49 protein-coding genes (2 of these 49 cut by a window edge) are annotated in these 57,671 nt (G+C 48.5%); 19 read left to right on the forward strand and 30 right to left on the reverse strand.

Annotation, left to right across the window (positions count from 1 at the left end):
• The 4 genes from PCH02S_RS13810 to PCH02S_RS13825 all read right to left on the reverse strand — a co-directional run.
• A protein-coding gene (locus PCH02S_RS13810) for an extracellular solute-binding protein (RefSeq protein WP_127453908.1) crosses the window boundary here: on the reverse strand, positions 1 to 878 show its 5' portion. The gene continues 706 nt to the left of window position 1, outside the view; only the first 878 of its 1,584 coding nucleotides appear in the window; its start codon is at positions 876 to 878; its stop codon lies beyond the left edge, outside the window.
• Between the two features lie 159 nt (positions 879 to 1,037).
• Positions 1,038 to 1,919, reverse strand: coding sequence for a carbohydrate ABC transporter permease (locus PCH02S_RS13815; RefSeq protein ID WP_127453910.1), 882 nt, complete (start codon positions 1,917 to 1,919; stop codon positions 1,038 to 1,040).
• Between the two features lie 18 nt (positions 1,920 to 1,937).
• Positions 1,938 to 2,870: an ABC transporter permease gene (locus PCH02S_RS13820; RefSeq protein WP_246069078.1), complete on the reverse strand. Its 933-nt coding sequence runs from the start codon at positions 2,868 to 2,870 to the stop codon at positions 1,938 to 1,940.
• Between the two features lie 917 nt (positions 2,871 to 3,787).
• Positions 3,788 to 4,819, reverse strand: a complete 1,032-nt coding sequence (locus PCH02S_RS13825) for a fatty acid desaturase (RefSeq protein WP_127453912.1) — start codon at positions 4,817 to 4,819, stop codon at positions 3,788 to 3,790.
• Between the two features lie 270 nt (positions 4,820 to 5,089).
• Between PCH02S_RS13825 and PCH02S_RS13830 the strand changes: the two genes are divergently transcribed.
• The 7 genes from PCH02S_RS13830 (at position 5,090) to PCH02S_RS13860 (ending at position 13,046) form a co-directional block, all read left to right on the forward strand.
• Positions 5,090 to 5,764, forward strand: a complete 675-nt coding sequence (locus tag PCH02S_RS13830; RefSeq protein WP_127453914.1) for a response regulator transcription factor — start codon at positions 5,090 to 5,092, stop codon at positions 5,762 to 5,764.
• A 3-nt stretch (positions 5,765 to 5,767) separates the two neighbouring features.
• The gene (locus tag PCH02S_RS13835) at positions 5,768 to 7,204 is read left to right on the forward strand and encodes a HAMP domain-containing sensor histidine kinase (RefSeq protein WP_127453916.1); all 1,437 of its coding nucleotides are present in this window, start codon (positions 5,768 to 5,770) and stop codon (positions 7,202 to 7,204) included.
• A gap of 43 nt (positions 7,205 to 7,247) precedes the next feature.
• Positions 7,248 to 8,033 carry a DUF3919 family protein gene (locus PCH02S_RS13840; protein WP_127453918.1) on the forward strand — a complete coding sequence of 262 codons (786 nt, stop codon included), beginning with the start codon at positions 7,248 to 7,250 and terminating at the stop codon, positions 8,031 to 8,033.
• 24 nt (positions 8,034 to 8,057) lie between these two features.
• Complete coding sequence (locus tag PCH02S_RS13845) at positions 8,058 to 9,092, forward strand: ABC transporter substrate-binding protein (RefSeq protein ID WP_164819562.1); 1,035 nt, start codon at positions 8,058 to 8,060, stop codon at positions 9,090 to 9,092.
• 107 nt (positions 9,093 to 9,199) lie between these two features.
• A complete protein-coding gene (locus PCH02S_RS13850) occupies positions 9,200 to 10,858 on the forward strand; it encodes an ABC transporter permease (protein WP_127453922.1) in 1,659 nt (552 codons plus the stop codon).
• Between the two features lie 17 nt (positions 10,859 to 10,875).
• Positions 10,876 to 11,955 (forward strand): ABC transporter ATP-binding protein, encoded by a 1,080-nt coding sequence (locus PCH02S_RS13855; RefSeq protein WP_218033154.1) that lies wholly within the window; start codon positions 10,876 to 10,878, stop codon positions 11,953 to 11,955.
• 80 nt (positions 11,956 to 12,035) lie between these two features.
• The gene (locus PCH02S_RS13860) at positions 12,036 to 13,046 is read left to right on the forward strand and encodes an extracellular solute-binding protein (RefSeq protein WP_127453926.1); all 1,011 of its coding nucleotides are present in this window, start codon (positions 12,036 to 12,038) and stop codon (positions 13,044 to 13,046) included.
• Positions 13,047 to 14,063: 1,017 nt separating this feature from the next.
• Here PCH02S_RS13860 and PCH02S_RS13865 read toward each other — a convergent pair.
• The 4 genes from PCH02S_RS13865 to PCH02S_RS13880 all read right to left on the reverse strand — a co-directional run bounded on the left by PCH02S_RS13865 (position 14,064) and on the right by PCH02S_RS13880 (position 19,321).
• Complete coding sequence (locus PCH02S_RS13865) at positions 14,064 to 15,590, reverse strand: DHA2 family efflux MFS transporter permease subunit (protein WP_127453928.1); 1,527 nt, start codon at positions 15,588 to 15,590, stop codon at positions 14,064 to 14,066.
• Between the two features lies 1 nt (position 15,591).
• Positions 15,592 to 16,128, reverse strand: coding sequence for a PadR family transcriptional regulator (locus tag PCH02S_RS13870; protein ID WP_164819563.1), 537 nt, complete (start codon positions 16,126 to 16,128; stop codon positions 15,592 to 15,594).
• A 146-nt stretch (positions 16,129 to 16,274) separates the two neighbouring features.
• Positions 16,275 to 17,402 carry a glycoside hydrolase family 88 protein gene (locus tag PCH02S_RS13875; RefSeq protein ID WP_127453933.1) on the reverse strand — a complete coding sequence of 376 codons (1,128 nt, stop codon included), beginning with the start codon at positions 17,400 to 17,402 and terminating at the stop codon, positions 16,275 to 16,277.
• A 23-nt stretch (positions 17,403 to 17,425) separates the two neighbouring features.
• Positions 17,426 to 19,321, reverse strand: a complete 1,896-nt coding sequence (locus tag PCH02S_RS13880) for a heparinase II/III domain-containing protein (protein ID WP_127453935.1) — start codon at positions 19,319 to 19,321, stop codon at positions 17,426 to 17,428.
• Between the two features lie 238 nt (positions 19,322 to 19,559).
• On the opposite strand from PCH02S_RS13880, the gene PCH02S_RS13885 reads away from it, so the two are divergent.
• Entirely contained in the window at positions 19,560 to 20,789 is a 1,230-nt protein-coding gene (locus tag PCH02S_RS13885; protein WP_127453937.1) for an MFS transporter, read from the forward strand.
• 333 nt (positions 20,790 to 21,122) lie between these two features.
• Here PCH02S_RS13885 and PCH02S_RS13890 read toward each other — a convergent pair whose 3' ends face one another.
• From PCH02S_RS13890 to PCH02S_RS13925, 8 genes are all read right to left on the reverse strand, one after another.
• Entirely contained in the window at positions 21,123 to 24,365 is a 3,243-nt protein-coding gene (locus PCH02S_RS13890) for an Ig-like domain-containing protein (RefSeq protein WP_164819564.1), read from the reverse strand.
• A gap of 133 nt (positions 24,366 to 24,498) precedes the next feature.
• Positions 24,499 to 25,110 carry a flavin reductase family protein gene (locus tag PCH02S_RS13895; RefSeq protein WP_127453941.1) on the reverse strand — a complete coding sequence of 204 codons (612 nt, stop codon included), beginning with the start codon at positions 25,108 to 25,110 and terminating at the stop codon, positions 24,499 to 24,501.
• A 25-nt stretch (positions 25,111 to 25,135) separates the two neighbouring features.
• On the reverse strand, positions 25,136 to 25,744 hold the full coding sequence (locus tag PCH02S_RS13900) for an alpha/beta hydrolase (protein WP_127453943.1): 609 nt from the start codon (positions 25,742 to 25,744) through the stop codon (positions 25,136 to 25,138).
• Complete coding sequence (locus PCH02S_RS13905) at positions 25,741 to 26,694, reverse strand: ring-cleaving dioxygenase (RefSeq protein WP_127453945.1); 954 nt, start codon at positions 26,692 to 26,694, stop codon at positions 25,741 to 25,743. The genes PCH02S_RS13900 and PCH02S_RS13905 overlap by 4 nt, the downstream gene beginning before the upstream one ends.
• Before the next feature lie 70 nt (positions 26,695 to 26,764).
• Entirely contained in the window at positions 26,765 to 27,166 is a 402-nt protein-coding gene (locus tag PCH02S_RS13910; RefSeq protein ID WP_127453947.1) for a DoxX family protein, read from the reverse strand.
• Positions 27,167 to 27,263: 97 nt separating this feature from the next.
• A complete protein-coding gene (locus tag PCH02S_RS13915) occupies positions 27,264 to 27,707 on the reverse strand; it encodes a MarR family winged helix-turn-helix transcriptional regulator (protein ID WP_127453949.1) in 444 nt (147 codons plus the stop codon).
• A 229-nt stretch (positions 27,708 to 27,936) separates the two neighbouring features.
• Entirely contained in the window at positions 27,937 to 29,685 is a 1,749-nt protein-coding gene (locus PCH02S_RS13920) for an ABC transporter ATP-binding protein (protein WP_127453951.1), read from the reverse strand.
• A 22-nt stretch (positions 29,686 to 29,707) separates the two neighbouring features.
• On the reverse strand, positions 29,708 to 31,450 hold the full coding sequence (locus tag PCH02S_RS13925) for an ABC transporter ATP-binding protein (RefSeq protein WP_127453953.1): 1,743 nt from the start codon (positions 31,448 to 31,450) through the stop codon (positions 29,708 to 29,710).
• Between the two features lie 177 nt (positions 31,451 to 31,627).
• Between PCH02S_RS13925 and PCH02S_RS13930 the strand changes: the two genes are divergently transcribed.
• On the forward strand, positions 31,628 to 32,332 hold the full coding sequence (locus PCH02S_RS13930; RefSeq protein ID WP_127453955.1) for a hypothetical protein: 705 nt from the start codon (positions 31,628 to 31,630) through the stop codon (positions 32,330 to 32,332).
• A 130-nt stretch (positions 32,333 to 32,462) separates the two neighbouring features.
• Positions 32,463 to 33,851, forward strand: a complete 1,389-nt coding sequence (gene thrC / locus PCH02S_RS13935) for a threonine synthase (RefSeq protein ID WP_127453957.1) — start codon at positions 32,463 to 32,465, stop codon at positions 33,849 to 33,851.
• A 60-nt stretch (positions 33,852 to 33,911) separates the two neighbouring features.
• Here thrC and PCH02S_RS36700 read toward each other — a convergent pair whose 3' ends face one another.
• Entirely contained in the window at positions 33,912 to 34,034 is a 123-nt protein-coding gene (locus PCH02S_RS36700) for a hypothetical protein (protein ID WP_268597368.1), read from the reverse strand.
• A 464-nt stretch (positions 34,035 to 34,498) separates the two neighbouring features.
• Between PCH02S_RS36700 and PCH02S_RS13940 the strand changes: the two genes are divergently transcribed.
• Positions 34,499 to 35,011, forward strand: coding sequence for a hypothetical protein (locus PCH02S_RS13940; protein WP_127454112.1), 513 nt, complete (start codon positions 34,499 to 34,501; stop codon positions 35,009 to 35,011).
• 45 nt (positions 35,012 to 35,056) lie between these two features.
• Here PCH02S_RS13940 and rlmN read toward each other — a convergent pair whose 3' ends face one another.
• A complete protein-coding gene (gene rlmN / locus PCH02S_RS13945; RefSeq protein WP_127453959.1) occupies positions 35,057 to 36,139 on the reverse strand; it encodes a 23S rRNA (adenine(2503)-C(2))-methyltransferase RlmN in 1,083 nt (360 codons plus the stop codon).
• Positions 36,140 to 36,391: 252 nt separating this feature from the next.
• Here rlmN and PCH02S_RS13950 point away from each other — a divergent pair, with 252 nt between their 5' ends.
• Entirely contained in the window at positions 36,392 to 36,823 is a 432-nt protein-coding gene (locus PCH02S_RS13950) for a VOC family protein (RefSeq protein WP_127453961.1), read from the forward strand.
• A gap of 82 nt (positions 36,824 to 36,905) precedes the next feature.
• Here the strand turns inward: PCH02S_RS13950 and PCH02S_RS13955 are convergent, their stop codons facing one another.
• Complete coding sequence (locus PCH02S_RS13955; protein WP_127453963.1) at positions 36,906 to 37,247, reverse strand: hypothetical protein; 342 nt, start codon at positions 37,245 to 37,247, stop codon at positions 36,906 to 36,908.
• A 219-nt stretch (positions 37,248 to 37,466) separates the two neighbouring features.
• Positions 37,467 to 38,516, reverse strand: a complete 1,050-nt coding sequence (locus tag PCH02S_RS13960; protein WP_127453965.1) for an NAD(P)/FAD-dependent oxidoreductase — start codon at positions 38,514 to 38,516, stop codon at positions 37,467 to 37,469.
• 179 nt (positions 38,517 to 38,695) lie between these two features.
• On the opposite strand from PCH02S_RS13960, the gene PCH02S_RS13965 reads away from it, so the two are divergent.
• From PCH02S_RS13965 to PCH02S_RS13980, 4 genes are read left to right on the forward strand one after another with little or no spacing between them, the layout of a single operon-like run.
• Positions 38,696 to 39,544: an ABC transporter ATP-binding protein gene (locus tag PCH02S_RS13965; RefSeq protein ID WP_127453967.1), complete on the forward strand. Its 849-nt coding sequence runs from the start codon at positions 38,696 to 38,698 to the stop codon at positions 39,542 to 39,544.
• The gene (locus tag PCH02S_RS13970; protein ID WP_127453969.1) at positions 39,492 to 40,427 is read left to right on the forward strand and encodes an iron-hydroxamate ABC transporter substrate-binding protein; all 936 of its coding nucleotides are present in this window, start codon (positions 39,492 to 39,494) and stop codon (positions 40,425 to 40,427) included. Before PCH02S_RS13965 ends, PCH02S_RS13970 begins: the two co-directional genes overlap by 53 nt.
• A gap of 22 nt (positions 40,428 to 40,449) precedes the next feature.
• Complete coding sequence (locus PCH02S_RS13975) at positions 40,450 to 41,448, forward strand: FecCD family ABC transporter permease (RefSeq protein WP_127453971.1); 999 nt, start codon at positions 40,450 to 40,452, stop codon at positions 41,446 to 41,448.
• Entirely contained in the window at positions 41,445 to 42,455 is a 1,011-nt protein-coding gene (locus PCH02S_RS13980; protein ID WP_127453972.1) for a FecCD family ABC transporter permease, read from the forward strand. The genes PCH02S_RS13975 and PCH02S_RS13980 overlap by 4 nt, the downstream gene beginning before the upstream one ends.
• 71 nt (positions 42,456 to 42,526) lie before the next feature.
• Here the strand turns inward: PCH02S_RS13980 and PCH02S_RS13985 are convergent, their stop codons facing one another.
• The 6 genes from PCH02S_RS13985 to adh form a co-directional block, all read right to left on the reverse strand.
• Positions 42,527 to 42,985, reverse strand: coding sequence for a hypothetical protein (locus PCH02S_RS13985; RefSeq protein WP_127453974.1), 459 nt, complete (start codon positions 42,983 to 42,985; stop codon positions 42,527 to 42,529).
• A gap of 35 nt (positions 42,986 to 43,020) precedes the next feature.
• A complete protein-coding gene (locus tag PCH02S_RS13990; RefSeq protein WP_127453976.1) occupies positions 43,021 to 43,461 on the reverse strand; it encodes a hypothetical protein in 441 nt (146 codons plus the stop codon).
• Positions 43,458 to 44,651 (reverse strand): ParM/StbA family protein, encoded by a 1,194-nt coding sequence (locus PCH02S_RS13995; protein ID WP_127453978.1) that lies wholly within the window; start codon positions 44,649 to 44,651, stop codon positions 43,458 to 43,460. The genes PCH02S_RS13990 and PCH02S_RS13995 overlap by 4 nt, the downstream gene beginning before the upstream one ends.
• A 206-nt stretch (positions 44,652 to 44,857) precedes the next feature.
• Positions 44,858 to 46,147, reverse strand: a complete 1,290-nt coding sequence (gene rpoN, locus PCH02S_RS14000; RefSeq protein WP_127453980.1) for an RNA polymerase factor sigma-54 — start codon at positions 46,145 to 46,147, stop codon at positions 44,858 to 44,860.
• Positions 46,148 to 46,277: 130 nt separating this feature from the next.
• Positions 46,278 to 46,640, reverse strand: coding sequence for a DUF779 domain-containing protein (locus tag PCH02S_RS14005; protein ID WP_127453982.1), 363 nt, complete (start codon positions 46,638 to 46,640; stop codon positions 46,278 to 46,280).
• Between the two features lie 13 nt (positions 46,641 to 46,653).
• Entirely contained in the window at positions 46,654 to 48,174 is a 1,521-nt protein-coding gene (gene adh, locus PCH02S_RS14010; RefSeq protein ID WP_127453984.1) for an aldehyde dehydrogenase, read from the reverse strand.
• A 235-nt stretch (positions 48,175 to 48,409) separates the two neighbouring features.
• Here adh and PCH02S_RS14015 point away from each other — a divergent pair, with 235 nt between their 5' ends.
• Together PCH02S_RS14015 and PCH02S_RS14020 are read left to right on the forward strand one after the other, a co-directional pair.
• On the forward strand, positions 48,410 to 50,161 hold the full coding sequence (locus PCH02S_RS14015) for a sigma-54-dependent Fis family transcriptional regulator (RefSeq protein WP_246069080.1): 1,752 nt from the start codon (positions 48,410 to 48,412) through the stop codon (positions 50,159 to 50,161).
• 178 nt (positions 50,162 to 50,339) lie between these two features.
• Complete coding sequence (locus PCH02S_RS14020; RefSeq protein ID WP_127453985.1) at positions 50,340 to 51,185, forward strand: aldo/keto reductase; 846 nt, start codon at positions 50,340 to 50,342, stop codon at positions 51,183 to 51,185.
• Positions 51,186 to 51,275: 90 nt separating this feature from the next.
• On the opposite strand, the gene PCH02S_RS14025 is transcribed toward PCH02S_RS14020, so the two are convergent.
• Together PCH02S_RS14025 and PCH02S_RS14030 are read right to left on the reverse strand one after the other, a co-directional pair.
• The gene (locus PCH02S_RS14025; RefSeq protein WP_127453987.1) at positions 51,276 to 51,644 is read right to left on the reverse strand and encodes a DUF4180 domain-containing protein; all 369 of its coding nucleotides are present in this window, start codon (positions 51,642 to 51,644) and stop codon (positions 51,276 to 51,278) included.
• Positions 51,645 to 51,662: 18 nt separating this feature from the next.
• Positions 51,663 to 52,679: an SDR family oxidoreductase gene (locus tag PCH02S_RS14030; RefSeq protein ID WP_127453989.1), complete on the reverse strand. Its 1,017-nt coding sequence runs from the start codon at positions 52,677 to 52,679 to the stop codon at positions 51,663 to 51,665.
• 337 nt (positions 52,680 to 53,016) lie between these two features.
• Between PCH02S_RS14030 and PCH02S_RS14035 the strand changes: the two genes are divergently transcribed.
• Complete coding sequence (locus tag PCH02S_RS14035; protein WP_127453991.1) at positions 53,017 to 56,088, forward strand: chondroitinase family polysaccharide lyase; 3,072 nt, start codon at positions 53,017 to 53,019, stop codon at positions 56,086 to 56,088.
• Positions 56,089 to 56,166: 78 nt separating this feature from the next.
• On the opposite strand, the gene PCH02S_RS14040 is transcribed toward PCH02S_RS14035, so the two are convergent.
• Both PCH02S_RS14040 and PCH02S_RS14045 read right to left on the reverse strand, forming a co-directional pair.
• The gene (locus PCH02S_RS14040; RefSeq protein ID WP_127453993.1) at positions 56,167 to 57,336 is read right to left on the reverse strand and encodes a Ger(x)C family spore germination protein; all 1,170 of its coding nucleotides are present in this window, start codon (positions 57,334 to 57,336) and stop codon (positions 56,167 to 56,169) included.
• A protein-coding gene (locus PCH02S_RS14045) for a GerAB/ArcD/ProY family transporter (RefSeq protein ID WP_127453995.1) crosses the window boundary here: on the reverse strand, positions 57,333 to 57,671 show its end. The gene runs 759 nt beyond the window's last position; the window shows 339 of its 1,098 coding nt (coding positions 760-1,098); its start codon lies off the right edge, out of view; the stop codon is at positions 57,333 to 57,335. Before PCH02S_RS14045 ends, PCH02S_RS14040 begins: the two co-directional genes overlap by 4 nt.

Here is a 57,671-nt window from a genome sequence, read left to right on the forward strand (position 1 = left end):
GCTTTACCCGCAAGGATTGTGTTTTTGAATACCGTTGCGTTGATCGTTGCGAATTCTTTGTTAATCAAACCTTCGTCAAACATCGTTTTGTAGGTTTGAAGCGCTTTGGTCATATTCTCTGTATCGAAAAACTTCGGCAAAATTTGATCGCCGGACTTCTCAAACATGGAGAGGTATGGATAGACGTCATAGGCACCAAAGAAGGAATCCGCATATTTAAAGTTTTCGCGACCCATGTAGGGGTTCTCAACGCCCATTTCTTTGAACTTGCGAAGTACAGCCATGTACTCATCAACTGTTTTCGGCACGCCTAGACCGGCTTTATCCAGCAAGTCCTTACGAACGAAGATCGCGCGACGGGATGGGTTGGACAAATACTCCGGAATCGCATAGATTTTACCGTTGTATGTTACGTTATCCCAAGCGTCTTTCGGCACTTTTTTCAGCAAGTTAGGGCCGTACTGCTTCAGCAAGTCGTCCAGCGGCATGAATACGCCTGCTTTGACGGAACCCGCCATTTCTTTCCCGTTCACACCCCCACTGCCTTGAACAACATCAGGAATGTCGTTGGTTGCAAACATTTGGATCATTTTTTGTTCATATTCTTTGTGCGGAACAAGCACGATATTCAAATCGGAGTTTGTTAGTTCTTCGAGTTTCTTTACCCATTTGTCTTGGTTGATATCAGGAGACTTCTCCACGTGCCCGAATGCCAGTGTACGCAAGGAGATGGAGAACTTCGTTTTTTCCGCCGGCTTTGCGCTAGCTCCGTTAGCTGCCGCACTGGTTGCCGGTTGTTCTGCTGGCTTGGAAGAGCAAGCTGCCATCGTAGTGGCCAAGAGAACTGCGGCCATCGTCGTGGGAATCCATTTTTTCATTTCTACCCCTCTTTTCATTTCGCTAAAATATGACCTCATACACATTCATTGTAAAAGCGTTTACAATTTGTCGATATGGGCTGTCTTTAGTTCGAATTGTCTTTTTTTTAGAATGTTGTTAAAACTCGCCATCTCATACATCATTTCACAAATGGTTTCTTATGATTTGACGGAGCCTACCATCATCCCTTTGACGAAATGACGCTGCAAGAACGGGTAAATCAGGATAATCGGGATCGTCGCGATAATAATCGTCGCCATTTTGATCCCCTCCGGATCCATATGAGCCAGTCCGCTAAATTGCGAAGAGTTAGGATCGATGCTGATATCTTCAGATACAATGAGCTGGCGCAGCTTCACTTGAAGAGGCCATAGCGCTGGTTTGTTGATATAGTAAAGCGCGCTTTGATACGTATTCCAGTGGCCTACGGCATAGAAAATCCCAAGGGACGCCATAACCGGCTTGGATAGAGGAAGTACGATATTCCAGATCATTCTGAGCTCTGAACAGCCGTCGATCCGGCCGGAGTCAATCAATTCGCTCGGGATTTGCAGGAAAAACGACCTCATTACGAAAAAGTTAAAGGCGCTGATCGCACCTGGAATCATAAGAGCCCAAAGCGAGTTCGTCAGATGCAAGTTTTTCATCAAAATAAAGTTAGGAATTAATGGTGCTGTAAAGACCATCGTAATTAGAACCATAATCACGACCGCATTGCGTCCGGCATACTCGGGGCGGGACACCGGATAAGCCAGTGAAGCTGTTGCAATCAAGTTGATGAGCGTGCCCACTACCGTAATATACACGGTTACTCCGAAAGAACGCCAGATGGCCGCATCGCTAAATACATATTGATAGTTGATCGCTGTAAATTGAACCGGCAGGAACAAAACCTTGCCATTCACGATAGCTTGAGATGAACTGAACGATTGAGCCAGCACGTTTAAGAACGGCAGGAGCATCGCCAAGGATAAGAGCGTTAGAAATACGACATTAAATATGTTAAAAACTTGCCAACCGGCTGTCGGCTTGCGATTCATATAGCGTTCACCTCCGTCTTAATACAAGCTTTCACCCGTTGTTTTTTTGCTGAGCACATTACCCGTTACAATAAAGATGACACCTACTATTGCTTTAAAAAGACCGATGGCCGTTGTATAGCTGAACTGTTGGCCTAATAATCCCGCGGTATAAATGTAGGTATCCAGAATTTCACCATTTTCTTTATTCAGCGGATTCAAGAACACGTATACGCGCTCGAAGCCGAAATCTAAGAATTTACCAATGTGCAGCAGGAACAAAATCATAATGGTTGGCAGCAGCGATGGAAGCGTGATCGAAATGGTTTGTCTCCAACGGTTGGCACCGTCCACTTCCGAAGCTTCATATAAATCCGGATTAATTCCCGCAAGCGCTGCCAAATAAATAATCGTGCCGTAACCTGAATCCCGCCAAATCCCTGACGAGATAAGAACCGTGCGGATCCATGATTCTTCGCCCAAGAAGTAAATCGGTTCAAACCCCAGCCAAGCGATGAAATGGTTCACCGCGCCCGTCGAAGGGGAAAGAATGCCGATGGCGATCCCGCTCACGATAACCCATGACAGGAAGTGAGGCATGTAGACGACCGTCTGGAGAACGCGCTTGTACAGCACAACGCGCAGCTCGTTAAGCAAGAGAGCCAGGATGATTGGCGCAGGGAATGCAAGCACTAAATCGTAGATCCCGATTAAGACTGTATTTTTCAAAATTTTGATAAAATCATAATGGGCAAACATCCGTGTAAAATGTTCAAAACCCACCCATTTGCTTCCGGTGAAGCCGTCAAAAATGTTGTAATCCTGAAAGGCAATAACTGAACCTAGCAGCGGTACATACTTGAAAATAATAAAATATAAAATCCCAGGTACTGATATCAGATACAGCGCCCTATACTTCCAAAACGTTCGCAGAAAGGACTTGCCCTTTTTCGTCTGCGCACGCTTATTCATCTGTTCTACCGCTTGCGCGCCTACCGCCATCATCTAGCCCCCCTCACTATTTCTTCGTCGATGTTATACCCCTATGGTACCTTGCTAAAGCGCTTGCAACAATGGAATGTCTTTTCACCGACTTGTGTTTTTTTTAGGTTGAAGTTGTTGCGTGCTCGACACTGCACAAAATACAATATGGGGCGACTAGAGCATCTCGTCAGGTGGAAGAAAATTCAACCTGCACCTACAACCGCACCCTTGTATCTCAAATAATCGGTTCGATGCCACCAGTTTCCCCTCGCGTTTCGAGTCAATCTAGCCTATGTTGCACTTTGTGCAACGAAAAGCTGGTTACGCACACCTGGAGCACTCTACGTTGCACTATGCGCAACGAAAAGGCAGATAACACACACCTCGAGCTTTCTACATTGCACTATGTGCAACGATATCGCTAAAATTAGCTACTTTAAGCGCGACTTTGGGTGAAATGGTTGTACTTTGTGCAATGAGTGTAGGGCTTGTGCTGTTTATGCGGCTTCTACGTTGTAGAAAGTGCAGCGTAGATAAGAAACGTAGGCGGCTTGAGGGTAACCCCCCCCGCTACTTCAAGTTCCATTGGATCATTTCCAATGGAAACACGCTTTATCGCCTTAAATCCTCAGCTCCATGGGATGAAATCCAATCACTCACCGCAAAATGGCCTCATATTAGCGCCAAATCGAGCCCCCCGTTGGATTTAGTCCAACGCACCGGGTCTAAAAGCACCCCAAAATCGCCTTTTCGTTGGATTTCATCCAACGAGGATCAGCTCACTTATGAACGCCCAGCTCACGCCCGCGGTCCATTCCAAAATCTCCCTCACCAACCACAAACCCAACAAAAAGAGCCAACAATCAAAGTAGAATCTACTTTAACTGCCGGCTCTGCCTCATAACCTAGTCCATTTCCAACGTTTTGACGAGGCCTCTCTTCACTTTGATAGGCTTCAAATCCTTGAAACGAATGAATTTTTTCGTATCTTCACACCAAATACGGAATTTGAGCGATTCCAAGCTCGTCATCAGCGTAATCGTCTGCACGTTGCGCAGCACAGCGTTTTTGTTATGAACCTTTTCCAAGTAATAGTTCGGAACCCGCGGACTCAGGTGATGAATATGGTGAAACCCGATATTCCCCGTGATCCAGTGCAGCACTCTAGGCAGCTTGTAAAAAGAACTGCCATGCATCGCCGCTTTGACATAATCCCACTCAGGTTCATTTTCAAAATAAGTCTCTTCATAGTTGTGCTGCACATAAAACAGCCAAATCCCCATCATGCCCGAAACGAAAAACATCGGACCTTGAATAAGGAGCACCGACTGCCAGCCAATTGCCCAGCACAGTAACGCTAAACTTCCCACGATGCTAACATTCGTGATATACGTATTCATGCGTTCTTTCATTCCCGCACGCTTGCGGTTAAAACGATAATCGATAAGAAAAATGAAGATCGGTCCAATAATGAACATGATCAGCGGATTGCGGTATAGCCGGTAGGTAAGCCTTTTTTTCCATGAGGATTTCTGATATTCATCAACCGTCAGCGTCCAAATATCGCCTACACCCCTGCGGTCCAAATTGCCGCTGGATGCATGATGAATGGAGTGCGTGTAACGCCACTGATGATATGGCACGAATGTCAGGATTCCTGTCAACGTACCGACAATTTCATTCGCCCATTTATTTTTGAAAAATGATTTGTGACAGCAATCGTGGAAGATGATAAAAATTCGCACCAAGAAGCCGGAGGCAATAATGTCGATCACAAGCGTAAGCCAGATCGAGACCGAAAGGCTTAAATAGGCAAAATACCATAATGCAAAAAAGGGAATTAATGTATTCATAATTTGCCATAGGCTGTGTTTCATATGCGCTCTTTCGTATGGCGCGATGTCTGAACGCCACCCATTTTTATCATCATGCTTCATTCCGTTTAGAACTCCTTCTCTCCACATCGTGTCGGATCTGATTTGTTGTCACCTGTTGTAGTACGTTGCAGATCAAATTAAGTTCCCTAATACGGAAAGAAATATTACATCACCACTCTCATCATAAGGTTGAAAACGCTTTTTGTAAAAGGCAATATAAGTCAATCGTATTTACATAGCTCGTCTGTTGTGTAGAATGTATACACATAGATGATGCTTAATGAGACATGCCTACGATATGCATAATGCTGCCGGAAAGGAACTTTCCAAATGACGATATTAATTATTGAAGACGATTCCAGCATCCAAATGCTGCTCAAATTAAGCCTTGAAGTTGAGGGCTTTCACCCGATCGTAGCCGGGACCGTCGCCTCCGGTCTCGACGTGCTCGCTGCGCAGCCGATTGATTTGATCTTGCTGGATCTGATGCTGCCGGATCAGTCGGGCTTTGAGCTTTTGAAAACGCTGCAACAATCGTATAAAGACATACCTGTTATCGTACTCACAGCGAAAAACGAAATGAACGACAAAATATTAGGCTTCCAGCTCGGCGCCGATGATTATTTGACCAAGCCCTTTGAAACACGGGAGCTAATCATGCGAATTCGGGCGGTTATGCGCCGAATGACCCCGGATACAACTTCACACGCGGTCGATATCCTCCAAGCCGGCGTCATAGAGATCGATAGGAATGAGCGGTCTTTGAAAGTGGCGGGCCAGCTTGTCAAAACAACCAGCAAAGAGTTCGACTTCCTCTGGTTGCTGTGTAAAAATCCGAAGAAGGTGTTCACGCGGGAGCACATTTTGGACCAGGTATGGGGGTTCGAATACTACGGACAAACCCGCTCCGTCGATATGATGGTGAACCGGCTCCGCGAGAAAATGAAACCCCACGATCATGTGCTGGCCACGGTTCACGGAATGGGCTACAAGCTGGAGGTTTAAGCCATGAAGCTGCGCAATAAGCTGTTCATTCAGCACACCATTACGATTATCATGCTGCTGGCCGCGATGTATGTGGTCGTCAACTATACGCTAAGCAAAAGTATGATTGAGCGGGATACCCAGACGCTTAGCCAATATTACGACCTCCACCGCATCGAGGCGTTAAAAATTGTAAACGATAAAAAAATTAGCATCGAGCAGCTTTTTTCCGGGACGTATGCCCCGCTGATCGCCTCGCATCTCGCTGCCAACAGCAACTTCCAAGTCCAGCTGTTTGATCCGGAGGGCACCATTATCGGCGATAGCGGAAACCGGGAAGATCTGGTTAAGCGAAGCGATATCGACGCTGCGCTCGCAGGGCAAACCGCCACCGTCATTACGGAAGGTGAGAACAGCAAGATGCTTATCTATGCCTCCCCCTTCCTTTACGAAGGCAAAATTGTCGGCGGGTTCCGCTACCTGCTCGATCTAAATAAACACGAAGAAACCCTGTCCGCGATGAGGACCTGGTTTATTGGCGTCGCACTAGGCTGCCTGCTTGTTGCTTTGCTCGCGAGCTACTCGTTCTCATTCTTCATCATGCAACCGCTGCACGCCTTGCAGCAGGCTTTGAAGCTAGTGACCGTAGGCGATTTCAGTCGAAAAATAACCGTACGCAGCCAGGACGAGGTGCGGGAGCTGGCCGATGACTTTAATCGAATGTCCGAGGCGCTGCAAGAGCATATCGAGCTGCTCCATTATGAGCAGAGCAAGCAGAAAAAATTTTACGACAATGTCACACACGAGTTGAAAACGCCGCTAACCTCCATCATCGGTTTCTCCGATCTGATTGATAAAATGGAGCGCATCGATGATATTCGAACATGCAATGTATACATCCGCAAGGAAAGCACACGATTGCTGCAAATGGTCGAAGAGCTGCTGCAATCGTCGCTCAAAGGCGATGAGGCTTGGCGGGTGCAGCTTGAGCGTACCGACTTGGCTGCGATCCTGACGGATAGCTTGCGCATTTTGGAGCCTACACTGCATAAGTCCGCCATTACGACTGCTGTCCAAGTAGAACCGTGTGAGGTATACATGGATCCAAAACGTACACAGCAGGTTTTGTTCAACGTCATAGAAAATGCAATCAAACATAGCGGCTGCACGCAGCTAAGCGTACGGTTGGAGCAGCAGGAGTACCGGTGTCTCGTGCGTATTACCGATAACGGCAAAGGCATGGACGAAGAGGAAACGCGCACGCTGTTCCATCCTTCTGCTGAAAAAGCCGAGCGGCCTGTATCCGCCCACTCGCACGGGCTTGGGCTGCTGCTTTGCAAGCAATTGATGGAGCTGCAAGGTGGCGACATCACCGTGCACAGCCGTGAGGGAAGCGGAACGGAAGTCATTTTGAGCTTCCAAATGGAACCTGTACGCCCTCAAGGTCTGTTACAAAATTGATACAAATCAATGATTTTTCTGAGATAAAAGGAGAGTAATCTACATGCAAGAGGAGAAGAAAGGGCTTTCATGGTTGCGTCTCATCTTATTGCAAATCGTGATCGGTTGTACGTTGATCGGCATTTTTGCTTATGTATTCCGAATCGGCGTCGATGAAGTTCGAACGGTTCCGAAGGACCCGAACAGCCGTGACATGTTCGACGGCGTTCCCATGAGCATGAATGTCACGTACCCGGGTATCGGCACCATCTCGATTGATGATCCCAAAGAGTTGATTGCGTGGAAAGCTTCATTCACGCGTTTATTAAACGGCAGTGGGCAGCCCACTCGTGCAAACGCTTCACGGCTGCTGCTAACAGGCTCCATGGCCTACTTGGATCAAGAGGATGTGCCTTTCCAAATCGGGACCAGCGGCTTCCGTTTCGGCAGTGACCTCGTGAACTCGCTGGATACTAGCGCGGAGATCCGCAAACTGCAAAATATGCTGATCGACAAAACGCTCACCGCAGAAACCGTCGGCAATGTGATTGCGAACCCGATCCATCAAGTATTTCGCTTGCAGGACGGCGTTCTTACCGCGTTATCCGAGAGGGATCGGACTGCGCTGACGGCACAGATGCGAACGGCAGTCCGGTTGATCGACTTCAGCCATTTTGACTTCATGGCAGAGCGCCCGAGCGCCCACTATGTTGTACAGCTAAAGGATGAAGCCGCGAGCGGAAAGCATTGGCTGCATATCGATCTCTATGATAACGCTTACTTCATCGTGTTCGATTTGTTGGACGAAACCAACCATAAAGCCTATTTCAAGTTAAGTGACGCCTCCTAACCTATCGAGGGGATGGTTGATGAAATGGCTAGAAAGAAAAGTAACAGCTCCGTTATGATTTTATCCGTTATTGTTGTCGTGCTTGTCGCAGGATTCTTCCTGTACAAGTCTGGTGTTTTTGGCGGGAAAGCGAAAGGCAAAATTACCGTTTATTCCATTTTCCAAGAAGAAGAAGCGCGTAAGATTCTGGATAAATTCAAGGCAGAGACCGGAATCGATTACGACGTTCTTCGTCTCCCAAGCGGTGAAGCCGTGACACGCGTTCAAAATGAAATGGGCAAACCCCAAGCGGACTTCCTCATGGGCGGCCCGGCGGATTCGCACGAAGTTTTGAAAAAAGCAGGCGCACTGGAGAATTACATTTCTCCGAACGCCAAAGATATCCCAGACAACATGAAAGATAAAGAGGGATCCTGGACTGGTTTTTACCTGAATCCAATTGCTATTGGCATCAACGAGCAGCGTTGGAAAGAGAAATACGCTGCTGCGCCATATCCGCAGACGTTCCAAGAGCTGCTTGACCCTAAATTTAAAGGCGAAATCGGCATGTCCGACCCGGCAACCTCCGGTACCGCTTATACAGCCGTTGCTTCCCTTGCTCAAGTATGGGGCAAAGACAAAATGCTGGACTATGTGGCCAAGCTGCTGCCCAACCTGAAAGAAAGACCAAAGTCGGGAATCGAGCCGATTCAAAAAGCGGCTAAAGGAGAGTACACCATCGGTATCACCTTTCTTGGCGACCAGCTGAAAATGAAAAATCAAGGCAGCCCGATTATTTCGATCGTTCCGGAAGCCGCAGGTTATGAAGTTGGCGGACTGGCGATTGTCAAAGGCGGCGCTAACACCGAAGGCGCCAAGAAACTCATGGATTTCATGCTAACGAATGAACCTGGACTTCTTTATACCGAATCGGCTTTCGCAAGCTCAGTGAAACCTACGGTACCGATCCCTAAAGGCGGTATCGACATCAAAACAACCAAATACAATACAAGCTACAGCTTATGGAAAGCTGCCGAGCAGCGCAAAGAGCTGCAGGACGCGCTCAAGAACCTCAAATAAGAAAGCGTTTCCAGCGTTTCCGGGGCATTGGTCCCGCATGTACCCGCATCTTCTGCGGACCAATGCCCCTCTAAACCAAGAATGTGGAAGGCGGTCGTGAGCCCCTTATGATTATAGAAAAAAAAGGCATGGGCACCTCGATCAGCAAGCTGGTGAAAGATCCCTCCTCGCTGATCCTCGTACTCATCAGTTTCGCCGTACTCTGTCTCTTCGTCATTTATCCGCTTATTTACGTCATTGCCTTGCCGGGAGCAACGGATTGGACGACCTTCTTCAGCAAAAGCCGTTACGGCACCGCCTTGCTGAATACGGTCGTCAGCTCCTCCCTTTCCGCATTAACGGCAACAGTTTGCGGTTTTATTTACGCGTATTCGATTCATTACAGCAACATTGCGGGGAAAAAGTTTTTCCGGTTTATCGCCTTTCTCCCGATTCTCGCGCCTTCGGTGATGACCGGCCTCGCCTTCCTGCTTCTATTCGGCAGAGGCGGCATGGTGTCGCAAACACTCAAAGCTTGGTTCAACGTCGAGCTTGATTTATACGGCTTGCCGGGCCTCTGGATCGTACAAACAATCTCGTATTTCCCGCTTGCCTACATGACCATTACGGGCGTTCTACGCTCCATATCGCCTAACCTGGAAATTGCCGCGCAGAACCTGGGGGCACGCGGTTTCAAGCTTTTCCGCACCATCACGTTCAAATTAGCGCTGCCGGGCGTTATCAACGCGTTTCTGCTCGTGGCGATCAACTGCTTTGCCGACTTCGGAAATCCCAAGCTGATTGGGGGCAACTACTCCCTTCTGGCTGTTGAAATTTACGGAGAAATCATTAATAACGAGCCTGGCCTCGCATCCGTGATGGGCGTCATTCTCGTAATTCCCGCCCTGTTAGTTTTCGTCATTCAAAGCAAACTGCTGTCCAAGGGCTCCTATTCCACAATAACCGGAAAACCCGTTTCTGGACTAAACCGAGTCAAAACGTCTCGCAAAACGGACATCCTTCTATTTATTTTTAACAGCATCATGGCACTTTTCATTCTGTCGATGTTCGCCATTACGATCTTGTTTGCGTTCACGAAGAACTTCGGGAGAGACAACACATTTACACTGAGTCATATCACGAAAATGGTGTTCAACCCGTCCAGCCCCGCTGTTCTTAACAGCTTGGTGCTGTCGCTCATCGCTTCTATTCTTGCCGTCGGCTTCGCCTTAGTGCTGGCTTATGTCGTAGTTCGAAAGCCTTTTCCAGGTAAAAAAATGCTCGATTTCACGGCCGTTCTGCCCATTGCTTTGCCAGGGACATTCGTAGGTTTGGCTTTGATCGTGGCCTTCAGCAACGGGCCCATCATGCTTCAAGGCTCCGCCATCTTAATCATCGTAGCCATGCTGCTTAAACAAATGCCTGTTGGATATCGGGGACTCACCGCCTCCTTCAAGCAGGTAGACAAATCCATCGAGGAAGCAGCCACCAATCTCGGAGCGGACAGCCGCCGCACACTGACAACCATTGTGTTTCCGATGCTGCAAAAGACCATTGTCGCCAACTTCGTCTACGCTTTTATGAAAAATATGAACACCTTAAGCACCATTGTCTTTCTGATTACGCCCAAATGGGTCGTCGCCGCCGTATCGATCTTCAACTACGCTGAGACCGGAACTTACTACTGGGCAGCCGCTGTAGCTGTCGGATTGATGGGAACTACACTGGCTACACTCGGTGTAATGAAGCTTATTTTCCGCTCGAAGGTTAAAATATTTGATTTCTAGATGAGGAGTGAGAAATGATGAGTACACAAGTTTTATTGGATTTAAAAAATGTCAGCAAAGTGTTCGGCAGCAACCACGTGCTCAAACAGATCGATTTGCAAATCGAACGGGGAAAGTTCATTACGTTTCTCGGACCTAGCGGATGCGGCAAAACAACACTGCTGCGCTCCATCGCAGGCTTTTATACGATAGATGAGGGTGAAATTAAAATAGACGGCCAGCTCGTCAACGATCTGCCGCCCTATAAACGCGGAACGCCGATGGTGTTCCAAGAGTACGCTTTGTTCCCGCACATGACCGTGTTCGATAATGTCGCATACGGGTTGGATATTCAGAAGCGTCCTGAGGCGGAAGTGCAAGAACGCGTAAAAACGGCGATGGCCAAAGTGAAGCTGACTGGCCTGGAGGAGCGCTACCCGCACGAAATGTCCGGTGGTCAGCAGCAGCGCGTGGCTATGGCCCGGGCGCTGGTCATGAACTCCCCGATCATCCTGCTGGATGAGCCGCTCAGTAATCTGGATGCAAAGCTGCGGGAAGAAGTCCGCGTGGAACTGCGCAGCATTCAACAAGAGCTGGGGTTAACCGTCATCTACGTCACCCATGACCAACTCGAAGCTTTGTCGATGTCCGACTCCATCGTTGTTTTTAATAAAGGCGCGATTGACCAGTACGGTACGCCGCATGAGATCTACTATAAGCCTCGCACCCCTTATGTCGCCGATTTTATCGGTACAACCAATTTCGTTGATGCTACCGTGCGCGAAGTGACGGGTGGTAAGGCCATAGTGGAATATGGCGCGAGCAGCCGCACAGCTAGCGTAACGACGGATGAAGCTATTGTACCAGGCGAAAAGGTTCTGCTTAGCATCCGCCCTGAATCTATGCGGATAAATGCGCCGGAGGCCGGCAGCTTTGTCGTTAGCGGCTTCGTGAAATCATCGATGTTCCTCGGTGAGAAAGAGCGGTATTTCATTCTGGACAATAATATGAAAGAATGGATTGTTGATGCGTATGACATCGGATTAACCAGATTTCAAGGGAATGTCACGATCCATGCCAGTGATGATAAAATTCATTTAATGAAGATAAATCAATAGGACATAAATACAATTAGCAGCTTGGCTGAAAAGGGAAACTTGCGTTTCCTTTTTTGGCTGTTCAGGAGGGATTTTGCAGCATGTGGAAAAAAAGTTTGCTCGTGCTCCTAGCGGGAATCGGGATTTGCCTTGGTTTTCGTTTCATCGGGGAAAAGAAAAGCAATCAGCCGCTCAAAGTGTACGTGATCTTCCAGGAAGATGCCGGGCGGATTTTGCTCGAAACGTTTAAGGAAAAAACGGACCAGTCCTACGACATCATCCGAATGTCGAGCGGCGAAGCCAGCTACCATCTGCTGACGCTGGGTAAAACCGGCATCGACGTGGTCCTCGGCGGCCCTGCCGATCTGCATGAGCAGCTCAAAAACAAAAGCAAATCCCTTCGCTACTCTCCGGCAGCTGCAAGCAGCATTCCAGCTAAATACAAAGATGCCGCCGGCTACTGGACCGGCATGTACATGGGGGCGCTCGCCATTGGCGTGAACCAGACCGTCTGGCAGCAGGACCCTCAGCTGAAGGGTCTGCCGCTGCCGCAGCGGTACGAAGATCTGCTGCGCCCTGAGCTCAAGGGCAAGATCGAGATTCCCGACCCCGAGACGTCGGGAACCGGCTACACGCTGCTCGCTTCGCTCGCCCAGCAGCGCGGCGACGGCGAAGCGATCGCTCTGATGCAGGCGCTGAAGAAGCAGAGCGCCTCCATGACGTTCGCCGGCAACACGAGCGCGCAGCATCTGGCAGAAGGCGAGATGGCGGCGGCCGTCTCGTTTTTGAGCGATCAGCTGCGCTTCAAAAACTCCGGCTACAACATCTCCTCCTTCATTCCGCCGCAGGCCGGCTGGGAGATTGGAGCCGTGTCGATCCTGAAGGGCGGCAACAACACCGCTGCGGCTAAGCAGCTGGTCGATTTCATGCTGTCCCGCGAGGTGCAGACGGATTACATGAACACCGCCTTCTCCTTTCCAGTGGCGCCGGATATTCCGGTGAACCCGCTCCTTGCGCCAGTGAAGCTGGAGAATCTGCTTGCTACCTACCGCTTCGATCTAGCTGCTCAGCAGCATGAGAAGCTGCTGAGCGCTTGGCGAACGGCAGAGTAACGGGGGGGTGAGTGCCTATCTGCGCAAAATGCAGCATGATGGGGTCTGGCAGCCCCCTGCTCACCCCTTTGTTGTACTTTGTGCAACAAGATGGGCCACAGCAGTCCCATGCTCTCCTTTTGTTGTACTTTGTGCAACAAAAGGGGCCCAAATTGGCCTCTGCCCTTCTCTATGTTGTACTAAGTACAACAATTTCAGCTAAAACAGGCCGTTTCTGGGCTTTTGGGGTCAAATCATTGTATTTTCTACAATAAAGAGTGGGTTTACATGCTGCAGACCTCATTTATGTTGCAGAAAGTGCAACGAGGACTGACGCAGGCCTCATCAAATAGGGGCCGATCTCGATCTGGAGACCCCTTTCTCCGTTTCATTGGACGATTTCCAATCAAACCTTCATTTATTGGAGCAAATCCCACTTCTCATTGGATGAATTCCAATGAGGTACCTTCAAACCCTGCTAAATTAGCCCAAAATCGAACACTTGGTTGGATTTCATCCAATGAAAGGTGCTTTTTGACCAGTTAAATCCCATTTTCGTTGGATTTCATCCAACGAGGCGAAACTCCGAAACTTTCCACTCTGCCTCCCACTCACTATTCACCACTCTCTACTCATCCCCACTACTTACTACTTACTACTTACTACTTAACTTAACACTTGCTCCCTTCTCTTTTCTGCTTTTTCCGTTACATTTACCGCTTAGTGCTTACTCGCGACTCCTTACTATTCACTATTTACTATTTACTATTCACTACTTACTATTTACTACTTATTACATGCTCCTTAACACGTACCTCTTACCCCCTATTACTTGCTGCTTACGACTTGCTACTTACTACTCCCTACTCCCTACTCACTCACCAATCAGCTCCATTACCTACTCTACTTACCAATCCACACCTCTTCCTCACCTCACACCAAGTGTTAACCCATTCCAAAAAAAGCCGCCAACCCAAGCAAAAGTTCTGCTTCAAGCTGACAGCTTTATGACTTATCCCTCACCGTGAGGGCCGCCTTTTACACATGAACAGGACTAGCTTCCTGCCTCTTCTTCGTGGATTCAAGTCTGCTTGAGCCCACAAACATTGCGGTAATGAAGCCGATGATACCTACGCAAATGCTGAGGATGAAGCCGTGATTAATTGCGGTCGCCAACGCACCTTGCAGGAACTGACGGATCTCAGGCGGAATCGTTCCGCCTGCGTGCATCAGCAGCTCTGGATTCGCCAGAGTACTAATCTTATCGGCGGGAATCCCAGCTTTGGCCGCACCATCTGCTATCAGATCACTCAAGTTATTATTGACTATTGTTGACATAATCGACGCACCCATGATTCCGCCAATGCTGCGCCAGAAGCCAACGATGGAGGAGCTGACTCCCATGTATTTAGGGTCGACATTGGCGGCGATCGCACTCTGTGCAACGCTCATCAGCGGTCCGACTGCACCAATTCCAAGCAGAATCATAAGAGCGATCATATACCCGCTAGAGGCGGTCGGGCCAACTTTGGTCAGCAGCAGCGCAACAACAATCGTCATCGTCATACTAACGAGCAGCAGCGGACGGAAGGCGAATTTGGATTGTAAAAAGCCGAATAGAACAGCACCACAAATAAGAGAGGCCATCATTGGCGTAAGCACGCCATTAGAGTTGGTGTGACCTAGCACTGCAACGCTAAAAATAGGAAGATAGGTGATAGCCGAAAACATAAGCACACCTTGACAGAAGACGATGATGCTGGTTCCTAGCACCATTTTGTTCTTAAAAATGGTGAGTGGAAGGACCGGCTCAGCAGCCCGCTTTTCAACCAGAATAAAGAAAACGGCAAAAACCACCGACACAGCGAACAGGCCAATTTCCTGCCACGAGCTCCAAGCGTAATCTTTTCCGCCCCATTCCAGCGCCAGCATGAGAGAAACAGTTGTGATAATGAGAAATAAGGTGCCAAGATAATCGATTTTCGGTTTGCGTTCCGAACGCGTCTCTTTCAAGGCAATGATCAGAACGAGCATAGAAGCCAAGCCGATCGGCACGTTGATATAGAAATTCCATCTCCAACCTAGATGCTCGGCAATAAAGCTACCCAACTGCGGACCCGCAACGGAAGAAAGACCGAAAATCGCCCCGAAAACACCTGACATTTTAGCAGCATCCTTCGGATCGTTAAAGATTGTATAGATAATTGTGAAACTAATGGGCATGAGCGCGCCAGAACCGATCCCCTGAATGACTCTGAACAAAATGAGCTGATCCACGCTTTGCGCCATCCCGCATAAGGCTGAACCAACCAGAAACAGACCGATCCCGATCAGGTAAAACATTTTTCTGCCGAATAAATCCGACATTTTTCCAAACACTAGCATGGTACTTGTCGCCGCCAGCATATACGCGGTAAATACCCAACTGATTTTATCAAACACGTTGAAATCCTCACTTAGCTTACTGATGCAGGAAGCCACAATTGTATTATCCAAAGATGACATCAATAAGCCTAACGCCATGGCCAAAATAATGAGCTTTTTATTTGAACCTGAACCATTCATGTTAATCCCTCTCTTCTTGCTCTAAATTTCTAAGCCGAATCAGACCTTCCGTAATCATCTCGAGCTTAGCTTCATAATTCTTCATGCCAATTTGAATACAGATGACTTGCGAAGGATGCATTTTATCCTTGTACAACACGCACAAGTCTTTCAGTTGATCTAACTGTTCCATGATTTGGATCTGAGCTTTCTCCAGCCACTCGATGACCTTGCTATTCCCCACATATTCGCCAAAAAACAGCCTCATCAGGAAATCCGATTTCACATTCTCCGCTTCAATTGGACTGTTCAGGTATTCGTTGAACTGTTTCTTCCCCTTCTCTGTGATGGTGTAAACATTTTTGTTCGGCTTCCCATCCTGCAAAATGCTTTCCTTCGTCAGCAGCTCATCTTTCTCCATTCGGTGAAGCATTGGATAAATTGTGCCGTAACTCGAGCTATAGAAATAGGAATATAAAGTTTCAAATAGTTGTTTTATTTCATAACCAGTTAACGAACGATCCATTAATGTACCTAAAATGACGTCCTGACTGTTCAAGGTGAGATCTCCTCCACAAAAGCTCATATTTGATATTTCGACTGTTAATATATCACACTGATATATGACGTGTCTATATATGAATGACTACAAACAAAAAAAGCTGCCCAAAGTCATCTCTGACCTCAGACAGCTTATTCGAATGCCTACCAGAACATCTCCCCGTGCCCCAACAGCCGGGATAGGCCTTCCACAAAATAATAATCGCCGTAAATCAGCGGCACATCCACATTCTTGCCTTCCGGATAATGGCTCGTACCATGAAGGATCAGACCTTCCTCCGTCTCCGAGTCCCACGCGCCGTAGTTTGTGTAGAGCGAGTGCAGGATGCGCTCACCCGCTTGACGGTACAGGCTGCTCTCTTGACAGCTTACCTGCTCTGCGATCAAAAGCAACCCGCAGGCCGCACAAGCGCCTGCCGACGTATCACGATATGCCGTGATTCCTTCCGGCAAACGAAAATCCCAATGCGGCACATGATCCTCCGGCAAGTTGGCTATGAAAAAATGCGCTGCGCGCTTGGCGGCATCCAAATACCGTTCATCTCCCGTGTGGAGATGACTCAGCGCCATGCCGTAAATCGCCCACGCCGTGCCGCGCGACCAGCCGGAGTCAGGGGCGAAGCCCTGCCCGCCTTTCACTTCAAGCTTCTCGCCCGTGTGCGGATCGAAGACCACGATATGGTTCACAGAACCATCCGGGCGAATGAAGTGCTCTAACGCCATGTCGGCATGCCGCACGGCGATGTGCGAGTACCGCGGGTCTCCGGTCGTCCGGGAGGCCCAGTGCAGCAGCGGCAGGTTCATCATGCAATCGATGATGGCCCAGCCGGCATTATCCTCGCCCTCGCGCCACGGGTTCCACGCGCGAATGTAATTGCCCTGCACGTTGAATCGTGCAGCAAGCAAATTAGCCGCGAGCAAGCCGCGGCGCTTGGAGTCCTCCGCGCCTAACAGCTTGTAGCGCGCAACGCTCGTCAGCGTCCACATGAAGCCGATATCATGATCCAAGCGGTAATAATCCGCGATGACTTGATCGAGCTGCACCTCGCAGGACTCAGCCAGCAGCTTCAGCTGCTCATCTTGCGTGTCGCGGTACAACAGCCACAGCAGTCCCGGCCAGAAGCCTGCCGTCCACCAAGATGCTGGCTCCAGTTGGTATTCGCCCTTCACACTGGCATGCGGGAAGCGGTCTCCGATTCTTTGGCTTGTCTTTGCTACTTTGTGGACCGTCTTGTCCCAAGCTTCCTGAACCCAATCTAGTGAAGTACTCATGTTGATCACATCCTAAGTTAATTTTATTGAAAGGCAAATCTAAACACGGCATGAACTTTGAGGTTAGAATCGGACAACACGCCCGGCTTCAACTTGAAATCAAGCGCATAACATGTCTCCGGCTGATCAAAATGATTCACGTGATGGAGAGTCTCGACCTCCCAATCAAACAGGTCCATTTCATAAGATACAAAAACCCGTGCTTGTGCCGATGCCGCTATTAAAATCCGCCCATCCTCCGCTTGCTGCGGGCGATGCCATGCCACGAACCGCTCCACGACGGTTGTTGGGGCTTGCGCGAATTCATAGCTGTCCGTCACCTCTAGAGTTGGCGGCTCTGTTTTATGCCAAATAAATCGACGTACAAGCTCATTAAGCTTTTCAATCCCATAGGCGCTGGATATTTCTAATGCGAAATCATCCTGCTCCCCATTGCTGCTATACTCCAGCACCTCTGCCCGATGCTCCGCCCCAGCCTGTTGAAACAAGCCGTCAATGATCGGTACAGAGTGGCTCTGCGAGCCGTTGCACAAGATTTCATAACGCTCCGGTCCAAAATATTTTCGCGAATATTGCCCGCTCCCCAGATCCGGAAGCAGCGTTTCGCCTTGCGCATACAGGATGAAATGTCCGATGTCATTATGATTATGCGGTTCATTGTTATGCCCGCCTTTGGCCGCGAAAACATAAGCGCCCTGCTCTTGAAGCTGCCTGGACACCAGCCACTGGGCATCCGGCAAATAGTAAGCCGCCGTTCGCCAAGCGCTTCCCTCCACTTCCTCTAAAGACCAGAGCAAATTCCTTAACGCAGGCGCCCATCTGCTGCAGTGATCATCACGGAAACCTGCACGCAGCGACAGCTCGGGATGCTCAATCTCCGGATAAAGCTGCTTCAGGTAGCCGCTTAATCCCATGAAAATCCCCGCCTCCCCTTGCGAGTCGGAAAAATTCACAACCTTCCTCCCATGGAGGAAGCTTTTTTGCTGGAACAAGGCTACCTGCCGCACCTTGTCCGCCTGAAACCAATTGACGGCGCCGCCGGTACGCCGCAAGATCAAATCAGCGGCATAGGTAAAGTAGCCGAAGCCGTACTGCCAATACATGTACCCTTCGGTACATGCTCCGTCTTCTTCGAAGCCGCTGAGGTACGAAGCGAGCGCGGGAAAAGCTCGCTCCAGCACCGCTGCGAGCTCGTCCTCGTCCTGCAGCGTGTAAATCGCTGCAGCAGCAATGGAGCCTCCGCAGACAGAGGCCCAGTTGTGAGTCGCGGTCTCCCAGTGGCTGGGAGCCTGCGTCACAAAGGGCCGCAGAATGCGGCGCAGCACTTCTTCGCGAATGCGTACGCGGAGAAGTTGCGGAAGCGCGTCGCTGAGCAGCGCGCTGATTTCGCTGAGCGCGAAGGCGGTCTCCGCCGCGAAGAGATCAATGGTGAACGACTCCGCGGAGCGGTTCACAAGCCCTTCTGCTGCATATTGCGACTCTTCCGCAGACCTCATTTCCGGCCCATGCAAAATATGCGCAGGCAAACACCATGTATACTCATCCAAAATGGACGAAATTGTATCAGAAAGCGCATCCAAATAAGGGCTGTCCGCCTCATCTAACCAAGCTAATAAACCAAATGTCGTCAATCGGTTGCGACGGCGGAAATACACAAGCTCATATTCCCTTCGAGAGCCAGTTGTGGAGAATAAACGAAACAGGGAATACGTCAATGCCGGTATCGTTTCCTGCAAAAGCTTGTCCCCTTCATCTCGGATCTCCTGGATCAGCTGTTTGCTTTCCTTGCCTTGCAGTAAACGGGCCTTTACTTGCAGAGGCGTTTCATCCTGAAACAACAGCTGTGAAGGGGTACTCGACGCAGCTAGCAGGGCTGCTTTTACATTTTCCAAGTTCAAGTTGTCTACAGATATACTCATCGTAATTCGACCCACTTTCCCATGTCATGTGAAGGCGGTTGGCCTTCCGTCCGAGCAGACTTCCTGGATCTTACCATTTACAAGCTACATATCTTTCATTATAAAGAATTAGAGGCCATTCGTTAGCCTGTTATTTTGACTTTTTTGACTATTATCTTGACCTGTTTGGGCCTATGGCGCAACATGGTAGAGAGATAGATACAGAGACTAGACTTTACCGGAGAGGTTGGACAGAAAAATGAGTCATCAAACCGTACAAGGAACCGATGCTCCCAAAGGGCGGTTTCCGATTTCCCTGCTTTCTTTAACCGCTGGCGCCTTTGCCATTGGCATGACGGAGTTTGTGATTATGGGCCTTTTGCCCAATGTTGCGGAAGACTTGCATATCACCATCTCACAAGCCGGCCAGCTCATCACGAGCTATGCCATGGGTGTGGCGATCGGTGCTCCGATTCTCGCTTTGTTCACAAACAAACTGCCGCAAAAGCTGTTGTTATGCCTGTTAATGGGTGTGTTCATCCTAGGCAACGCCATCAGCGTCATCGCACCCAACTATGCCATCTTGATGGGCGCTCGCATTGTGACAGCGCTAGCGCACGGGACGTTCTTCGGCGTAGGCGGCGTTATCGCCGTGCATCTGGTTCGCCCGGATCGACGGGCGGCGGCCATCTCCATTATGATGGCCGGTCTCACGATCGCCAATATTATGGGCGTTCCATTTGGCACTTTCATCGGACAGCAGCTCGGCTGGCGTGCCTCGTTCGGTGCGATTGTGCTGATGGGCATTGTTTCGCTTATCGGCATTATCTTTTTAATCCCGCGCGTGAAGCAGGAGAAAAGCGCAGGTATTCTTCAGCAGTTCCGTGCTTTAACGCAGCCTAAGCTGCTGTTGATGCTGCTCATGGGTGCGCTGGGCAGCGGGAGCTTGTTCACCGTTTTCACGTATATCACACCGCTGCTGGAACAAGTGACAGGCTTCTCGGAACATCGTGTTGCGTGGATTCTCGTTCTTTTCGGCTTTGGTGTCACCTTCGGCAATATCATTGGCGGCAAGCTTGCCGACTGGAAGCTCATGCCGGCATTGCTGGGTAATTACGCGGCTTTGGCCCTCATTCTTATTATTTTTAATATCACGGTTCATCTGCCCGTTGCTGCTGTTATCACTATTTTCGTCTGGGGCGCGGCTGCTTTCGGCATTCTGCCGGGGCTCCAGCTGCGCATTATGACGATGGCGAAGGACGCGCCTATGCTGGCTTCGACCTCTAATCATTCGGCGAATAATCTCGGCAATGCCAGCGGCGCCTTTATCGGCGGGTGGGTCATTACTCATATGGGGCTGACCTATCTCCCTTGGGCTGGGGCTTTGCTACCTGTGCTAGGGTTGCTGATCGGCTTCGTCAGCTATGGGTTGGAGCGGAAAGAGCAGCGTGCAAGTGCAACCCCAGATGGGCAAAAACTAGTCGGGTAACTCGTAGGTTCGCAGGACAAACCTGACCCTCAAATCGCGGACTCCAGTTCCCTTTGACGACAGGTTCGTGTTAGACAAACAAGCGGAGGGAACTATGGTACGCTATTTAAACCAAAAAAAAGCTAATTAGTCCGGAAAGGGAACCCTGTGCCGCTATTTCGCTGTATTACTCTGATTTTCTGGCTTTAGCGGGCAAATAAAACCCTGTAGTTCCGCTAGCACTTTGTATATCGTCAAATGTGCCTGCATAGCGGCCCCCAGTTCCCACCGGCGGTCGGAGAACAACAAAAGGCATACCCACCAGAAGTTACTACTGAGGGTATGCCTTTTCTGTTATGGCCGCTGCGATTCCGCGGTAACCGGCTCAATTAACTTCAATAACGCGATGACGTCCGCTTTATCGAACGTTCTATTGCCATCCATATCGTAGCGCAATGGCGTCACGGCGAGAACGTTGGTAATATCCCAAAGCTTCTCCCCTTTTTGATAAAAGAGGGACACGATACGTTCGGTCGAAGCTGTACCGTCCAAGCTCACTACTTTGACTTGGAATCGGTTCAGTCCTTCCACGAAAGTAACAGGTTCACTCTGTCCGTTCGCCACTGCAATGGCTGCGCCCAGCTCGCCGCTCTGCGGATCCATTCGCTTCAGCGTGGTGCTAGTGCCCTCTTCCGAAGATGCTGCATGAAAGATAAACGCCGGGCTAGCGCCATGAACAACAGCTGCGGTCCACGACGTGGTCGTTGGCAGCATTTTGCCATAGTCATCACTCGTGAGCACAAGCTGCGCCAAAGCAGGCTGCACAACAACAGTTACTGCTTGGGACTCCGTGCCGTCCGTGATGCCGCTTCTTTCGTACAGCGCTGTGAATCGGTGTGTACCGGAGCTCACACCTGTTAAGCTAATTTCGGCGTTTCCGTACACGTCTGTCGTTACCCTCGCTAGTTCAGTACCGTACTCTCTCAATGAAATGTAGCCGGGTTGATTCAGGTCACCAATCAAGTTCCCTACAGATACGGAGAATTGAATAGCTTCCCCAAGCTGAAAAATGCCACTCGGATGATTCAAAATGAGTACAGTCCCCTGTGTATTGGGTTTGATGATTTGGGTGATCGGGGCTGAAATCCGCTCCTCGTGCACCGAATCAGGAACGTATGCGGCTTGAATGGCGTATGTGCCGGGCAGCAACGCTGAAGATGTCATTGCAGCAGTCCCTGTAGCGTCAAGATCTATTGGAGTATCCAGCAAATTGCCGCCGCTAAAAACAATATGGCCGCCAGGGATTTGCGATTCTCCATTCGTATTCGTCACGTGAGCAGTAAATGTAATTGGACTTCCGTAATAAACAGCCTCCGTTACTGAAGCGGTAACCACGACGGTAACAGGGATCGGCTTGATCTGCAAGCTGCTGCTCGTTGACACCCCGTCAAGATGCTCGTCATCCCCCAAGTAGTTGGCGAGGACGGTGTGCGTGCCAACGGCAAGCTGCTCAGTCTCCCAAGTCGCTGTCCCGTTCGTCAGCGTCATAGCCCCCGGCCAATTGCTGAAGCCATCTGTACCCGAAAGTGTGACCGTCCCCGTAGGGACAGAACTTCCGCTACCTGCGTTAGCTACCTGCACGTTTATGCTAACCTTGTGCCCGTAGATGCTTTCTCCCACTTGCGGCGTCACAGACAGATGAACCGTAACCGGCGCTTTGGAAACCGGCTGGGTGATTGACTGTGAAACACTCGTGACATGATTGCTATCACCGCTATATTCCGCCGTAATGACGAGATCGCCAACCGGTAGATCATGAGTGGTAAGTACCGCAGAGCCGTTGTTGTCTAGTGAGATCGGTACTTGCAAGCTTTCACCGTTATTTTTGAACGTAACCGTACCTGTAGGTTTGATATTAGGATTACTTGTATTTATGACCTGCGCCGTTAAAGTCGTCGTTTCACCAACAGAAATCCCGCCCGATGACGACAGGGTTGTTGATGTGCTTGCTTTGTTTACCGTATGCCCAATTGCAGTTGCTAGACTAACCGCATGGTTGGCATCTCCGCCATACTCCGCTTTAAACGAGTGGGATCCCGCCGATAAAAGATTCGGCATCGTCCAATCAGCCGTTCCTGCATTTAGTGTCGCGGTACCCAAGGTGGTTGCACCATCTTTGAATGTTACGGTACCACCTGGCATAATCGAGCTGCCATTTGTATTCGCCACGGTTGCCGTTAACTTCAATGGAGTCCCGTAGGTGGAAGCCGCGTCCGTCGCTCCTGTAACCGTCAATGTGGAAGACGTAGGAATCAGATTAATCGTCACTGGCGTGGAGCTTGAACTATTCGCAGTATGGGTCAGACTTCCTCCGTAACTCGCTGTAATCGAATGGGATCCCACATCCAAATTGGAGGCCGTCCAGGTTGCCGTTCCCGAATTCAACGTCGCTGTGCCCAGCACTGTCGAACCGTCCTTAAACGTCACGGTACCCGTCGGTGAAAAAATGCTTGCCTGCCCATTCGTCACGGTTGCCGTTAACGTTACCGAATTCCCGTAAGTTGTACTTCCCGGACTGGCGCTAACCGTCACTACGGTCGGTATCCCTAGCACGGATTGCGACAAACTGCTTGACGTACTGTTTAGGTGCTGCCCATCACCATCATAAGTAGCCGTAACCGAGTACCCGCTAACCGGCAACGACGACGTTGTGAAGCTGGCAACACCACTTCCGTTGACACTCACAGTGCCCAGGACATTGCTGCCTTCTTTAAAAGTAACCGTCCCTCCCGGCATAACCGTACTGCCGCCTGTGTTGGTGACTGTCGCCGTGAAGGTGATCGGCTCGCCGACGTAAATGAATCCGGCATTCGAGCTTAACGTCGTATTGGTTTGAATCTTAGACACCGTATGTACAAAGCTAGACGTCTTTGCACCATGTATACCGTCACTGCTTGAATAATTAGCTGTTATCGTATGTTCACCGACGGCTAGACCGGAGAAAGACATGGCCGTGTAAGCGTTGAAGTTTTCAAGCTCTCCCCAAGTTCGTGTCGTGAGTACATTATCTTGGCCGACAAGTGTAACTGTTTTATCGACTTTATTTACTGTGATTGCTGTCACGTAACGATTTTCCGAAAAGTCCCAGGACTTTACCAGATTGTTATTCGCATCAAAGGCATACAAATACACATAGAAATTGTTATTGGTATCGCTGTACGCCCAGTAATCAAGCCCACCCCACTGAATCACAGGGCAGTCCGAACAAGTTAATTTTTTGCCAGACTGCACCGGAGCAAGCCCAGCACTTTTATAAACAACCTCCGGCTCTGAAGCAACAAGCTCCAGCGGTCCCCCGATCAGTGTGCTCCCATCGTAGAACGTTACGTTCCCAGTTGGGGTAGAACCGTTCGCTGCACGATCCGCCACAACCGAAGTTAATGGCACCGACTCTCCATAAATGGACGAAGCCGGGCCTGTTATCACTTGTTCCACTGTTGTAGATGCATAAGCTGCGGGCTGGTAAAAGTTAACCAGCAACGCGACCATTAGAACTGCGCCAATCCAACGCAGCTTATTCCCATTTTTCCGTTTCACTATCATTCCTCCGCCCTGCGTAACTCTAGTAAGTATACTAAATTTATCGGGTTTCCGGTGCATAAAATGAATAGAAAAAAGCCATCTGCCCCCATCAACCAGCGGGTACAAATGGCTTTTCTCGCCCCATGCGTCAAACAGGACGCTCGATCTCAAACTGCTCTCCCAATTTTGCATAGGAGTTGCCGGCCAACCGGCTAACAGGCCTCAATTTCTGAGCATCAATATGGCCTTTGTCGTACAGCTCATTGGCGATGTGAAAATGCACCACCCGGCCGATCAGCAAATCCGCAGAAGGAGAGTCTTCCGTCCCCCCAAGCGGTATGGCCCGCTCAAGAACACATTCCATCCGAATGCTTGCTTCCGCGATGCCCGGTACAGCTATCTTCACACTAGGAACAGGTGTCAGGCCAGCTAACACCACTTCGCTTTCATCAGACGGCAGTGCAGCTGCCGTTTGATTGATTTCATTGACATATGACTCGTCAGAGATATGAACAACGAACTCCCCTTTGGCGATGGCATTACGCGATGTATCTTTGCGTTCGCCCTGTCGCCGCTGCACCGACACGGCGATCATCGGCGGGTCCGCCGTCACAATCGTGAAGTAACTGAACGGTGCGGCATTAAGGACGTCCTCTGTCGAAAGAGTCGTGACAAAGGCGATAGGTCTGGGAATAATACTGCCGATCAGCAGCTTGTAATTCTCCCGTTCGGTCTGATTCGAAGGGTCGATGGCGATCACAGACATCACCCCTTTTCTTAATTATTTAAGTTAAATTTGCCTTAAACCAAGTTCCCGCTGCATCAACTTCCGAACGAGTCAATTGATGTCCGGCATTTTCCCAATGGACTTCGATTTCGGCCCCCGCCTCGCCTAGCAGCTTCTGCAGCTCCTCGGTCTCTTCCGGCGAGCAGATCGGATCATTGCGGCCCGCCCCGATAAAGATGGGAGTGTCCGTCAAATCCGGAAGCTGGATGCCGCGCCGCGGCACCATCGGATGATGCAGGATCGCGCCACGGAGCGCATCCGGGTAGTGGAACAACAGGCTGCCCGCAATATTGGCGCCATTGGAGTAGCCGATGGCCACCATATTTCGGCGGTCAAAACCATGCTCTACGGCAGCTTCGTCTAAGAAGTCGTTCAGCTCTTTGGTGCGGAAGATGAGGTCCTCCTCATCGAAAATACCTTCCGCAAGTCGGCGGAAGAACCGCGGCATCCCATTCTCAAGCACATTACCTCTGATGCTTAAGACGGATGAAGCCGGGGAGATAGCTTGGGCCAGCGGCAAAAGATCGCGCTCGGTGCCGCCGGTCCCGTGCAAGAGCACGAGCACCGGAGCCGTTACGTCTGTTCCTTGTTGGAAAATATGTCTCATTGTCTGTTCCCCTCCAATTCACGCACCGCGATCGGCGGCAGGTTGCGCTCGATTTGGGCACGGTTCGCTTCGAACCATTCCGGCAGCATGATTTTCTCGCCAAGCGCCTCAGGAGCTTCGTCTCTTGCGAAACCTGGAGGATCTGTCGCGATTTCGAACAGAATGCCGCCTTCTTCACGGAAGTAGATCGCGTTAAAATATTGACGGTCTACAATCGGCGTAGGGTGGTACCCGCTGTTCTGCACATGATTTCTCCATAGTTCATGCTCAGCATCATCTTTTGCCCGCCATGCGATGTGGTGGACCGTACCCGCTCCGCCTGCTCCATATGGCATTGGATTCACAAGAATGTCGATGATATTCCCAATATCGCCAAAGGATTTGAATCGGGCATAAGCACCTTCTTGCCCAACTTTCTCAAGCCCCATAACCTGCTCGAGCAGCTGCGATGTTTTGTCCGGAGCCGTACTGTAGAGAATAGCACCACCGAAGCCTTTGATCGCTTTGTCTGCAGGAACGCCGCCAAATGACCATGTGCTAGGAGCTCCTTGCTCACGCTCAACGATTTCCAATTTCAAGCCGTCGTGATCTTCGAATTGCAGATAGGTCTCATGGAATCTTTCTGTTTTCTCAAAGGATACGCCGAATTGGTTCAGACGTGCTTCCCAGAAGGCAAGACTGCCTGCAGGGACCGCATATGTCGTGATACCTACTTGGCCGCCGCCGATACGCCCTTTGCGGGAACCGGCCCAAGGGAAGAATGTGATGATGGTCCCTGGACTACCGTGCTCATCGCCGAAATAGAGATGGTACACTTCAGGTGCGTCGAAGTTGATTGTTTTTTTGACCAGACGTAATCCCAGAATACCCGCGTAGAAATCTACAGTTCCTTGTGCGCTTTGAACGAAAGCTGTTATATGGTGAATACCTGCTGTTTGTTGTTTTGTCATTTGAAAACACTCCTCTTTATTAGTTTAATCCGTTAGTTTTAGTTATGTCCTGCCCTTTGAAGAAAGAATCTTAGAATAATAATGCATCAATGGAGTAGGCGCCAGCGCCGGTTAGTGCTACACCTATAACAACTACAAGCAGCAGTAAATTGTACTCGTAACCGCCTGATGTGTTCCAGTAGCCGTTTTTGCCATGCACTTTGGCAATCGCCATCACCATCGTCAATGCAATCAGCAAGGAAGCAAACACAGTGCCCAAGCCCGCGGCGAACAATAAACCGCCTGCAAACTCCATCAGACCAGCCAGAACCGCCATTGCGACGCCAGGCTTAATGCCAATGGACTCCATCCAACCGCCCGTTCCTTTCGGACCGTAACCCCCGAACCAGCCAAACAATTTCTGAGAGCCATGGGCCATGAAGCTGAGCCCCACTACCAAGCGAATCAACAACAATCCTAATGCGATACTCATCACGATCATCTCCATTTCAAATTTAAGAATCTTTAATTTAAGATATTTGGTAAAAGGTAAAGTAGTTACGCCTCATCTTTGAGGACAAACTACTTCTCTATTTGAAACCGTCTTGGGCGAACTTGCCGAGCTTTTTTAACAATTGACTAGCCATCCTTTTCTCTTCGGCAGTCAGTCCAGCCACAGCGTTCTCAATCACTTCGATATGCTTAGGAAAAACTTCTTCAATAAACTGCTTGCCCTTAACCGTAATTTCCGCAAAAACAAGTCTTCGGTCTTCCGTGGATGTCCGGCGTACAACAAACTCTTTCTTCTCCAGCTTATCGACCACGTAGGTGATATTTCCACTGCTCATCAGCACTTTGGAGCCGATTTGTTGGATAGGCTGTGCCCCTTTGTGATATAGAAGCTCCAGTACGCCGAATTCGGTCCGGTTTAATCCATGCTTGCGGATGTCGCGGTCGCCGTGTGCATTGACCCACTCACTTGCTCTGGAAAGTGCGATGTAGAGATCCAAGGAATCATTTCGCATTTCGCTCATTAGGTTCACCTCATTTCGTTGTTGTTTTTGTTTGTGCTTCATGTCTTGATTTAAAGATACTTTAATTTAAGATAAATGTCAACACCTGTTTTTAAAATTTGTTGTTTGATGGACGGCTCACCCTACTCTAACGGACTCCGATGCTGCTATTCTTCTAATTAGCTCCATGCTCCACCACTTTGACAACAGACACCCCCTCTTCCTAAGAAAGAGGGGGCTTATACCATTCCTAACCCACCACAGCCGACTCGCCCTTCTGCAGCTGGTACATCTTCGCGTACCGGCCATTCAGCGCCATCAGCTCATCGTGATTGCCGCGCTCTGCGATCTCCCCGCGGTGCAGCACAAGAATCTGATCCGCATCCCGGATCGTAGACAGTCTGTGCGCGATGACGAGTGTCGTGCGCCCTTCGCTGACAACCTTCAGCGCCTGCTGGATCAGCCCTTCGGTCTCGCTGTCGATGCTCGCTGTCGCTTCGTCCAATATAAGGATGGACGGGTCGAAGGCGAGCGCTCGCGCGAAGGAGATGAGCTGCCGCTGTCCGGAGGACAACGTGCTGCCCCGCTCCACAACCTGCTCATCATAACCATGAGGCAGCTGCTCGATGAAAGGTGCTGCGCCGACATCTTTCAGTGCGCTTTTAACCCGATCGATCGAAATCTCCTCATTATAGAGGCTTACATTAAACTTAATATCCCCTGCAAATAAGAATGGATCCTGCAGCACGATGCCCATATGTTTCCGCAGCGCCTGCTTGGACATCGACCGGATGTCACGCCCATCTATAGTGATACTGCCTTCATTGGGTTCATAAAAACCAAGCAGCAGGTTCATAATCGAGCTTTTGCCCGAGCCTGTATGGCCAACAAGAGCGATCGTTTCCCCTTTGCGAGCCTCGAAGGAGATTTGTTTCAGTACATTTTCCCCTTCTTTGTAGGCAAAGGTCACTTGATCAAACTTCACAATTCCTTCCGGACGGCTCACCTTATCTGTTTTCTCAACATCCTGACCTTCCATATCCATGATAGCGAACACTTTATCTGCGGATACAAAGGCCCTTTGCGCATTCGTCAGCTGATCGAAAATCCCGATAATCGGTTGAAAAATCCGCCCCAGATAATCGATAAACGCATAAAACACCCCAAAGGAAATAGCCGCTTGCAAAGACTCCCGGCCAAAATACCAAATGACCATGGCCGTCACCAAGCTCCCGATAGTACCTACAATGTTACGGGAGGACAAGGAAAAAACGCGGAACTGCTTCAATTGGTTCACATAACGGTCCTGATTCAACACTTCAAATTCGTCCAAAGTCACCTTCTCGCGGCGAAAAGCCTGAATAATCGGCATGACGACGATCGATTCGTTAATCATTGCGTTCATGTCACTAAGCCTTGCACGCATGATGGTGATGAACACTTTGGAATATTTCAAGTGAATCTTCATAATGAGAGCGAAAATTGGCGGCAGCACCAAACAATACACAGCCAAGTGCCAATCCAGAATAAATAAGGCGACGAAAATCCCGATAAGCTGCATCGTACTGACGACAAACGTCGCCATGAAGCTCATGAATAAGTCGCGTATCGCCTCCGTATCGTTGGCAATTCTCGACACCACCTGACCGATTGGCGTGTTGTCGAAATAACGAAGTGCGATGCGCTGGATGTGCTGCATTAAGTCCATACGCATGTTTTTGATGATTTGAAGCGCCGTGGACTGGAATAAATAAGCCTGAGAATAGTTGCAAATACTTGCTACTAAAAGCAGCCCCATATAGAGACCAATCAGTTTCAGCACAGAGGACATCTGACTTGTATCTACGGAAAGATGCTGGTCGATGATTGTTTTTGTAATGTAGGGTCCTGCAAGTTCGGCGCTTACCGCACAACATAAAATGAGCAGCGCACCGATAATCCTGAATTTATAGACAAGCGCGTATGAGACGAGCCTTCTTGCCGTTGATGGTTGATTCATCGTGTTCCCCTCCCTTCTGCCATTATTCATCTAAACTTGCTTCCATCTGCTGACGGTCCCACTGTTCCCGGTACCAACCGCCAAACTGCATCAGCTGTTCGTGTGTTCCTTCTTCAATAATCCGTCCCTCGTCCAGAACGAGAATCCAATTCGCATGGCTTACCGCGGATAACCGATGGGTCGAGATCAATGTCGTTTTACCTGCCCGCTCCTTGCGGATATTCTGCAGGATGCGGCTTTCCGTCCGGGCATCTACCGCGGATAAGGAGTCATCCAGCAGAAGGATCTCGGAATCGATGAGCAGGGCTCTGGCAATCGCCAAGCGCTGCTTCTGCCCGCCAGACAACATGACGCCGTTCTCACCGACGATGGTAGCAAGACCTTCCGGCATTTGCTCAATATCCTGGGTAAAAGATGCCATCTCGACCGCTCTAGCAATCTCATCTGCGGGAGCGTCATGTTTGCCGAGCGCGATGTTGTCGCGGATCGACTTGGACAGCAGCAAATGCTCCTGCGGAACATAGGCAACCCAACTTTTCACCCGATCAATCGCGATTTGCTCAATCGGTACATCGGAGATCAACAGCTTCTCAGGAGGGATTGGGTACTGCCGCAGCAGCTGCTTGAGCAGCGTGCTTTTGCCGCTTCCCGTACGGCCTACAATGCCTAAGGTTTGGCCCCGCACCAGCTCGAAAGACACATGTACCAGGCTTGGGTGATTTGCAGTCGGATAAGTAAAGCTGAGATCCTTCATTTCGATCCGATTAGGCACACTCACCGCTACCGGATTATCCACATCTACGATATCAGCTTTCTGTGTCAGGGCCGTATCCAGTCGGTCAGCGGAGGCGCTGCCGCGCTGCAAGACATTAATAAACTCGCCAAAGGAAATCATCGGCCAAATCAGCATCCCCAGATAAATGTTGAACGAAACGAGCTGCCCCAGTGAAATCTCATGATGAAACACCAGATAAGAACCATATCCGATTCCAATGGAATAACTCAAGCCTACAATGAGGGAAGTTAACGGCTGAAAAAGCGCATTGAGCATCGATACGCGCTTGTTCTTATTCATCACTTCGGATGTGACTTGATCAAAGGCTTTTAGATCATGATCTTCCTGTACATACGATCGAATTACGCGAATGCCTGAAATCGATTCCAGTGCATGATCGTTCATTTTGCCGAAGGAAGCTTGTGCCGCGAGGAAGCGCACTCTCACCTTTTGACCCAATTTACTGATCACAAAAGCTAGGAATGGCAGCGGAATCAGCGCCGCAATCATCAATTTAAAAGAGATGAGGGAAACCATCATGACAATAACAACCGTTGCCCCTACTAACGTGGACACCAGCGTCATTACGCCATACCCCGATGTTTGACCGATCGCCAGCACGTCATTCGTTGCCAGCGCCATTAGCTGGCCTGTGCTGTTGCGTTGAAAGAACGCCGGCGTCATTTTCGACAAATGTGCAAGCAAGCGGCCGCGAAGCACCTTTTCAACCAAAGCCGAGTTGCCGAATAACGTCGTGATCCACACATACGCCATTATGTATAGCAGCACAGCAAGGCCTATAAGCAAAAGGACCGTATGGTTGAGCGCAGTAGCGGACAAATTCCCGCTGCGGATATGGTCAATTGTATTTCCTATCATTTTAGGCGGGATAGTCGTCAATAAATTGACACCTACTAACAGACCGATCGCCAGCGCATAATATTTCCATCTTTCTTTGAAAAACCACTGAAGCTTGATGATAAAAGACAAGAATTCCACCTCTTTCCATTGTTACACACATAAATTGATTCTATAGTTTCGCTCGAATGAAGTCCATGAGGAAGTTCGATTTAATCAAACTTTCCTGTGCCTGCAACATTTTGGAAATTTTTTTATGTAAGAAGGGCAACCTAAGGACAACTCTACATCTAGAAAGGAAGTCCTTCCATGAATCCTGTTATGAAAAAAAGTTTTGCCATTCTGTCGCTATCTGCCATGATCACTGCGGGTACAGCTTACGGTGTGCGTAGCGATACATATGCTACAGCTTTGATGAATGGTAACCATACCGTCTCGTTCTCCATGAAAGAAGAAGCCAAAAAATTGCAAGCAACAGGCGTCATCACTTCCATTCGCATGGACGGTGATCATGCATTAATCCACATACAAGGTGTTGGCACAGACGGTCTTGTTCTTAATGTCGACAAAGATACAGTCTTTCAAATGGCTGACGGCACTAAGCTTAGTCTTGCCGATTTGCACGTAGGCTTAACCGTTTTGGCTGAACATTCCATGGTGATGACGATGAGCCTGCCACCGCAAACGCCAACGTCTAAAGTAACGGTTCTGGATGCAAAAATACAAAAGGATCTGATGGGAACGGCGGGTAGGATTGAAGAAGTGCGCAGCGAAAATAAGGATGATCTGCGAATCCTTGTAAAAGGCGAGGGCTTAACTGAATCTTCTCCAAGTGAAGTTGTGCTGATTTTGACGAAAGCTACGGCCATCGTAGACAAGAACGGGAGCAAAGTTGCGACATCGAAGCTAGTAAAAGGTGCGAATGTCATTGGATTCTACGGACCTGCCTTGACGAAGAGCCTGCCGCCTATCGGTACTGCTTGGAAAATCGTTGTTGCGGATAAAGAAGAATAATTTTTTGTAAAAAGCTGAAATCTTCCATACTAAATGGGAGGTTTCTTTGTTTAACATGGCTGATCGCACTGTCCAAATGATTCGTTTTTTGATACAATAACTGAAAATTCATTCGAATAAGGGGACTAATATGGAATACATTAGCACACGCGGAAAAGTAGAACCCCTCGGTTTTATCGATGCCATCCTGATGGGATTGGCGAACGACGGTGGTTTGCTTGTTCCCAAAACGATCCCGCAACTATCCGCAGACACGCTCCAGAAGTGGCAAAACCTCTCCTACTCGGAGCTGGCTCTTGAAATTTTCTCCCTATTTATTGAAAACGAAATCCCGCGCGCAGAGCTGAAACAGCTCGTTGAGGACAGCTACGGCACGTTCCGTGATGAAGCTGTAACGCCTGTTAAACGCCTGAACGATGACACTTATGTGCTGGAATTGTTCCACGGCCCAACGTTTGCTTTCAAGGACATCGCGCTGCAATTCCTGGGCAATCTGTACGGGTATGTCTCCCGCAAGACGAACTCGATTATCCACATCCTCGGCGCAACTTCCGGTGATACCGGAGCTTCTGCGATTGAAGGTGTGCGCGGCAAAGAAGGCATCCGCATTTGTATTCTTCACCCGCACCAGAAGGTAAGCCGCGTGCAGGAGCTGCAAATGACAACGGTGGATAGCGAAAATGTGCTGAATTTGTCCGTTGAAGGTACTTTCGATGACTGCCAACGCATTATCAAAGAGCTGTTCGCCGACGTTGAATTCAAGCATCGCTACCACTTGCGCGCAATTAACTCCATCAACATTGCCCGCATTTTAGCGCAAACGGTCTACTACTTCTATGCGTACTTCCAAGTTGCAGCTAGGGATGCAGGCGCTAAAGTTAACTTTAGCGTGCCGACTGGCAACTTTGGCGATATTTTCGCCGGTTATCTCGCTCAGAAGATGGGCCTTCCTATTCATAAGCTCATTCTTGCGACGAATGAAAACAACATCCTTGAGCGCTTCGTGAAGGAAGGCGTGTACCAGCCGGGAGCTTTCCGCGGCACGTACAGCCCATCCATGGACATTCAAGTAGCCAGCAACTTCGAGCGCTACCTGTTCTACTTATACGGCGAAGATTCAGAAGCCGTGACCACCCTGATGGCGCAGTTCAAAGCCGAAGGCCGCATTGTGATTCCTGCCGACAAGCTGCAAGCCGTGCAAGCGGATTTCGCCGCGTACGGCGTACAGAACGAGGAGTGTTTGGATACAATCAGCTCCTATTACAAGGAGTATGGCTATTTGCTTGATCCGCATACAGCGTGCGGTGTAGCTGCTGCCGACCGTATCGCAGCGGACAGCGAGGTAACGGTCGCCCTTTCCACCGCTCATCCGGCAAAATTCGATGAGTCGATCCGTTTGCGCGGTATTGAGCAAACCTACCCGCAGCAAATTCAAGCTCTATTCGACAAACCGCAGTTCCAAACGGTTGTCGGCGGTTCGAATGAGGAGATCAAAGATCAGCTCGTGAAGTTTTTCTAAATCAAAGGGACTGTCTCTGAAAGTCTGAAATGACCTTCGGAACAGTCCCTTTTTCACTTTCTACTTAAACTTTTGCGGAAATTGCTTGATCATGCCGTCTGTCAACACATCGGCGATCATCGTAAGATGATTCGCGCCTTTATCTAACCACAGGAAATCAGCTTCCCAGTCCTTAGCCAGCATGGCTTTACATCTTCCGTCAGCATTTGTAGATGAACATACATTAAATCCTGCATCTTTTTCATCGGCCAATTCGGATTAGCTTTGCTAAAAAAGGTGGCGATATCATCAGCGTTGCGGTACCACTCTTTGTTAACTTTGTCGAACTCAGCCGTATTCCCGCTTTTCGCCGAATCCACTGAAAGCAATAGAGAGAGACAGCAGCGTTAACTTGATCAACTTGCCTTGCATAGGTAAATTCTCCTTTTCATATAAATTGGAAACAGCTCGTTATATTGTGTACGCTCGAGCGTTTTCATTCATAAAAGAGGGAGGAAGCTCCGGCATGAAGTTACCATGTAGAAATTCGGTGGGTCAAAATCAGTCTGGAGACCGAGAAGTTCCTATACCTAAGCAAGAGGACGCGCTTCTTGCACCGTGATATGCTAGATGTAATGAATAATCCAATAGGAGTGAAAATAGTGAATATGAACCGCAGCGCTTTTCTTGGCCCGATCTTGATTCTTTTAGGCATCTTCCTGTTTCTAAAAGGGGAAATCACGTTCAGCACAGGCACCATTTTCGAATACTTCTGGCCAACCTTTTTCGTCATTCCCGTCGGTGTGTTCTTTCATTGGCTGTACTTCTTCATCATGCATCGCAGAGGCGTAGGAGTGCTAGTGCCAGGCGGCATTCTGCTTACAGCAGGGGTCGTTTGCCAAATATCCATGCTGTTCGACATTTGGCATCTCATGTGGCCTGGCTTTATGCTTGCGGTCGCCGTCGGTTTGTTCGAGCTGTATTGGTTCGGAGGACGCAACAAATGGCTGCTTATTCCGATCAACATTTTGACCGTATTGTCCCTCTTGTTCTTTGCGATTTTCTCGATCGGATCGCTCTTCTCCGGCATTTTCCACAATCAGCCTATCTTCGCCGCTCTGCTCATTGTTGCCGGTTTGGCCTTGATGTTTATGCGCGGTCGGGAAACTAGCAAGTATTGAAAAAAACCTTCCAAACCACGAAATTGTGGCCTGGAAGGTTCTTTTTTATTGAGCAACCAAGTTATCCTCTGTAGATTTCTTGATCTGTTTACTGCGTAATTGTCCACAAGCGGCATCAATATCGGTTCCGTGTTCAAGACGGACACTGCAGGAAATGCCTTGCTTTTTGAGCGTATCATAGAAAGCCCGCACGGACTCGCGCTCGCTCCGTTGGTACTGGCTATGCTCATCCACTGGATTGTACGGGATAAGATTCACATTAGCGAGTTGGCGGATGTGCTGAATCAGCTCAGCCAGCTGGATCGCATGCTCCTTGCCGTCATTCACGTCTTTCAGCAAAATGTACTCGATCGTAATTCTCCGGTTTGTTTTCTCCAGATAGTACCCAATCGAACTCATCAACTTTTCAATCGGAATCGCTTTATTAATTTTCATAATCCGCGTCCGAAGCTCGTTCGTCGGGGCATGCAAGGAAATCGCGAGGTTCGTCTTCAAATCGGAATCCGCGAATTCTCTGATTTTATCAGCAAGACCACTTGTGGAAACCGTGATATGTCTAGCGGCAATATCAAGACCCTTCTGATCCTTCACGACGCGGATGAAATCGACCATGTTCTTGAAATTATCGAAAGGCTCGCCAATTCCCATCACCACAATATGGCTAACGTGCTCATTCGCGCCCTTGCCGTCCAAATGAAGCTGAACCTTCATAATTTGTTCCACGATTTCTGCGCTAGTCAGATCACGGCTCTTAGCCAGCAGACCGCTGGCACAGAAGCTGCATCCGATATTGCAGCCAACTTGTGTTGTTACACATACGGACAGCCCGTATTTATGCCGCATCAGCACGGTTTCGATCAGGTTGCCGTCCATCAATTTAAACAGGAATTTGATTGTCCCGTCCGCTGACTCTTGTTTCAGATGCTCCGTCAAGGTTTGGATGGCGAAATGATCCTCCAGCACCTGAAGGCAGTCCTGTTTAACATCCGTCATCTCCGAGAACGAGGTTACCCGCTTCCGATAAAGCCAATCCCATACAAGTAAAGCTCGCGACTTTTTGAAGCCTTTTTCAGCGAGCCAAGCCACTAATTGATCAAACGTTAATCCATATATGGATCCTTTATTCATGTGTTATCCTCTTTTCAAGACTTTCACTTACAGTCCAAATTCTATGAAACAGCCGAAGCTTACCATCTACTTATTATTGTGCCAAAAATCGTCCTTGAACACAAGAGGAGTGAGCTTCCAGTGTTTCATGAAAGATTTACAAATAAATCGAACGTATGTTCTTTATTTTTGTCGCGTTTTGTGTTAATAATAAGAGGTAAGGTTTTTTTAACAATGACCCTAATCAAATTTAACCCAAGGAGCTGAAGGTTGATGACATTACGCTTAGACCCTTATTTAGTTATGGAAGGAAACGCTAAGGAAGCCATCCAATTCTATGAGAAGGCATTAGGTGCCCAGCAAGTTTTCGTACAAACATTTGGCGAAATGCCTGCAAATCCTGACTACCCTCTCCCTTCAGAAGCAAATGAACTTATCGGACATGCGATGCTGATGGTAGGCGATACGCGTCTGATGCTGTCCGACGCCTTCCCTGGACAACCTATTCAGAAGGGTGCCAATGTTACCATTTGCATTTCGATCAAGGATGTTGAGAAATCCAAAGCGATCTACCATGCACTGGAAGATGGCGGACGCGTCATCATCCCACTGTCAGAATCCCACTTCAGCCCTGCATATGGCCAAGTCGTCGACAAGTTTGGCGTAGGGTTCCACATTTTCACTGACCAACCAACGAACAACTAAAGACCGAACGGAATGTCAAAAAGCCTTCATTCCATTTCTACCGTTGGATTGAAGGCTTTTTTATGTAGAACCCCTAACATGCTTATCGAACGATCTTCTCGAGGATTTTCATAGAAGTGGCTGCTATCTCTTCAGCTACAGGTACTTGCACAGGCGCTGCGGTTGGCTGATCATGAAACATTTTATTCGCATACATCTTCTTGATTTGACCGTAAAAACTTGTCGTTCGTATGTAGGAAATCATTCTGCAAATCATTTGCATTTGCATCGTATCCTCAATCCCTGAAGCGATATTGAAAAGTGTATTCAAACTGCCAATGGCTTGATCCCTAGTGATGATCCCACTTTCCAAATCCCTCACAACCCGCTCCATTTCACTTTTTACGAACATGACTGCTCTGCTCTTAATATGCTTATCTATCAACCACTGCACCTCCTAGATGTATGTACTAAAATAGTACAACACTCCGCTTGGAATAGCTGTCGAAGTGAGGGGAGCAAGATTATAGTCTTTTTCGGGAATACCAAGGAATCTTGTCGTCTTTTGTTAGGAAAAATTTGTAAACATGGGCCTTGCCTGTATCTTTCTCAGATATTGCATGGTTCACTCGTTCTTTGACAATTCGAAGTCCTGCTCTCCTGCCTAGCTGAACATTTGCTTCACTAATTCCCGATTTCGTTCTTTGAAAACTTCATTATGCGAAGAAACCATAGCATACTTGTAGGCGCCTGGCTGTATGTATTGTTTCGCTTTATTTACAGCATTCGCTGCATCATGGAAGGCTCCGGCGATCAGATGAACTTTCCCCTCATGATTGAGAATATCGCCAGCTGCATAAATTCCCTCGATAGAAGATTCGCTCGCTGCGCTGCCTTTAATATAATAATCGTCTACGATCTCGATCTTCACTTCGCTATTTTGAAGTAAAGTCGTATCCCGCTCGTAGCCGTGATTAATGATGACTTCATCAATTTCCAAATACGAAATTTCACCCGTTTCGTGGTTCTCAATCTGTACATGCTCTATCGTTTCGTGATTTGCGCCGGCAATTAATTTAGAAATGGACGAATTGAAAATACATTGCACGGAACTTTCCAAAAGCTGCTTCACTTGAGCTTCATGACCGGAGAGCGCATCCTTGCGATACGTTAAATAGACCTTTCCAGCCACAGGCTCCAGCTCATTAGCCCAGTCAACGGCTGAATTGCCGCCGCCAGAGATGACGACCGTTTTACCCTTAAAGCGCCCAAGGGACTTTACCGTATAGTTCAAATTAGATACCTCATACCGCTCCGCGCCCTCGATTTCCAGCCTTTTGGGATTGAGAATGCCCCCGCCTACTGCGACTATAACTGTTTTCGACAAATGCTTTACGCCGGATGCAGTGAGTAGTTCAAAGATCCCCTCTTCATTGCGCCGGATCGACTCGACTTTCTCACTTAAGACAACCTCCGGCGAGAAGGTTAATCCTTGTTCGACAAGTTTCTCGATCAGCTTTGCGCCAGGCAGAGGCGTATGACCGCCAACGTCCCAGATCATCTTTTCCGGGTAGACATGCACTTTGCCGCCAAGCTGTGGCTGATACTCAATAATCTTTGTTTTCATTTCTCTCAAGCCGCTATAGAAAGCAGAATAAAGCCCTGCAGGGCCTCCTCCGATGATCGTGACATCAAACAATTCCTGATTATCCATAAACATTCACTCCTCTTCACTCGCATGCAATTGATTATCATTATCAATTAAATATAAAGCTATTCTTTTCTTTTGACAACAAAATAATCATTGACAACCTTAATCTGGTGCCTTAAAGTATGTTTAGTCATCTAGATGATAATGATTATCAATATCGATGACCATCATGGAGGTGTCTTATGGTTCGCCTGTATATAGATAAACTCAACATTGGTTATGGAGAACGTTCGATTGTCAAAAACCTTAGCGCTGCCATTCCCGACAAAAAAATTACGACGATTATCGGTGCTAACGGCTGCGGCAAGTCCACCCTTTTAAAAGCAACAACACGGATTATTCCTCACCAATCCGGTCGTATCGTACTGGACGGAGCGCTCATCTCGAAAGAAAACACCAAAGTTCTCGCCAAAAAAATGGCGATCCTGCCACAGACGCCTGAAAGCGCCAGCGGATTGACCGTGGGCGAATTAGTGTCTTATGGCCGCTTCCCTTATCAAACCGGCTTTGGCCGATTGACAAAAAAGGACTATGACGCCATCGACTGGGCGCTCGAAGTGACAGGCACCCAAGATTTTAAATACAGGCCTGTCGATTCCTTATCCGGCGGTCAACGGCAGCGCGTTTGGATTGCGATGGCGATCGCCCAGGAAACCGATATTATTTTCCTGGATGAGCCAACGACTTATTTGGACTTGGCCCATCAACTAGAGGTGCTGGAGCTGTTGCAGCGCTTGAATCGGGAACAAGGCCAAACGATTGTCATGGTGCTGCACGATTTGAACCAAGCCGCTCGCTTCGCGGATTACATCATCGCTTTGAAAGATGGCGAAATTGTCAAAGCCGGCGATTGCGAAGAAGTGATGCAGCCTGAAGTTCTCAAGCAAGTTTTCCACATTGATGCGGAGATCGGAAGAGATCCTCGGACCCATAAACCCATGTGCATTACCTACAATTTACTAAAGGGAGACAACTCAAGTGAAAAAACTATTGATACCATTCCTGCTCTTCATCCTAGTACTAGCTACTAGCGCTTGCGGATCTGCGTCACCTAAAAAAGAAGATGGCTCTGCAACACCTGCTGCTTCAACTGCGGCTGGGTCCAAAACAATTACATATCAGTCCGAAGATGGACCCGTTGAAGTGCCTGCCAATCCACAGCGTGTTATTGTCCTTTCTGCTTTTGCAGGAAACGTAATGGCGTTAAATGTGAAGCTTGTCGGTGTGGAGTCATGGTCCAAAGCTAATCCTAACTTTGACAAAACCCTAAAAGATGTGCAGGAAGTTTCAGATGAAAACTTGGAAAAAATCATTGAACTAAAACCCGATCTTATTATAGGTCTATCAACGATCAAAAATATAGATAAGCTAAAGCGAATCGCTCCAACCGTTACATACACGTATGGGAAAGTTGACTATCTAACCCAACATATCGAAATCGGAAAGCTTTTGAACAAAGAAAGTGAAGCGAGAGCTTGGGTTGATGACTTCAAGAAACGTGCACAAAAAGCAGGTACTGACATTAAAGCCAAAATCGGCGCGGACAAAACCATCTCCGTCATCGAGAGCTTCGACAAACAGCTTTACGTATATGGCGATAACTGGGGTCGTGGGACGGAAATTCTTTATCAGGAAATGAAATTGCCTATGCCTGCCAAAGTGAAGGAAACAGCTCTGAAAGAAGGCTATTATGCCTTGTCGACGGAAGTTCTGCCGCAATTCATGGGCGATTACGTGATTTTCAGCAAAAACCCGGATGCCGACAACTCTTTCCAACAAACAGAGACATACAAAAATACAACGGCTGCAAAAAACGGCCACGTTTATGAAGCTAACGCCAAGGTTTTCTACTTCAACGACCCGTTAACTCTGGAATACCAACTAGATTTCTTCATCAAAAATTTGCTTAAATAACATCACGGAGGAGCCGTCTCGGATGAAACAATCCATTTCATTTGGTTATAAATTTGCCCTTGGGCTCCTTGTGTTTGTGGGAATGTTTGTTGTTGCTATGGTGTTTGGGGCAGCAGATGCTACCCTCTCGGATGTCTGGCTGGCACTAACTTCACACACCACAAGTGATGCGATTACGATCATCCGTGAAATACGATTACCCCGCGAAATCGCGGGGATTTTCGTTGGCGCGGCTTTAGGCGTCTCAGGCGCCATTATGCAAGGGATTACCCGAAATCCGTTAGCAGACCCCGGTTTGCTGGGGCTAACGGCAGGTGCTAACGCAGCACTCGCCCTAACCATTGCTTTATTCCCGTCAACAAGCTACTTGGGCATCATGCTCGCTTGTTTCATTGGAGCGGCCATAGGAGCACTTCTGGTTTTCGGCATTGGTGCGATGAAAAAAGGCGGGTTCTCACCTATCCGCATCGTACTCGCCGGAGCTGCGATCTCCGCCTTTTTATACGCCGTTTCCGAGGGTCTCGGCCTTTATTTCAAAATCTCAAAAGATGTCACCATGTGGACAGCAGGCGGATTGATCGGCGCTTCTTGGGACCAGCTGAAAGTGATCGTGCCTTTTATCGTGGTGGGGTCGCTGGTATCTCTCCTGCTCTCCAGGCAGCTTACCATTCTTAGCTTAAGCGAAGAGGTGGCTGTTGGATTAGGGCAAAAAACGGCGCAAATTAAGGCGATTCTCTTCATCATCATTATTCTGCTGGCAGGCGCATCCGTTGCCCTCATCGGCAATATGGCTTTCATTGGGCTTATGATACCGCACGTCGTACGTGCCATCGTAGGCACCGATTACCGGTTCATTATTCCAATGTCCGCGGTCTCTGGTGGTACCTTCATGCTGCTCGCAGATACACTCGGACGTACCATGAATGCACCTTATGAAACGCCTGTAGTGGCCATTGTCGCGATGCTGGGCTTACCCTTCTTCCTGTTTATCGTACGTAAAGGAGGCAAAGCCTTCCCATGATTCATCCTTCCATTCTCAGAAAACAACGCCTGCTCGTAGTTGGGGCTCTGGCTCTTATTATCGTAACGATTGTGATCGGTATGGGACTAGGCTACTCCTCGTTGTCCTATAACCGGCTGCTCCCTACCCTGTTTGGCCAGGGGAGCTTCAAAGAACATTTTGTCTTATTTTCAATTCGATTACCCCGGATTCTGATTACCTTATTGGCCGGCATGGCGCTTGCTCTATCTGGCGCAATCCTGCAGGGCGTTACACGCAATGATTTAGCTGACCCCGGCATTATTGGGATAAACTCCGGTGCGGGTGTCGCCGTTGCCGTCTTTTTTCTGTTTTTCCCGGTAAAAGCAGGCTCCTTCGTATATTTTCTACCGGTAGTCGCTTTTATTGGAGCTCTGCTAACCGCAGCCTGCATTTACTTGCTTTCTTATAGTCGAAAAGAAGGTCTTCAACCCGTCCGATTAGTGTTAATGGGCATTGGCTTCTCCATGGCCTTATCCGGCATCATGATTGTCATCATCTCATCCGCAGAACGTGCGAAGGTGGACTTTATCGCCAAATGGCTGGCAGGCAACATCTGGGGAACCGATTGGCCGTTCATCTGGGCGCTACTGCCGTGGCTTATCGTGCTCATTCCGTTCACTTTGTACAAAGCCAACCGGTTAAATCTGCTTGGTCTTAACGAGCCTGTTGCAATCGGTGTTGGTGTATCGGTGGAGAAAGAGCGCATCGTCCTGCTTCTTACGGCTGTCGCACTTGCGGCCTCTGCCGTTTCCGTCACGGGAGGCATTACCTTTATCGGGCTTATGGCTCCGCATATCGCGAAAGCTTTGGTCGGGCCCAGGAACCAGCTGTTCATTCCCGTCGCTGTTCTAATCGGCGGATGGCTGCTGCTTCTGGCTGATACCGTCGGTCGCAATTTGCTCGACCCCGATGGGATTGCCGCCGGTATTATGGTCGCATTGATCGGCGCGCCTTATTTCATCTACTTATTGCTGAAAAAAGCATAAAGAAAATCAGCATGCCAAAAAAGCTATCCTCCCGATTGTGGGGAATAGCTTTTTTTGATCATGAATTCTACTCAGTTTGCAATTTGACTCCAGACTGGATACTCATCCAAGTAACCATACTGGTGGAGCTCCGTAAGTGCCTTGCGGATGCTGCTCTCGTCCTCGCCGGACTCGCTGGAGAGATCCAATAAATCGGTTAAGTCAATCTTAGGATGTTCCTTGCAAAAAGCGAGCAAACCTTTGGCCGCCCAGGATAACCGATCGTCCTGAAAATCACCGACCAACCGGCGAAACATTTTCTGGGAAATAATTTTCATCTCGACGAGATTCTGCATCGCCTTCGTTGCCTGCTTCAGATTCATCCGACCCAGTTTTGCAATATCGACCAAATCGGGGACGTTTGCTTCAGAGGAGAAACATTTCAATACGATTACAGTCATTTGCGAATAAACATCCATGCCAGGATAACGAAATATATCATCAGTCAATGTAAAATGCCTAGCTGCTTCTTTCCCCTGATTGTTATCCATTAGGTGTCCTCCTTATCCTGAATCATGGAGTTCCCCTACTCAGGTTCCCTTCCATGATCCGAAGTAGGCACTAGCTTCCCTGAATTTTGCCGGGACTGCCGGAATATTTGTGCCAAGCTGAATTTCTTCTGTTCCCCTTCCGCACCTGCTGCTTGAGCAGGCGCTTGAGCAGGCTCTAGAGGCTCGTCCAATTCTACCTTGGGATCGATCTCCTCTAATCCTGCAGGAGGGCTTACTTTGTCTATATCGTGGAACATTTCTTTCCCGGGAAATATTTCGATTTCAGTTGTTGCAGATGCTGACACGCGCTCTTCGCGAACATATTTCGTTAGAATATCTATAATACCTTGGCTAAAATAGCCATCCATCTTCAACTGGTTTAAATAGTCGATGACCTCAGCGGGCGTATCTGATGGAATATACAAAGTTACATCTTTGCCAGAGCGAACGTAGACGGTGGATCGGCGTTTTTTCAATCCTGACCGCTCCCGTTCTCGGAGACTCCTTTGGCATCTGTGCCTGCCGCGACTTCGTCCGCATGTTGCAGGGCGTGGTCCAGCATGAGGAACGTGCCTCGCACATTCCGGAATTGGCTGTGCTCGGCTGTATCAAACCGAATAGGCAAGCCCAGCTCGGCGTTTATTTTCTCAATCCAAGGCTGCAAAACAACAGCCCCGCCGCCGATAAACCAGAACTCGTTCGCATAACGAACGTGCTTCCAGGAGCTGCGGGCGAACTTCAGCACCTTCTCCGCTAATATGCGCATGTGCTTGTTGATCAGGCTCGTCATATCAAATACGACCTTGCCCTCGGCATAGATCTCATATTCTTTGTTGACGAGCATGAGCGTCAATTCGGCTGTGCTTGCAAGCAGCTCCTCACCTTGCGCATTCACTTCATTACGAATGCTCTCCAGTGCATCGTTGAGATAGATTTTGGCGCCGGTGGAGTGTCTTTGATCCAGATCCAGGCCTGGTCGGAAGAAAGCAATATCCATATCTACGCCGCCGACATCGGCAATGCCGAAGCCCTTGTGCGACAGATGGGATTTCGAAGTTGCTTCCAAATCATAAACGCCGGATACATCGTCTATGCTGATATCGGTTGGAAGCGTGAATTCCATTTCAACCGTAATCCCTTTGAATACGGGGGTCGTAACGAACGTGACGGAGTGGACGCCTCCGGTGATTTTACGGGCAAATTCATCGCGGAATTTCGTGATTTCGCGAATGGGCAGGCCGGTGCCCAGGTTTACGGCAGCTTTGATCCGCTTTTTACCCCGTTTGATTGCGTCCTCATGTTGTTTGGCAATGGCATAAGCGGCAGCCGTCAGGAGCGTCACCATGGTCTCCGGTCTCTGGGCTTTCTTTTGCACAGCTTTATCTCCGACAATCTCATGAAGAATACCTTCATCGCCAATGGCGAGATTCCCCACGTAAACGTGTCGGTACTGATCGCTTTCAATGGCAGGCGATGTAATTTGAACGTCGAGGAAATCCAGGGGATCACCTTGTTCCATCAAAAGAAATCGTTCACCAAACGGTTGTGCAAGTACATTAGGGAAAATGAAGCTACAGTCCAAATGGTCATAGATGACCTTGACATGACTGCTGCCGTTATCAATGGACAGTGTGATGGTAGTGGTTAAGACTTCGTTCTTTGTCAAGTCAATTCCCCTCTCCTACCTTGATTTGAATCTATATACCTATTCGCAATAGGAACGTAGAATGAGTGGGTATTTGGAATATTTCGTTAATTTTACGCTTTCACTGGAATAAAGTTTAAAGTCTAAAGTTTAAACTTTAAACGGTAAAGTTCATGCCTTAAACTTCAGGATTTAAACCTTAAATCTTAAACTTTAAAGTTTAACCTTCAAACGTTAGATCGTCTTTTTAGAGCAGGTGGAAGGTTCATCTGTTCTCTATATTTAGCTACTGTTCGGCGTGAAATGACGAAACCCTTGCTGATTAAAAGCTCCGAAAGCTGTTGATCCGAGTAGGGACGGTTTCGGTCTTCTCCCGCAATCGCTTCGCGAAGCTTTTCCTTCATGTAAAAAGAAGAAACCGATGTTCCATCGATCTGCTTCATCGAAGAGGAGAAGAAATATTTGAGCTCAAATATTCCCCACGGGGTTTGAACGTACTTCCGGCTGACTGTGCGACTTACGGTAGATTCATGTACTTGCAGCGCTTCAGCCACCTGCTTCATCGTCATCGGCCCAATATGAGCGGTGCCCTTCGCACAAAAATCGGCCTGGAGCTCGAACATAAGGCTTGCTGTTTGCAGCAGCGTAGCTTTTCTTCGCTCAATGCTGTCCATAAGCCCCTTTGCGGCCTGCCATTGCTGCTTCAAGTAGCGGTAAACATCTTGCGAAGCCTTTTCCTCCATCAGACGAAGATAAGAATCGCTGAGTGTAATGCCCGGAATTGCAGCATTTTCGAGAAAAACAGTGTATGTCCCCTCCATCAGCTTTAACGTAAGATCTGGTATTACATACTGCGGCTGTTCTCTGCTGTACATGGCTCCAGGCTTCGGATTGAGTACTTTTATCTGTTTAATCGCCGCTTGGATGCGGGATGGCTCTGTATCGTATTTCACCGCTAACTGATGAATCCTGCCAGCGGCAATATCGGGCAAATCCTGTTGGATTAAATCTGCCGCCAAGGGGTCTATTCCCTTCATTTGCTGCAATTGGAGGAGAAGACATTCCGCTAAGGTTGAAGCCCCTACACCGTATGGCTCTAAGCATTGGATGATTTGAACAGCTTGACGAACTTGCTCCAACGTGGAGCCTTGAATAGCGGAAATTTCATCTCTCGTATAGGGAAGGTAGCCCTTTGCGTCCAGATTTCCGATGATCCATTTACATAAACTTTTTAGTCTACTATCCAAATTCATGCAGGCTATCTGTTCTAGTAAAACCGATTCCAACGTAGGCGTAGCGCTAGGATCGACATTAAGCCGCCAATCCGGATTAGAACCGCTGATATTTCGGCTTGCCGGATTTCTATGTTTAAGCTCAATAAAAGGATTCTCATTCGCTTGCTGCTTCACCAACTCATGCAGATCCAAGGAGGACATATGGAGGATTTCCATAGACTGCCGCATATGTGGGGTAAGCTGCATTCTGTGATCCTGCAGTGCACCTATTGAAATTTCCATCCGCAAACGCCTCCTTTTAAACCATGAAATCGCTTACCATTAGTATATTCGTACTTTTGTTGTAAAATCCACCATGAAAAAGTGCAAAAAGACCCAGCGATAAAACATCGCCAGGTCCAATGTACACTTTTTACAAACCTAACACGCGCCGCTCCTCCTCCGTAAACATCCGCGAACGCGTCAAAAACCGCCGGCCCTCCGGTCCTTCGAGCGAAAACATGCCGCCCCTGCCGGGAACCACATCGATGATCAGCATCGTGTTTTTCCAATAATCGTACTGGGATTTACTCATATAAAAGGGGGCTCCGCCGATATCACCCAACCAAACGTCGCTGTCACCGATCAGGAACTCCCCCTGCGCGTAACACATGGGAGAGCTTCCGTCGCAGCAGCCGCCGGATTGATGAAACATAACCGGGCCATGCTTGGCTTTTACGATTTCAATTAGCTCCAGAGCAGCCTCAGTAGCAACAACCTTGCTTGCCTCTGTCATCGCGGCAGCTCTCTTAGAAGAAGCCCAATGCTTCAGGACTGTAGCTGACGAGCAAGTTTTTGGTCTGCTGGTAATGGGACAGCATCATTTTGTGATTCTCTCGGCCGATGCCTGAAGTTTTATATCCGCCAAAGGCTGCATGGGCAGGATAGGCATGGTAGCAATTCGTCCATACGCGTCCTGCTTCAATGCTCCGGCCCATCCGGTAGGCTGTATTCATATCGCGCGTCCAAACGCCTGCTCCAAGACCATAGAGCGTGTCATTCGCTATAGCCAAGGCTTCTTCCTGGTTCTTGAACGTCGTTACCGCAAGGACAGGGCCGAAAATTTCCTCTTGGAAAATTCTCATCTTATTATTCCCTTTGAGTACAGTCGGCTGGATGTAGTAGCCTTCCGAAAGCTCCCCATCCACTTTCCCTCTGTCACCGCCAATCAGACATTCCGCGCCTTCTTGCGAGCCGATGTTGATATAACTCATAATTTTTTCAACTTGCTCCGTTGAAGCCTGGGCCCCAATCATCGTAGTTGTATCAAGAGGATTGCCTTGTGTGATGGAAGCGACCCGTTTCAGAGCTCTCTCCATAAATTGATCGTAAATCGACTCCTGAATCAATGCGCGTGACGGGCTTGTGCACACTTCCCCCTGATTAAGAGCGAACATAGCAAAACCTTCAAGCGCCTTATTGTAAAAAGCGTCATCCCGCGCAAGCACATCTTCAAAGAAGATGTTCGGAGACTTACCGCCCAGCTCCAAGGTAACCGGTATCAAGTTCTGTGAAGCATATTGCATAATCAAACGGCCTGTTGTCGTTTCTCCGGTAAACGCAATCTTCGAGATACGGCTGCTTGAGGCTAGCGGTTTGCCCGCTTCAAGGCCGAAGCCGTTAACGACATTAACAACGCCTGGCGGCAGCAAATCTTGAATAAGCTCGAGCAGCACCAGAATGGAAGCCGGCGTTTGCTCAGCTGGCTTGAGAACGACAGCATTACCTGCCGCAAGCGCCGGAGCGAGCTTCCACGTCGCCATCAGCAGCGGGAAGTTCCATGGAATGATCTGCCCGACGACGCCGAGCGGCTCATGAAAATGGTAAGCCACCATATTGTCGTCCAATTGGCTGAGCGTACCTTCTTGTGCGCGGATGCTCCCTGCGAAATAGCGGAAGTGATCAATCGCCAGCGGCAGATCGGCCGCAAGCGTTTCGCGAACAGGCTTGCCGTTATCCCAAGTCTCGGCAACCGCGAGCATTTCCAAATTAGCTTCCATGCGATCAGCAATTTTATTTAGAATAACAGCGCGCTCGGCGACTGACGTGCGCCCCCATGCCTCTTTGGCAGCATGCGCAGCATCCAAAGCCAGCTCGATATCCTCAGAAGTTGAGCGTGGAATCTCACAGAACACACGATTATTTACAGGAGACGGATTATCGAAGTATTGCCCTTTAACAGGTGCAACCCACTGTCCACCGATAAAGTTTTCATACCGTTTTTTGAACGTTACTTTGGATCCGTTTTGTCCAGGTTGTGCATAAATCATTTTCGCTCAGCCTCCTTAAAATGGTATACATTAATAGATAAGCAAGAATCGTGCCAACGGACAAAATCCCGTCACAATGGGGTTTATGAATGGTGTACGAAGTTCGATGTTCCGTTTTGATACAAAGGATGTGTTCCATTTTGGGACATTCTTGCCGGTTGCCCTCCATTAATAAAAGCAACTATGGTATGATCGGGTAAGATACGATTGCAATGGAGGGATCTTTTTGCTATCCGTGGAAAATAACTTTTTATCCGACGCAGCGGCAGCTTCTTGGAAGCGCTACCACGAATTTGGTTTAGTGCCCACCGACCCCATTGACGATGACATTTTAACAGGAATTCACATGCAGTCTCTCCTCAAGCAAAATGAGCAAACCATCCAATACACCGAGCAAATCTTCGAACACATGCATGTCGGCATCAAAGAATCCGGCCAGATGGCACTGCTGATCGACCCGGAAGGAACCATTATTCATACGGCAGGAGATATCGACTTCTCCCGGCGAGCATTGGCAGTTCAGCTGCAAGTAGGCGCCAATTGGGCCGAACATCGGAAAGGGACGAATGCCATCGGCGTCGCTCTTACAGAGCGGAAGCCCGTGCGTGTGCATGCCGAAGAGCATTATTTCCAATCAAACCATTTCCTGACCTGCGCTTCTGCCCCTGTCTTCAACGCGATCGGCGAGCTGATCGGAATCGTCAATATTAGCGGCAAGCAAGAGAATTTCCATGCCTATACCTTTTCCCTCGCCTGTTTGGCTGCTCAATCCCTGCAAAACAAATTTTTGCTCGAGGAGTCGAAGAAGGAACACCTCATCACGCTAAGAGAGCTGGACTACTCTTCCATGCATCATCCTTTGCCCTTGCTTTCGCTCAGCCGAGATAACCGTATCCTTCGCGCCAATCACGCCGCTATGCGGATCATGGGCAGCGACGTCATCGGTAAACTCATGCCGAAACTAGAGGGTTTTGCCGTTCAAACCTTACATAATGAACATCAAAAGCTGTGGCAGTCTGTTTCCATTCGAAAAGTGACTGGAAATGATCAGCATTTATACACATTTCATGATCTCGTCGGCACGTGTCCGACGTTCCTGCAAAGAAAAGAGTTAGCCCAGAAGGCTTCAACCGCTGACTTCCCTGTTCTGCTCTTGGGCGAAAGCGGCGTCGGTAAGGAATTGTTCGCCCAATCCATCCATACGGCAAGTTCCCGGTCGGGAGCGCCGTTCATTGCACTTAACTGCAGCGCCATCCCAGACAGCCTGGTCGAGAGCGAGTTATTCGGCTATGCCCGCGGCGCTTTCACAGGTGCAAGCAAGGAGGGCAATATCGGGAAATTCGAGGCCGCGCATAAAGGCACGATTTTTCTTGATGAAATCGGCGATATGCCCCTTCGGGCGCAGGCTGCGCTTTTGCGTGTGCTCCAGGACGGGCGGATTACTCCGGTTGGGAGTGCGAAGAGCAAAACCGTTGATGTGCGCGTAATCGCCGCAACGAATAAGGATTTGGCCGCAGAAGTGAAGGCTGGTGGATTCCGGGCCGATCTATATTATCGGCTGAAAGGCATCCCGATTACGCTCCCGGCTTTACGGGAAAGAAGCGATATCCTGGCACTGGCGCTTCATCTGCTCCAGAAGCATGCTTCGCCATGCTGTGCCTTCACGGAAGCCGCCAAGCGCAAGCTGCTGGCCTACAATTGGCCAGGCAATGTCAGAGAGCTGAGCGGCATTCTGATGCAAGCGATTTTCCTTGCTGGCGATCAGTCGATTGATGCTGATCATCTAATGTTAGAGGCTGCGCAAGTGGATGAGACGCTGAGCGAACCCCCCAGCGAGAATCATCCTCTAACGCTAAAAGAGGCGGAAATTAAAGCGATCAAGATGGCGCTGACCTCCTCTGAGTGGAATCTCAGCAAGGCTGCCGCCAAATTGCAGATTGGAAGGACAACTTTATACCGTAAAATCGAGGAATATGGGATCACTTAAGCGCCAATAGTCACAGAAGAGTAACTATCGTACTAAAAAGTACGTACTTTTCATCTCCTCATGAAACGTTCATAATAGCAATTGCCAACAGGTGACATCCTACTGATGGTGAGGATTTTATGATGCGATGACGGCCGGTTGGCCAACATATAAACAGTTACATGAGGAGGAATTACGCATGACGATCAACCATTTGCAATCCACAACAACCCTGCTGAACGGCGTTCAAATGCCATGGTTCGGGCTAGGTGTTTTTAAAGTAGAAGACGGTTCTGAGGTCGTAAGCTCCGTCAAAGCAGCCATTCGAAATGGCTATCGCAGCATTGATACAGCGGCCATTTATGGGAATGAGACCGGTGTTGGACAAGCTATTTCCGAGGCGCTTGCGGAAACAGGACTCGCTAGAGAGGATCTGTTCATAACCTCCAAGGTGTGGAATGCAGATCTTGGCTATGAGTCAACAATTGCCGCCTACGAAGCCAGCTTATCCAAGCTGGGTCTGGAATATCTTGACCTGTACCTTATTCACTGGCCTGTCAAAGGGAAATATAAAGAGGCTTGGCGCGCTTTGGAAACTTTGTACAAAGAAGGCCGCGTGAAAGCAATCGGCGTCAGCAACTTCCAAATTCATCATCTCGAAGATGTGATGAAAGACGCGGAAATCGTGCCCATGGTGAACCAGGTTGAACTTCACCCGCTTCTGTCACAGCAAGACCTGCTCAGCTTCTCCAAAAAGCATAATATTCAGTTAGAAGCTTGGTCTCCGCTCATGCAGGGCCAGCTATTCGATCACCCGGTTCTCAATGATATCGCCGCTAGCCACAGCAAGTCGGTTGCTCAAGTCATTCTCCGTTGGGATTTGCAGCGCGGCATTGTGACGATTCCGAAGTCCATCAAAGAGCAGCGCATCATCGATAACGCCAACGTCTTTGACTTCTCGTTAACCGATGCGGACATGGCTCGTATCGATGCCTTGAATGAGAATCGACGTGTCGGACCAGACCCGGACAACTTTGATTTTTAATCCGCTTTTAAGCAGCAAAAAGCACCGATCCTTCCAATGTGGAGGAACGGTGCTTTTTTTCGTTTAACGTGCACTAGGAACGAAATAACCTTAATCGGCATTATGCAGAGCGTCCAGCGCTGCCTCTTTGTCTTTGAGGAAGAAAACCGAGTTTCCTTGATTGCTCTCATAGATAAAATCCTTCAGACTTTTACTGTTATACACGTCAAAATCGCCAACAATCGCAAATTTAACCTTGTAGTTCGTAAATTTCTGCAAAATTTCACCGGCAAGGCGGGTCTTCAGCTCGAAAAAGTCTTCCGATATGTTGGATTTGTCCATCAAAATTTTGTGGGCCTCTTCCAAATATTGTACAGAAGCCATCAAATCCAAAGCTTCCTGTACATTGCTTATGAGGATGTCATCGCTCTGCACAATAGCGACTTTGGAGTTATTCCTGATATCAACCGTGATTTTCATTCGTATTCTCCTTCAAATCTATTCCCGAATTGCCTGTACAGCTGCTTCTAAAGCGCCAATCACCTTATCGCACCATTGATCGAATTCCTGATCTTCTCTTTGCAACTCGGGTTTAGCTAAAATGTGGGCGACGGTCGCTTTAATCCCCTGATCAAAACGAGTCGTCGCAACGAACTCCGGAACAAGCCGTTTGAGCTTCGCATTGTCGAAAACAACGGAATTCGCCTTATCTCCGAGCAATCCGCCTCTGTAATTCTCCGTGCTGCACGCATCCAGGAATTCGGACGAAACATGAACCGCCTGCAGTTTGACTCCTAGCGCACCAGCAATGGCTTCATAGATTTGATTCCAAGTCAGTGTCTCATCGGAAGTGATATGTACGGACTCCCCAATAGCATGTATATTGCCCATTAGTCCAATAAAACCTTTAGCAAAGTCACTATTATGCGTCATTGTCCACAGCGAAGTGCCGTCTCCATGAATGATCACGGGCTTGTTCTCCAGCATACGTTTGGCAACCTGCCAGCTGCCTTTACTGCCATGCACGCCAAGCGGTATGGAGCGTTCATCATAAGTGTGGCTCGGTCTTACGATCGTAATAGGGAAACCATGGTCGCGATACATCTTGAGCAAATAATCTTCACAAGCAATCTTGTTCCTTGAGTACTCCCAGTACGGGTTCGATAAAGGCGTCCCTTCCGTAATTCTATAGTCAGACAGCGGTGTTTGATAAGCAGACGCTGAACTTATGAACATAAATTGTTTGGTTTTCCCTTGAAATAAGCGATAATCTCTTTCCAGCTGAGTCGGCTCGAACGCGATGAAATCCGCAACAACATCGAACTCCAAGTGTTCAATTAGACTAGCCACATGCTCTTCATCCCGAATATCCGCAGTGAGCAAGTTGGCCCCCGCTGGCAACGATTCATTTCTTGTGCCTCTATTCAGCAGATAAAGCTCACATCCACTGTCCAGCAGCTGCTTCGTAATTGCTGAACTAATTGTTCCTGTTCCTCCAATAAATAGCGCTTTCATGTTCCACCTCCGGCGTTCTTAGACAATCATCTATTTATTTCGCCATAAGGTCTCTAAAACCTCCTGTGCTGACCGCTCTCAAATGAAAGCTAGTACAAAGGGCACCCCATGGGTGTCTTTTGTACTGCTGTCATTTATTAGCATATAGATCCATTTTTAGTTCCAAATATGCATTTTTATGTTTTTTTGTAATTTTCATAATGTTTAGTCAATACCCGTCCGATATTCAAGATAAGTTTGGAGGTGATCATGACAAGTACTTACCAACAGGGGACTATAGGCACGAATTCCCGAGCCATATAGAACACTGTCATAAAAAATTTAAGGAGGAACTAGTATGAGATCAACATGGCAAAAAAGAAGAAGACACAACATGCGGCTTCTGGCCGCGGCGCTGCTTCTGGCGTCCAGCGTAGGGGCTTATCCAACCGCCACGCATGCAGCCGACGATTATTCCCACACAGAGTCGTTCGAGGGCGCTGCGCCGCCTTCCACCTGGAGCGTGGAGAATGGCGGCTCGGTTGAGCTATCAACAGAGCATTACAAACACGGGGGCAGCTCCTTGCATTGGTCATGGTCGAATGGCTCCAAGCTGCGCGACACACAGCCGGCAGATCTAGCCGCAGCGAACGTCAAGCATGGCGGCATGAAGTTATGGATTTATAATGAACATCCAGTCCATGATCAAGTGACTTTCAATTTCGGCAAAACGACAGAAATCAACAATGGCATTCATCATTTCTCATTCAAAGTGAACCTGAATTTCAAAGGATGGCGGGCCGTCTGGGTCAAATTTAGAGAAGAAGGTAAAAATTCCGCTTATACGCAAAACATGAATGAGCCGCTCGAGGCGATGCAAATCGTACCCCCTGCGTCTGTACCATCAGGGAGCCTTTATTTCGATAACTTGGAATTTTGGCCTTTCATGGTAACGGCAAGATCCGCAGATGATCAAATGCCCAAGACTGGCCTGAATGTCGGCCAAAGCTCATGGGATAATGTCTACTACTACAGTCAACAACAAACTACGCTTCCGCTGCCAGCGACTATCACTCCGCAGGAAATTAGTGCCTTCGATACGATCTCAAGCCGATATGAGAAGTGGATTTATGGAGATGCCTTGCAGTATGCACAGTTAACCGGACCACTCAAAATGAGATACGATGCCCTCCAAAGCTTCATTCGCGCGGGCCTTGCTGCTTACAACGCGCTGCACATCGTCAGACACCCTAATGGTACGATGACCGGAGAAGCGCTTTATGCAAACGCAGACCCGCATTCGCTTAAATTCGGCGATGATGTCAGCCAAACGGTGCTGCTCCCGCTCGTTTTCGATTACAAAATCAACGGCAATCTGTTAAGCAAGCAAAAAGTGATCGATGTACTCGATTATATGAACGACCAAGGGTGGGCGAACGGAAGCGCCATCGGCACTCAGGATCATGAAGCAAACAGGCACAGCGGGTACTTTCATGCCGTCTATCTTATGCGCAATGAGCTGAAGGCGGCAGGTATTTTCGAACGGGAGCTCAACACCATATTCTGGTACACGAATTTCGGTAAAACATTCGATAATTCCATTTATGAAGAGACAACGGCGGATGAAATCCGAACAAAATTCATGTATGACTTACTTTACGTGCTAGGTATGGATAATACCCCTAAGAAAGCACAGTACATGAAAGGTCTCGTCGGCCTGTACGAACAAGCGCTGCAAATCGCACCTGGTTTCGCCGATACGATTAAGCCTGACGGCACCCTTTTCCATCATCGCGGCGTCTATATGAATGCCTATGGGGATCATGCGATGCAGACGGCTTCACTGATTGCCTATCTCCTGAGCGGTACTCCTTATGCCCTGTCCGATGGTGCAAAGAGTAACATCAAAAAAACCTTGCTCACGCTAGAGCTGACCTCCAATACCTACACCATGCCCGTTGGGGCAACCGGACGTTTCCCCAATACGACCAGCCCGCTGACAAGTTTGCTGGCATACTCCTATCTCGCCATGGCCAATACCCCCATCGATACGGAACTTGCTTCCACCTTCACAAGACTTTGGAATCCGCAATCCAAGTTGCTGCAGGGCCTGTTCAAACAAGCCGACTCGTACGGTGTTGAGTATATGGATACGCTTGGCGGCTTGCAGCTTGCAGACAAACTGTCGAAGGCGGGAGTTCCGCCGAAAGCCAATCCGCAAGGATACATGGTCATGCCCTATGGTGCAATGGCTGTTAATCGAGTAAATGACTTACTGATCGGAATAAAAGGCTGGAGTAACTATGCTTGGAACTTCGAATCTGCCAGCAATCAAAACGTGTATGGCGCATATCAGAATTACGGCAATATGCAGATCGTGAAGAACGGACTGACTTCCGGAATCGTCGAAAGCGGAATTCATCTTGACGCTGGATGGGATTGGAGCCGCTGGCCTGGCACGACAGTCAAGCACCTGTCTCTGGCTGAGTTGGCACAAAAAGCTGATCAGATGCGGCTTTTCACGGATATCACCTTCGTAGGCGGAGTGTCCTCTCAAAATAAATATGGCGTTTTCGCTATGAAACTGCATGATACCGTCTTTGACTCCAGTTTCCGAGCCAACAAATCCGTCTTCTTTTTTGGCGATAAAATGATCAGCTTAGGCTCCGATATTCAAAACACAGATTCCCTCCACAATACGGAAACTACCCTGTTTCAATCGTATATGCCAAACAGTTCGATGCCATTCTGGTATAATTCCACCACCTCGGTAACTCATGCCACTTATACGAGTACAATTACAAATACAACCCCGGCCTGGATCGTAGACCCTTATGGGAACGGATATGTGCTGCCGAATGCGGCTGGAACTGTCATTATGCGTGGTACGCAGAACTCTAGAAACAGCGCTGGCACGAAAAACACGTCCGGAAGCTACACCACGGCCTATATCAATCACGGTTCTGCTCCAGCATCGGCAGGTTACGAATATGCCATGAAAGTAGGGGCCGGAGCGCAGGGGACGGCCGCGTTCGCGAACAACATGCAATACACAGTTTTGCAAAAAAATAGCGATGCCCATATTGTCAAAAATACAGAGCCCGGGAAGGAAGTTACCGGCTATGCCATCTTTAACAGCCATGTGCCGGTCGATCAAGGCCTGATTCAAAGCAGCAGCATCCCCCTCATGGCGATGGTCCAGTCATTAAGTTCCGACAATATTGTGCTAAGCGTTGCGGATCCTGATCTGCGTCTTACCGGTTTGTTAACGCCGAGTACGATGTTAAAGGCCACCGTTATATTAAAAGGGGCATGGCATCTGAAGAATGCCAACAGCGAGGCGCGGGTAGTTAGCGCAAGTGCTGAGACAACGACTGTGGAGTTTGATGCAGTAAATGGGAAATCAATAGATATCGAATTGATTAAATAAACGGCAAAAGTCTGCGCAAAGCCGCTAAGAATGTATTGGCTTTGCGCAGACTTATCAGATTCCTGCCCTATGTTTGACTTAGTTTTTGGGAATCTTCGGAACCTTCCTTCCTTTCGATCCAAACTCACGAATGTGCACTTTTGCCTCCACCTCTACGGTTGAACGGCTGAACGCTTCATCCCAGTCATCTTTTACTTTCTTCCATTCCTTGTAGTTCTTGATCCTGAATTGTTCACCAAAGCCAGCAACATCGACTTTATAGGTATCCTTAATTTTGGCAATGGCCTGTTCTGCAATCCATTTGACCTCATCTGCGATCAGCTCGTCCGCTTTTTTAATAAAGTCCTCTTTAAACGCATCGTTTACCGTCCAGTCTTCTCCAAGTCGGCCCTCGGATTCAATGGAAACCAGAAAGGAAATCTGTTCCCCCTCCACCTTCGGGTTGATTTTTGTGTTTATTTCATTAACTTCATAGACCAACTCTTTCTTTGTTTTCTTATCAACTACCGTTAAGATCCCTCCTTTACCTCCATTTCCGGTTCCCAACACCCAATTGATTCCCGACACTTCCTCTTTATCCAACCAACCGACTAACCGCGTTTTTTTTCCTGAAACGATTGCGGCTCCATGCATTTCAGATTCGTTCGTAAGATCAATTTCCTGGACCAGGAAACTTTCACCGCTTGACAGATGGACGGACATCCCCCCCAAGGTTACTTGACGGGGCATTTCTAATGTTTTGTAATGATTTCGCGATTTATAAAAAATATTAAAAGCCGGAATTTCTTTATTTTCCGTCTTTTTTTCGAGCGCTGTTCTCGCAAGCCCTTTGGCAAAATACACACGAACAGTTCGTCTCATCTCGTGATCCCGCTGAAAAAAATTAATTAAGTCCATCAATTGCGACGAGGATGTAATTTTATCGCTTAAAATGATAACCTTCAAATGCGTATAATAGGGGGACCGGTCCGTTCGCATTGACGTTCTTCTAATGATTTCGAATATATTGGAACCTTCATCTGTAAGGTTAAAATACCCTTTCACAATCCCCTCCTTCGTTCCGATGGTCGTATTGACGAATTGTTGCGTCATTTTTATCCGATGGTTGGCTGAATCTTCCCCTTGATCGAGTCCGATTCCGGCGACCATGCCGATTTGTTCGATTTCCCGTTTATCCCAACATCCTGGGAGTACTAGCAGTGACAGCATCGAGAGAAGTAAGACATTCCGTTTTGTACAAGTTTTCACGGGGTTTGTCTCCTTTTGCGAAGTGAAGCAACGAGCAGCAATAAGATCGGCATGACGCCTGCCGTAACTAACGATATATTGCCAATGAGTTCTCCGAGTTTTATACTGCCGTTCAAATCGCTTGGATAAATGCCAATGATATAAATAACAACCAACAAACCGATGTGTACATAGTTGATATGAATGCGAAACAGTTTGCTTATTCCAAGACTTGCGATGTAATGGGAAATGATATACGTAGTAAAGATTTCTACCAGCCAGACCCCGATAAAAACCACCTCAAAATTTTCTAAAAAGAACCCTGCCATTTCCACGTTTTTAATGAGTTCCAAAGT

Source organism: Paenibacillus chondroitinus NBRC 15376 (assembly GCF_004000765.1).
In the GTDB taxonomy this organism is placed as follows: Bacteria; Bacillota; Bacilli; order Paenibacillales; family NBRC-103111; genus Paenibacillus_E; species Paenibacillus_E chondroitinus.

Excerpts from the sequence above, each read along its gene's own strand:
- thrC (WP_127453957.1), top strand. The coding sequence starts at position 32,463 with ATGGAATACATTAGCACACGCGGAAAAGTAGAACCCCTCGGTTTTATC.
- PCH02S_RS13885 (WP_127453937.1), top strand. The coding sequence starts at position 19,560 with ATGAGTCATCAAACCGTACAAGGAACCGATGCTCCCAAAGGGCGGTTT.
- PCH02S_RS13910 (WP_127453947.1), bottom strand. The coding sequence starts at position 27,166 with ATGAGTATCGCATTAGGATTGTTGTTGATTCGCTTGGTAGTGGGGCTC.
- PCH02S_RS13930 (WP_127453955.1), top strand. The coding sequence starts at position 31,628 with ATGAATCCTGTTATGAAAAAAAGTTTTGCCATTCTGTCGCTATCTGCC.
- PCH02S_RS36700 (WP_268597368.1), bottom strand. The coding sequence starts at position 34,034 with ATGCTGGCTAAGGACTGGGAAGCTGATTTCCTGTGGTTAGATAAAGGC.
- adh (WP_127453984.1), bottom strand. The coding sequence starts at position 48,174 with ATGATTTATGCACAACCTGGACAAAACGGATCCAAAGTAACGTTCAAA.
- PCH02S_RS13960 (WP_127453965.1), bottom strand. The coding sequence starts at position 38,516 with ATGGATAATCAGGAATTGTTTGATGTCACGATCATCGGAGGAGGCCCT.
- PCH02S_RS14005 (WP_127453982.1), bottom strand. The coding sequence starts at position 46,640 with ATGACAGAGGCAAGCAAGGTTGTTGCTACTGAGGCTGCTCTGGAGCTA.
- PCH02S_RS13850 (WP_127453922.1), top strand. The coding sequence starts at position 9,200 with ATGATTATAGAAAAAAAAGGCATGGGCACCTCGATCAGCAAGCTGGTG.
- PCH02S_RS14030 (WP_127453989.1), bottom strand. The coding sequence starts at position 52,679 with ATGAAAGCGCTATTTATTGGAGGAACAGGAACAATTAGTTCAGCAATT.
- PCH02S_RS13825 (WP_127453912.1), bottom strand. The coding sequence starts at position 4,819 with ATGAAGCATGATGATAAAAATGGGTGGCGTTCAGACATCGCGCCATAC.
- PCH02S_RS13915 (WP_127453949.1), bottom strand. The coding sequence starts at position 27,707 with ATGAGCGAAATGCGAAATGATTCCTTGGATCTCTACATCGCACTTTCC.
- PCH02S_RS13905 (WP_127453945.1), bottom strand. The coding sequence starts at position 26,694 with ATGACAAAACAACAAACAGCAGGTATTCACCATATAACAGCTTTCGTT.
- PCH02S_RS13940 (WP_127454112.1), top strand. The coding sequence starts at position 34,499 with ATGAACCGCAGCGCTTTTCTTGGCCCGATCTTGATTCTTTTAGGCATC.
- PCH02S_RS13950 (WP_127453961.1), top strand. The coding sequence starts at position 36,392 with ATGACATTACGCTTAGACCCTTATTTAGTTATGGAAGGAAACGCTAAG.
- PCH02S_RS13865 (WP_127453928.1), bottom strand. The coding sequence starts at position 15,590 with ATGAATGGTTCAGGTTCAAATAAAAAGCTCATTATTTTGGCCATGGCG.
- PCH02S_RS13900 (WP_127453943.1), bottom strand. The coding sequence starts at position 25,744 with ATGAGACATATTTTCCAACAAGGAACAGACGTAACGGCTCCGGTGCTC.
- PCH02S_RS13875 (WP_127453933.1), bottom strand. The coding sequence starts at position 17,402 with ATGAGTACTTCACTAGATTGGGTTCAGGAAGCTTGGGACAAGACGGTC.
- PCH02S_RS13880 (WP_127453935.1), bottom strand. The coding sequence starts at position 19,321 with ATGAGTATATCTGTAGACAACTTGAACTTGGAAAATGTAAAAGCAGCC.
- PCH02S_RS13815 (WP_127453910.1), bottom strand. The coding sequence starts at position 1,919 with ATGAATCGCAAGCCGACAGCCGGTTGGCAAGTTTTTAACATATTTAAT.
- PCH02S_RS13980 (WP_127453972.1), top strand. The coding sequence starts at position 41,445 with ATGATTCATCCTTCCATTCTCAGAAAACAACGCCTGCTCGTAGTTGGG.
- rpoN (WP_127453980.1), bottom strand. The coding sequence starts at position 46,147 with ATGGAAATTTCAATAGGTGCACTGCAGGATCACAGAATGCAGCTTACC.
- PCH02S_RS13855 (WP_218033154.1), top strand. The coding sequence starts at position 10,876 with ATGAGTACACAAGTTTTATTGGATTTAAAAAATGTCAGCAAAGTGTTC.
- PCH02S_RS14020 (WP_127453985.1), top strand. The coding sequence starts at position 50,340 with ATGACGATCAACCATTTGCAATCCACAACAACCCTGCTGAACGGCGTT.
- PCH02S_RS14035 (WP_127453991.1), top strand. The coding sequence starts at position 53,017 with ATGAGATCAACATGGCAAAAAAGAAGAAGACACAACATGCGGCTTCTG.
- PCH02S_RS13975 (WP_127453971.1), top strand. The coding sequence starts at position 40,450 with ATGAAACAATCCATTTCATTTGGTTATAAATTTGCCCTTGGGCTCCTT.
- PCH02S_RS14025 (WP_127453987.1), bottom strand. The coding sequence starts at position 51,644 with ATGAAAATCACGGTTGATATCAGGAATAACTCCAAAGTCGCTATTGTG.
- PCH02S_RS13840 (WP_127453918.1), top strand. The coding sequence starts at position 7,248 with ATGCAAGAGGAGAAGAAAGGGCTTTCATGGTTGCGTCTCATCTTATTG.
- PCH02S_RS13820 (WP_246069078.1), bottom strand. The coding sequence starts at position 2,870 with ATGAATAAGCGTGCGCAGACGAAAAAGGGCAAGTCCTTTCTGCGAACG.
- PCH02S_RS13860 (WP_127453926.1), top strand. The coding sequence starts at position 12,036 with ATGTGGAAAAAAAGTTTGCTCGTGCTCCTAGCGGGAATCGGGATTTGC.
- PCH02S_RS13835 (WP_127453916.1), top strand. The coding sequence starts at position 5,768 with ATGAAGCTGCGCAATAAGCTGTTCATTCAGCACACCATTACGATTATC.
- PCH02S_RS13965 (WP_127453967.1), top strand. The coding sequence starts at position 38,696 with ATGGTTCGCCTGTATATAGATAAACTCAACATTGGTTATGGAGAACGT.
- PCH02S_RS13830 (WP_127453914.1), top strand. The coding sequence starts at position 5,090 with ATGACGATATTAATTATTGAAGACGATTCCAGCATCCAAATGCTGCTC.
- PCH02S_RS13985 (WP_127453974.1), bottom strand. The coding sequence starts at position 42,985 with ATGGATAACAATCAGGGGAAAGAAGCAGCTAGGCATTTTACATTGACT.
- rlmN (WP_127453959.1), bottom strand. The coding sequence starts at position 36,139 with ATGAATAAAGGATCCATATATGGATTAACGTTTGATCAATTAGTGGCT.
- PCH02S_RS13845 (WP_164819562.1), top strand. The coding sequence starts at position 8,058 with ATGGCTAGAAAGAAAAGTAACAGCTCCGTTATGATTTTATCCGTTATT.
- PCH02S_RS13920 (WP_127453951.1), bottom strand. The coding sequence starts at position 29,685 with ATGAATCAACCATCAACGGCAAGAAGGCTCGTCTCATACGCGCTTGTC.